The organism is Candidatus Methanomethylophilus sp. 1R26, assembly GCF_001481295.1.
GTDB lineage: Archaea > Thermoplasmatota > Thermoplasmata > Methanomassiliicoccales > Methanomethylophilaceae > Methanomethylophilus.
Map to the genome: position 1 here is coordinate 1 of NZ_LOPS01000004.1, position 56257 is coordinate 56257.

52 protein-coding genes, 3 tRNA genes and 5 pseudogenes (2 of these 60 running past the window's edge) are annotated in these 56257 nt (G+C 61.3%); 23 read left to right on the forward strand and 37 right to left on the reverse strand.

The window, feature by feature from the left end; genetic code table 11:
* Both AUQ37_RS13310 and AUQ37_RS00895 read left to right on the forward strand, forming a co-directional pair.
* Positions 1-174: pseudogene (locus AUQ37_RS13310) on the forward strand (hydrogenase expression/formation protein HypE); the annotation flags it as partial.
* Positions 175-190: 16 nt separating this feature from the next.
* Positions 191-1381, forward strand: a complete 1191-nt coding sequence (locus tag AUQ37_RS00895) for a DUF1015 family protein (protein ID WP_058747031.1) — start codon at positions 191-193, stop codon at positions 1379-1381.
* A gap of 76 nt (positions 1382-1457) precedes the next feature.
* Here AUQ37_RS00895 and AUQ37_RS00900 read toward each other — a convergent pair whose 3' ends face one another.
* The gene (locus AUQ37_RS00900) at positions 1458-1838 is read right to left on the reverse strand and encodes a hypothetical protein (RefSeq protein WP_058747032.1); all 381 of its coding nucleotides are present in this window, start codon (positions 1836-1838) and stop codon (positions 1458-1460) included.
* Positions 1839-2064: 226 nt separating this feature from the next.
* A tRNA-Thr gene (locus AUQ37_RS00905) sits at positions 2065-2139 on the reverse strand.
* Between the two features lie 87 nt (positions 2140-2226).
* Between AUQ37_RS00905 and rqcH the strand changes: the two genes are divergently transcribed.
* Positions 2227-4317 (forward strand): ribosome rescue protein RqcH, encoded by a 2091-nt coding sequence (rqcH, locus tag AUQ37_RS00910; RefSeq protein ID WP_201013600.1) that lies wholly within the window; start codon positions 2227-2229, stop codon positions 4315-4317.
* Positions 4318-4460: 143 nt separating this feature from the next.
* Here rqcH and AUQ37_RS00915 read toward each other — a convergent pair.
* The 8 genes from AUQ37_RS00915 to AUQ37_RS00945 form a co-directional block, all read right to left on the reverse strand.
* Positions 4461-4537: transfer RNA gene (locus AUQ37_RS00915), tRNA-Arg, on the reverse strand.
* Between the two features lie 51 nt (positions 4538-4588).
* Positions 4589-4780: a 30S ribosomal protein S17e gene (locus AUQ37_RS00920; RefSeq protein WP_058747068.1), complete on the reverse strand. Its 192-nt coding sequence runs from the start codon at positions 4778-4780 to the stop codon at positions 4589-4591.
* Between the two features lie 83 nt (positions 4781-4863).
* On the reverse strand, positions 4864-5445 hold the full coding sequence (gene thyX / locus AUQ37_RS00925) for an FAD-dependent thymidylate synthase (RefSeq protein ID WP_235584771.1): 582 nt from the start codon (positions 5443-5445) through the stop codon (positions 4864-4866).
* Between the two features lie 85 nt (positions 5446-5530).
* Positions 5531-5908, reverse strand: a complete 378-nt coding sequence (locus tag AUQ37_RS10420) for a TraB/GumN family protein (protein ID WP_058747033.1) — start codon at positions 5906-5908, stop codon at positions 5531-5533.
* The gene (locus tag AUQ37_RS10425; protein WP_201013602.1) at positions 5878-6030 is read right to left on the reverse strand and encodes a hypothetical protein; all 153 of its coding nucleotides are present in this window, start codon (positions 6028-6030) and stop codon (positions 5878-5880) included. Before AUQ37_RS10425 ends, AUQ37_RS10420 begins: the two co-directional genes overlap by 31 nt.
* 47 nt (positions 6031-6077) lie before the next feature.
* On the reverse strand, positions 6078-6281 hold the full coding sequence (locus tag AUQ37_RS10430; protein ID WP_058747034.1) for a hypothetical protein: 204 nt from the start codon (positions 6279-6281) through the stop codon (positions 6078-6080).
* Complete coding sequence (locus AUQ37_RS00940) at positions 6278-7069, reverse strand: hypothetical protein (RefSeq protein WP_058747035.1); 792 nt, start codon at positions 7067-7069, stop codon at positions 6278-6280. Before AUQ37_RS00940 ends, AUQ37_RS10430 begins: the two co-directional genes overlap by 4 nt.
* 97 nt (positions 7070-7166) lie before the next feature.
* Positions 7167-7607 (reverse strand): hypothetical protein, encoded by a 441-nt coding sequence (locus AUQ37_RS00945; RefSeq protein WP_058747036.1) that lies wholly within the window; start codon positions 7605-7607, stop codon positions 7167-7169.
* Between the two features lie 220 nt (positions 7608-7827).
* Here AUQ37_RS00945 and AUQ37_RS09820 point away from each other — a divergent pair, with 220 nt between their 5' ends.
* The 5 genes from AUQ37_RS09820 to AUQ37_RS00965 are packed head-to-tail and all read left to right on the forward strand — an operon-like array spanning position 7828 to position 13767.
* Entirely contained in the window at positions 7828-8268 is a 441-nt protein-coding gene (locus AUQ37_RS09820; RefSeq protein WP_157844230.1) for a hypothetical protein, read from the forward strand.
* Positions 8244-10037, forward strand: coding sequence for a hypothetical protein (locus tag AUQ37_RS00950; protein ID WP_058747037.1), 1794 nt, complete (start codon positions 8244-8246; stop codon positions 10035-10037). Before AUQ37_RS09820 ends, AUQ37_RS00950 begins: the two co-directional genes overlap by 25 nt.
* Positions 10024-11250, forward strand: a complete 1227-nt coding sequence (locus tag AUQ37_RS00955; protein ID WP_058747038.1) for a hypothetical protein — start codon at positions 10024-10026, stop codon at positions 11248-11250. Before AUQ37_RS00950 ends, AUQ37_RS00955 begins: the two co-directional genes overlap by 14 nt.
* Complete coding sequence (locus AUQ37_RS00960; RefSeq protein ID WP_058747039.1) at positions 11240-12232, forward strand: hypothetical protein; 993 nt, start codon at positions 11240-11242, stop codon at positions 12230-12232. Before AUQ37_RS00955 ends, AUQ37_RS00960 begins: the two co-directional genes overlap by 11 nt.
* The gene (locus AUQ37_RS00965; protein WP_058747040.1) at positions 12223-13767 is read left to right on the forward strand and encodes an SNF2-related protein; all 1545 of its coding nucleotides are present in this window, start codon (positions 12223-12225) and stop codon (positions 13765-13767) included. Before AUQ37_RS00960 ends, AUQ37_RS00965 begins: the two co-directional genes overlap by 10 nt.
* Here the strand turns inward: AUQ37_RS00965 and AUQ37_RS00970 are convergent.
* Positions 13764-15158, reverse strand: a complete 1395-nt coding sequence (locus tag AUQ37_RS00970; protein ID WP_058747041.1) for a Sau3AI family type II restriction endonuclease — start codon at positions 15156-15158, stop codon at positions 13764-13766. The two genes, AUQ37_RS00965 and AUQ37_RS00970, sit on opposite strands and share 4 nt — an antisense overlap.
* A 54-nt stretch (positions 15159-15212) precedes the next feature.
* Here AUQ37_RS00970 and AUQ37_RS00975 point away from each other — a divergent pair, with 54 nt between their 5' ends.
* Positions 15213-15680, forward strand: a complete 468-nt coding sequence (locus AUQ37_RS00975) for a very short patch repair endonuclease (protein WP_201013603.1) — start codon at positions 15213-15215, stop codon at positions 15678-15680.
* On the opposite strand, the gene AUQ37_RS12770 is transcribed toward AUQ37_RS00975, so the two are convergent.
* From AUQ37_RS12770 to AUQ37_RS13315, 3 genes and pseudogenes are all read right to left on the reverse strand, one after another.
* A complete protein-coding gene (locus AUQ37_RS12770; RefSeq protein WP_201013604.1) occupies positions 15613-16101 on the reverse strand; it encodes a DNA cytosine methyltransferase in 489 nt (162 codons plus the stop codon). The genes AUQ37_RS00975 and AUQ37_RS12770 overlap by 68 nt on opposite strands.
* Complete coding sequence (locus AUQ37_RS12775; protein ID WP_394325614.1) at positions 16070-16663, reverse strand: DNA cytosine methyltransferase; 594 nt, start codon at positions 16661-16663, stop codon at positions 16070-16072. The genes AUQ37_RS12770 and AUQ37_RS12775 overlap by 32 nt, the downstream gene beginning before the upstream one ends.
* A gap of 35 nt (positions 16664-16698) precedes the next feature.
* Positions 16699-16854, reverse strand: a pseudogene (locus AUQ37_RS13315) (DNA cytosine methyltransferase); the annotation flags it as partial.
* Positions 16855-16962: 108 nt separating this feature from the next.
* On the opposite strand from AUQ37_RS13315, the gene AUQ37_RS00985 reads away from it, so the two are divergent.
* Complete coding sequence (locus tag AUQ37_RS00985; RefSeq protein WP_082662327.1) at positions 16963-17694, forward strand: HAD-IB family phosphatase; 732 nt, start codon at positions 16963-16965, stop codon at positions 17692-17694.
* 70 nt (positions 17695-17764) lie between these two features.
* On the opposite strand, the gene AUQ37_RS00990 is transcribed toward AUQ37_RS00985, so the two are convergent.
* Together AUQ37_RS00990 and AUQ37_RS00995 are read right to left on the reverse strand one after the other, a co-directional pair.
* A complete protein-coding gene (locus tag AUQ37_RS00990; protein ID WP_235584772.1) occupies positions 17765-18430 on the reverse strand; it encodes an HVO_0476 family zinc finger protein in 666 nt (221 codons plus the stop codon).
* Between the two features lie 50 nt (positions 18431-18480).
* Positions 18481-19098, reverse strand: coding sequence for an MBL fold metallo-hydrolase (locus AUQ37_RS00995; protein WP_058747043.1), 618 nt, complete (start codon positions 19096-19098; stop codon positions 18481-18483).
* Between the two features lie 45 nt (positions 19099-19143).
* Between AUQ37_RS00995 and AUQ37_RS01000 the strand changes: the two genes are divergently transcribed.
* The 3 genes from AUQ37_RS01000 (at position 19144) to AUQ37_RS01005 (ending at position 20628) form a co-directional block, all read left to right on the forward strand.
* Positions 19144-19602 (forward strand): HemK2/MTQ2 family protein methyltransferase, encoded by a 459-nt coding sequence (locus AUQ37_RS01000; protein ID WP_201013607.1) that lies wholly within the window; start codon positions 19144-19146, stop codon positions 19600-19602.
* A complete protein-coding gene (locus AUQ37_RS12780; RefSeq protein ID WP_255354861.1) occupies positions 19581-19709 on the forward strand; it encodes a hypothetical protein in 129 nt (42 codons plus the stop codon). Before AUQ37_RS01000 ends, AUQ37_RS12780 begins: the two co-directional genes overlap by 22 nt.
* Before the next feature lie 67 nt (positions 19710-19776).
* A complete protein-coding gene (locus AUQ37_RS01005; protein ID WP_058747044.1) occupies positions 19777-20628 on the forward strand; it encodes an EamA family transporter in 852 nt (283 codons plus the stop codon).
* Between the two features lie 224 nt (positions 20629-20852).
* Here the strand turns inward: AUQ37_RS01005 and AUQ37_RS11745 are convergent, their stop codons facing one another.
* From AUQ37_RS11745 to AUQ37_RS01020, 4 genes are all read right to left on the reverse strand, one after another.
* A complete protein-coding gene (locus tag AUQ37_RS11745) occupies positions 20853-21080 on the reverse strand; it encodes a hypothetical protein (RefSeq protein ID WP_320408837.1) in 228 nt (75 codons plus the stop codon).
* A complete protein-coding gene (gene gatE, locus AUQ37_RS01010; protein WP_235584773.1) occupies positions 20981-22750 on the reverse strand; it encodes a Glu-tRNA(Gln) amidotransferase subunit GatE in 1770 nt (589 codons plus the stop codon). The genes AUQ37_RS11745 and gatE overlap by 100 nt, the downstream gene beginning before the upstream one ends.
* Complete coding sequence (gene gatD / locus AUQ37_RS01015) at positions 22747-24039, reverse strand: Glu-tRNA(Gln) amidotransferase subunit GatD (RefSeq protein ID WP_058747045.1); 1293 nt, start codon at positions 24037-24039, stop codon at positions 22747-22749. The genes gatE and gatD overlap by 4 nt, the downstream gene beginning before the upstream one ends.
* 76 nt (positions 24040-24115) lie before the next feature.
* Entirely contained in the window at positions 24116-25867 is a 1752-nt protein-coding gene (locus tag AUQ37_RS01020) for an AAA family ATPase (protein ID WP_058747046.1), read from the reverse strand.
* Between the two features lie 158 nt (positions 25868-26025).
* Between AUQ37_RS01020 and AUQ37_RS01025 the strand changes: the two genes are divergently transcribed.
* The 7 genes and pseudogenes from AUQ37_RS01025 to AUQ37_RS10455 all read left to right on the forward strand — a co-directional run bounded on the left by AUQ37_RS01025 (position 26026) and on the right by AUQ37_RS10455 (position 29411).
* Positions 26026-26478 (forward strand): GTP-binding protein, encoded by a 453-nt coding sequence (locus AUQ37_RS01025; RefSeq protein WP_235584774.1) that lies wholly within the window; start codon positions 26026-26028, stop codon positions 26476-26478.
* Positions 26472-26684, forward strand: a complete 213-nt coding sequence (locus AUQ37_RS11750; RefSeq protein WP_235584775.1) for a hypothetical protein — start codon at positions 26472-26474, stop codon at positions 26682-26684. The genes AUQ37_RS01025 and AUQ37_RS11750 overlap by 7 nt, the downstream gene beginning before the upstream one ends.
* A 2-nt stretch (positions 26685-26686) precedes the next feature.
* Positions 26687-27280: pseudogene (locus AUQ37_RS11755) on the forward strand (phosphoribosylamine--glycine ligase); the annotation flags it as partial.
* Positions 27281-27381: 101 nt separating this feature from the next.
* Positions 27382-27984, forward strand: coding sequence for a phosphoribosylglycinamide synthetase C domain-containing protein (locus AUQ37_RS11760; RefSeq protein ID WP_255354862.1), 603 nt, complete (start codon positions 27382-27384; stop codon positions 27982-27984).
* Between the two features lie 25 nt (positions 27985-28009).
* Positions 28010-28825: a tRNA pseudouridine synthase A gene (locus AUQ37_RS01035; RefSeq protein ID WP_058747047.1), complete on the forward strand. Its 816-nt coding sequence runs from the start codon at positions 28010-28012 to the stop codon at positions 28823-28825.
* Entirely contained in the window at positions 28822-29109 is a 288-nt protein-coding gene (locus AUQ37_RS10450; RefSeq protein ID WP_201013608.1) for a hypothetical protein, read from the forward strand. Before AUQ37_RS01035 ends, AUQ37_RS10450 begins: the two co-directional genes overlap by 4 nt.
* Positions 29067-29411 (forward strand): hypothetical protein, encoded by a 345-nt coding sequence (locus AUQ37_RS10455; protein WP_201013609.1) that lies wholly within the window; start codon positions 29067-29069, stop codon positions 29409-29411. Before AUQ37_RS10450 ends, AUQ37_RS10455 begins: the two co-directional genes overlap by 43 nt.
* A 97-nt stretch (positions 29412-29508) precedes the next feature.
* On the opposite strand, the gene AUQ37_RS01045 is transcribed toward AUQ37_RS10455, so the two are convergent.
* The 3 genes from AUQ37_RS01045 to pyrF all read right to left on the reverse strand — a co-directional run bounded on the left by AUQ37_RS01045 (position 29509) and on the right by pyrF (position 37124).
* Positions 29509-30285, reverse strand: coding sequence for a CARDB domain-containing protein (locus AUQ37_RS01045; protein ID WP_157844231.1), 777 nt, complete (start codon positions 30283-30285; stop codon positions 29509-29511).
* Positions 30282-36326, reverse strand: coding sequence for a hypothetical protein (locus tag AUQ37_RS01050; protein WP_058747049.1), 6045 nt, complete (start codon positions 36324-36326; stop codon positions 30282-30284). The genes AUQ37_RS01045 and AUQ37_RS01050 overlap by 4 nt, the downstream gene beginning before the upstream one ends.
* A gap of 147 nt (positions 36327-36473) precedes the next feature.
* Positions 36474-37124 (reverse strand): orotidine-5'-phosphate decarboxylase, encoded by a 651-nt coding sequence (gene pyrF / locus AUQ37_RS01055; protein ID WP_058747050.1) that lies wholly within the window; start codon positions 37122-37124, stop codon positions 36474-36476.
* A gap of 53 nt (positions 37125-37177) precedes the next feature.
* On the opposite strand from pyrF, the gene AUQ37_RS01060 reads away from it, so the two are divergent.
* Positions 37178-38242 (forward strand): radical SAM protein, encoded by a 1065-nt coding sequence (locus tag AUQ37_RS01060; RefSeq protein WP_058747051.1) that lies wholly within the window; start codon positions 37178-37180, stop codon positions 38240-38242.
* A 126-nt stretch (positions 38243-38368) separates the two neighbouring features.
* Here AUQ37_RS01060 and AUQ37_RS01065 read toward each other — a convergent pair whose 3' ends face one another.
* From AUQ37_RS01065 to AUQ37_RS01095, 7 genes and pseudogenes are all read right to left on the reverse strand, one after another.
* Entirely contained in the window at positions 38369-38812 is a 444-nt protein-coding gene (locus AUQ37_RS01065; RefSeq protein WP_058747052.1) for a NusA-like transcription termination signal-binding factor, read from the reverse strand.
* Between the two features lie 4 nt (positions 38813-38816).
* Positions 38817-39098, reverse strand: coding sequence for a 50S ribosomal protein L30e (locus tag AUQ37_RS01070; RefSeq protein ID WP_058747053.1), 282 nt, complete (start codon positions 39096-39098; stop codon positions 38817-38819).
* Positions 39095-40555 (reverse strand): DNA-directed RNA polymerase subunit A'', encoded by a 1461-nt coding sequence (gene rpoA2 / locus AUQ37_RS01075; protein WP_058747069.1) that lies wholly within the window; start codon positions 40553-40555, stop codon positions 39095-39097. The genes AUQ37_RS01070 and rpoA2 overlap by 4 nt, the downstream gene beginning before the upstream one ends.
* A 2-nt stretch (positions 40556-40557) precedes the next feature.
* Positions 40558-43391, reverse strand: a pseudogene (locus tag AUQ37_RS01080) (DNA-directed RNA polymerase subunit A').
* Positions 43388-47045, reverse strand: a pseudogene (locus AUQ37_RS13320) (DNA-directed RNA polymerase subunit B). Before AUQ37_RS13320 ends, AUQ37_RS01080 begins: the two co-directional pseudogenes overlap by 4 nt.
* 7 nt (positions 47046-47052) lie before the next feature.
* A complete protein-coding gene (locus AUQ37_RS01090; RefSeq protein WP_058747054.1) occupies positions 47053-47319 on the reverse strand; it encodes a DNA-directed RNA polymerase subunit H in 267 nt (88 codons plus the stop codon).
* A 126-nt stretch (positions 47320-47445) separates the two neighbouring features.
* Positions 47446-47519: transfer RNA gene (locus AUQ37_RS01095), tRNA-Lys, on the reverse strand.
* Between the two features lie 148 nt (positions 47520-47667).
* Here AUQ37_RS01095 and AUQ37_RS10460 point away from each other — a divergent pair.
* Together AUQ37_RS10460 and AUQ37_RS10465 are read left to right on the forward strand one after the other, a co-directional pair.
* Positions 47668-48708, forward strand: a complete 1041-nt coding sequence (locus AUQ37_RS10460) for an AAA family ATPase (RefSeq protein WP_201013610.1) — start codon at positions 47668-47670, stop codon at positions 48706-48708.
* A 74-nt stretch (positions 48709-48782) separates the two neighbouring features.
* A complete protein-coding gene (locus AUQ37_RS10465; RefSeq protein ID WP_201013611.1) occupies positions 48783-49889 on the forward strand; it encodes an AAA family ATPase in 1107 nt (368 codons plus the stop codon).
* 9 nt (positions 49890-49898) lie between these two features.
* On the opposite strand, the gene AUQ37_RS01105 is transcribed toward AUQ37_RS10465, so the two are convergent.
* The gene (locus AUQ37_RS01105) at positions 49899-51434 is read right to left on the reverse strand and encodes a tRNA uridine(34) 5-carboxymethylaminomethyl modification radical SAM/GNAT enzyme Elp3 (RefSeq protein ID WP_058747055.1); all 1536 of its coding nucleotides are present in this window, start codon (positions 51432-51434) and stop codon (positions 49899-49901) included.
* A gap of 2 nt (positions 51435-51436) precedes the next feature.
* Positions 51437-51904 carry a helix-turn-helix domain-containing protein gene (locus AUQ37_RS01110; RefSeq protein WP_058747056.1) on the reverse strand — a complete coding sequence of 156 codons (468 nt, stop codon included), beginning with the start codon at positions 51902-51904 and terminating at the stop codon, positions 51437-51439.
* A 193-nt stretch (positions 51905-52097) separates the two neighbouring features.
* The gene (locus AUQ37_RS01115; protein ID WP_058747057.1) at positions 52098-53606 is read right to left on the reverse strand and encodes an APC family permease; all 1509 of its coding nucleotides are present in this window, start codon (positions 53604-53606) and stop codon (positions 52098-52100) included.
* A 243-nt stretch (positions 53607-53849) separates the two neighbouring features.
* Entirely contained in the window at positions 53850-55259 is a 1410-nt protein-coding gene (locus AUQ37_RS10470; protein WP_201013612.1) for an FAD-dependent oxidoreductase, read from the reverse strand.
* A 6-nt stretch (positions 55260-55265) separates the two neighbouring features.
* Positions 55266-55583 (reverse strand): thioredoxin, encoded by a 318-nt coding sequence (trxA, locus tag AUQ37_RS01130; protein ID WP_058747059.1) that lies wholly within the window; start codon positions 55581-55583, stop codon positions 55266-55268.
* 93 nt (positions 55584-55676) lie between these two features.
* Positions 55677-56257, reverse strand: the 3' portion of a protein-coding gene (locus AUQ37_RS01135) for an HDIG domain-containing metalloprotein (RefSeq protein ID WP_235584780.1). The gene runs 4 nt beyond the window's last position; only the last 581 of its 585 coding nucleotides appear in the window; its start codon lies off the right edge, out of view; the stop codon is at positions 55677-55679.
* Positions 56242-56257 carry the end of a tRNA 2'-O-methylase gene (locus tag AUQ37_RS01140; protein ID WP_058747060.1) on the reverse strand. Its footprint extends 506 nt past the window's final position, so the window shows 16 of its 522 coding nt (coding positions 507-522); the start codon falls outside the window, past its right edge; it ends in the stop codon at positions 56242-56244. The genes AUQ37_RS01135 and AUQ37_RS01140 overlap by 20 nt, the downstream gene beginning before the upstream one ends.

Genomic DNA, 56257 nt, shown 5'->3' on the forward strand with positions numbered 1-56257 from the left:
CCCGAGATGGCAGAGGAGGTCCTGAAGGCCATCAGGGCCACCCCTGAAGGAAAGGACGCCGCCATCATCGGGAAGGCGGCGGAGGGCAAGAGCAGGGTCGTGCTGAACACCGAGGTCGGCGGCAGGAGGATCCTCGAGCCTCCGTCCGGGGACCCCGTCCCGAGGATCTGCTGAAAGGAGGCATGAAGAAATGGTCGATTTCCTGCCTTTCGAAGGCTACAGGCCCAATATCGGCGCCGGCGATTCCATCGCCGACTTCGTCTCGCCGCCGTACGACGTCATCGGCCCGGAGCAGCTGAAGGCGCTCCAGTCGAAGAAGCACAACGTCACCAACCTCACCCTGGAGCCGGACGCCGACGGCCGCTACCGCGGTTCGGCGCAGAGGCTCGAGTCGTTCATCGCCGAGGGCGCGCTCCGGCAGGACGGCCCCTCCTACTACCTCTACGACCAGACCTGGGACGAGAACGGCGTGAAGACCACCCGCAGGGGGCTCGTCGGCATCCTCAGGACCGAGGACTACTCCAAGGGGAACATCATCCCCCATGAGGAGACCTTCTCCAAGGTGAAGGCGGACAGGCTGAACCTCCTGCGCGACACCGAGGCCCACCTCGAGAGCATCTTCGGCATATACGAGGGGCTCGGGAAGGACCTGGACCGGAAGGTCGATGCCGCCGCCAGGCTCCGCTACAGATACGTCGACCCGGACGGCGTGGAGCACCGCTACTCGCAGATCTCCGACCCCGAAGTCATCGGCGAGGTGAAGGAGAAGCTGAAGACCCAGAAGATGCTGATCGCCGACGGCCATCACCGCTACGAGACCGCTCTCAACTACGCCAAGGAGAACCCCGGCGACGAGGCCAAGCAGTACGTCCTCTGCACCATGGTGTCCCAGGACGACGGCGGGCTGGTCATCCGCCCCACCCACCGGCTGATCGACGCCGGGGACATCGGCGAGACCACGGCCGTCAAGAAGATCTCCAAGGCCATGAGGACGGAGGAGGCATCCTCGGTCTCCGACCTGAAGGAGAAGCTCCCGCAGCACCTCTTCGGCATGATCTTCCGCTCCGGGAAGTGCCTCCTGCTGGACAACATCTCCGAGGAGGACCCCATGATGGCGCTCGACACCTATGCGGCGCAGCAGAAGATCCTCTACGGCATCTACAAGAGCGACGAGGGGAAGTCCAAGATCTCCTACGATGCCGACATCGATTCCGTGGAGAAGTCGATGGCGGCCAAGGAGCACGATGCCGCCGTCGTCCTGAACCCGCCGAAGCTCCAGACTATCTGGGACCTCGCGGGCCGGGGCAAGAGGATGCCCAAGAAGACCACCTTCTTCTATCCCAAGATCTGGTCCGGCTGGGTCTTCTACAGGATGAAATGAGGGGAAGGGACCCCCTCGGGAAACACAAACAGTTCCGGGGCCCTGCCGGACAGGGCCCCTTCTTTTCCTTCCGCCTTCAGACCTTGAAGAACTCCTTGACGTTGGGGCGGAACAGATAGTAGAGCACCACGATGCAGATCACCAGCTCGACAACGCTGATCCCCGATGAGATGGTGACGAGGGAGCCGACGATGCAGAGCAGGTAGATGATGACGCCGATGTACCAGAACACCGTGATCCCCTTGTAAAGGCCGACAGCGATCCCCAGGATGATCAGCCCTACGACGACGGCGATCGCCCCGGCGATTTCCAGGGCGCCTTCCGCATCATCGCGGGATATGTCCGCCTGGTCCAGTATGGCGTCGGTTATCGAGTCCGCCCCGGCGACAAGAAGAGCGCCCATCGCCATCACGATCAGGGCGCTGATCATCGTCAGGACCGAGACGATGGTTATCATCAATGGTCTTTGAACCATGATTGTCATAACTCATTATCAAATATTTTAGTCAATCGTTGATGATTGTATGGTCTATATTCAGGGCGGAAGATGCGTGCGCATCGCAAAATGCCGACGGATAAAAGAGTCTCCCCAGGAGACTGGGTCATATGATGCGCGGATGACGGAACGGACAGGGCGGAAACGGGCGATAGCCAGTGCTTCCGAGAGATGTAATAATTAAAAGTGGAGCCGCTGGAGGGAATTGAACCCTCGGCCTACGCCTTACCAAGGCGTCGCTATACCCCTTAGCCACAGCGGCCTCTGCACTTCTGCCTTATCCCCCTTTCCTATTTAATGCTTGTTCGGGACGCTGTCCTAAATATCCCCCTAGGCATAGGGTGTGGCCATGAAGAAGGAGATGAGCTCGTTCGATGTCCGCTCGGTCGTCGGCGAGATGGCCGCGCTGGAGGGCGCCCACATGGACAAGATCTTCCAGTGGGGCGCGGGGAACGTCCTCTTCCGCATCAACACCAAGGACGGGAAGAAGGACCTTTTCTTCAAGGACAAGAAGTGGCTGTTCATCTCGCCCGACAGGCCCGACACACCGACCGTGCCGACATCGTTCGCCACCTTCCTGAGGAAGTACATCACGAACGCCAGGATCGGGAAGACCCGGCAGATCGGATTCGACAGGATCGCTGAGACCGAGCTCTTCAAGTCCGACGGCGAGTACCGGCTGGTCTTCGAGATGTTCGGCGGCGGGAACGTCCTCCTGCTCCAGGACGGGAAGATCGCGAACTGCCTGACCCAGAGGACCTTCAGGGACAGGGTCACCCGCCCCGGCGAGGAATATGCCATGCCGAGGGAGAGGTTCAACCCGCTGGAGTCCGCGCCCGAATCCTTCGCCGAGACGTTCCGCTCGTCGGACGCGGACACCGTGAGGACCCTTGCCACCGTCGCCAACCTCGGAGGGCAGTACGCCGAGGAGGTCGTGAAGAGGGCCGGCGTGGACAAGAAGGCGAAGGCCTCCGACGTCCCGGACGCCGACATCGCCAAGATGTACGCGGCCATGGAGGACATCGCGAATTCCGTCAAGACCTCCCCCAGCCCCACGGTCTTCAAGGAGAACGGGAAGATCGTCGACCTCGCGCCTATCGACCTCCGCATCTACGACGGCTGCGAGAAGGTCCCGGTCTCCAGCATCTCCGAGGCCATCGGGATGCTGATGGCCCAGAACTCCGAGGAGGAGACGGAGGAGGCCACCGATCCAGAGATCGAGAGGCTCAAGAAGAGGATAGCCAAGCAGAAGGAGACGGTGGACGCCTACCGGGTGGAGGCCGAGAGGCTCAAGGCCGAGGCCGATTCCCTCTATACCGAATACCAGAAGGTGGACGAGCTCCTGAACGTGCTCTCCGAGCAGTCCGCGAAACTGTCCTGGGACAGGCTCACGGAAGGCGCCCTGAAGATCCCCTGGGTCGCATGGATCGACCCGTCCAAGAACACGGTCGCCGTGAAGATCGGGATGCTGGAGCCCGAGCTTGATTACACCAAGGGCATCGACGGCAACGCCTCGGCCATCTATGCCAAGGGGAAGGAGCAGTCTGCCAAGGCGGATTCCGCCCAGAAGGCCCTGGAGGACTCCGAGGCGGAGCTGGCCAAGCTGCAGAAGGGATTCGACCGCAGGATCAGGGCCCAGGCGGAGAGGGCGAGGCCCAGCAAGCAGTTCTGGTTCGATTCGTTCAAGTGGTTCATAACATCGGGCGGCAGGCTGGCCGTCGCGGGCAGGGACACCCGCTCCAACGACCAGGTCGTCAAGAAGCACATGAAGGAGGAAGACGTCTACGCCCATGCCGACATCCACGGAGCGCCGTCCGTCATCGTCAAGGACGGCCTGAAGGCGTCCGAGGAGGAGCTCAAGGAGGCCTGCTGGTTCGCACTGGCGCAGTCGAAGGCCTGGACCGCGGGATCGCCCGAAGGAGCAGCCTTCTGGGTATATCCGGACCAGGTCAGCAAGACCCCTAACGCGGGAGAGTTCGTGCCCAGGGGCGCGTTCATCATCCGCGGGAAGAGGAACTACGAATACCACCTGCCGCTGGAGATGGGGGTGGGGGAGATCTTCTATCAGGGCGAGAGGAAGGTCATGTGCGCACCGACTCCGGTCATGGAGAAGTCCTCCGAGAAGTATTTCATCATCCGCCCCTCGAAGACGAAGGACCACCGCATGGCCGGGGAGATCGCCAAGCGCTCGAAGTCCCCGAGGAGGAGGTCTCGAGGATCCTCCCGCCCGGGAGCGTCGAGATCGCCGGGAAGGTCTGGCCCAAGGAATCCCCTGAGGAAGGGGACAGCGGAGAGGCCGCAGACCCCGGTGACGGCGGCAGCGCCGAGTGAAAACCCGGGATCTGAGTCATCGGTTCCGGAGCTTCCGGTATCGGCGATCGGATCCCGGAGACCCCCGGCATCCCCATGCCGGGGAAGGTCGCCGGGACAGGCCTTATGACTGCATCCCGAAGAAGTACCTGGAATAATCGGGATTTTCAGTCTCGAACACTTTCTTGATTAACTTACAGTGCTCAGGCAAGCGATGCAAATCATCCGCAGCCTGCATAACTCCGACATTCGAGGATGTCGCTTTGAGAAAGATGGCGGGCATATTGGGATTCGAACCCAAGTCTAGGGCTCCGCAAGCCCCTAGGATATCCAAGCTACCCCATATGCCCGTGGAAATGTGTGTGCGGATGTTCCTTGTTCGAAGGTAAGCGGTTTTGCCTTCATGCCTCGGGGTGAGACATGTAGCGGGTGATGTATCCGGCGATCTTGTTCCTCATGGGGACGGACTGGACGTCGGTCAGGGTCGCGACCATTTCCTTGTTCGCGTCGAAGTCCTTGCCGAAGGCCTGAGGGTACTTGTTGACAAGTTCGATGGATACTCTCTTGATGTAGGTGGGTCTGATTCTTCCCATATCTTTCACCGAGCGAAGCGTCCCATGGAAGTTCTGTATTTAAACCTTTACGGGACGTTTTCAGTACTGATATCGGGCCGCGGTCAGCTGTCCTTCAGCTCCGTCCTGGGGTGCCCGCAGGATTTCTTCCCCTCGGGGCACCCGGTGGGCTGTATGCAGCCGGGGCCGGCGTTCGTGAAGATGATCGGCGAGACCTGCTTGCAGAGCGCCAGCATCTGGTCCGCCATCTCCCTGATCTCCCACTGGGCGCGGTTGCAGCACCTCAGGGAGAAGAAGTGCCTCAGCTCCCTGGCGTTCATGGTGACGGTGATGTTGGTGGTGCAGGCGTTGGGCAGCACGTAGCGGGCGTCCTCCGCCGGGATCCCGAGGTCCTCCAGCTTGGCGTAGGCGCTCCAGGCGGCGTCCATGGCCTCCCTGAAGGCCTTCAGCGCCTCCGGGTCCGCCTGCACGGTCTCCGGGACCACGTAGGTCGGGTCGCGGAGGGAGACGTACCTCTGCGACTGCTGCGAGAAGGTGGCGATCCTGTGCCTGACCAGCTGGTGGGTGAGCGAGCGGGACACGCCTTCGACGGAGAAGGTGAAGACCGCATGCTCGATCACCGAATCGTGGCCCATGGAGACGACGTGCTTCAGCGTCTTCTCCGGCTGCACCTCGCCCTCCAGCACGGAGGCGGGCTTCTCAGAATAGCATGACCTGGCGGCCGCGCGCAGATCCTGTCCGCGTCCGGCGTGTATGCGAGCAATTTGACTATCATTCCCCGTTCCCTTCCCAGAAACTCGATTTCACGGCGGCCAGCCTCTGCGGGTCCGTCAGGTCGGCCAGCCTGACCGTCCTGATGTCCCCGCCGATCAGCCTCACAAGGCCGTCCACGTGGCCGTCGCCGACCACGGCGACAGTACGCTCATGGGTATCGGCTGTCCTCTTTATGACCTCTGCCATGTGCGCGTTCCTCTCGTCTATGAGCACGCGGACCAGGGTGGGGTACTTCCTGCGCATCCCCTCGATGTAGGCGGCCTGGTCCTTGGAATACTCCTCCTGGGTCTTCTCGACCTTCTTCTTCCCGAAGACCCGGTCGCCGATGCCGGAGAGCCGGTACCTCATCTTCTCCGCGGCCGCATCTCCCGCCACATGCGCATCATGGCCTCCTGGGCGTCGACGTCGGCGCAGACGATCTCCGCGCCGGCCTCCCTGCCGGCGGCTATCGCCGCCGCCATGTCGGCGCCGGCGGAGACCCCGTTCTCGGCGGACATGCGCTCCTGGTACTTCGCGGAGCTGCGGTAGATCGGAGGGGCCTTCTTCAGGCGCTCCTCCCTGTCCGCGTCGGATCGATCCCGCGGGCCTCCAGGTCCCGGCGGAGGGCCTCCTTGTCCCCGGTAAGGGCGTGGTAGCGCATCTCGTCGAGCTCCACGCACACCGCGTCCGGCCAGGAATGCTTCACCAGGAACATGACCGAGTCCCCGATGTTGAAGACGTGGCCGGTGCCGATGACCGTGAGGCTCATTTCCTGCTCTTTTCGGGCTCGCCGTCGACGAACCTGCCGCGGTAACTCGGGCGGCCGTCGGAGTACTCGGCGCTGCCGGGCCCCTGCTGCTTCCCCTCGACGAAGACGCCCTCGAAGACGTTCCCGTCCTTGTCCACCAGGGAACCGAGGCCGTTCGCCATGCCGTCGATGACGTCGCCGGTGTAGACGGAGCCGTCCGGCCAGGAGATCGTCCCCTCGCCGGTGGCCTTCCCGCGGACGATCGGGCCGCGGTAGGTGCCGTTGTCGGGGGTCTTCTGCACGCCGGAGAAGCCAGCGGCCTTCTTCTTGGGCTCCTTCTTCTCGACGTACACGATCTTCTCCTTCACGACCGGCTCGGGGACCACGTAGGGCTTCCCGCAGGAGAACTCCCCGGAGAAGACGGAGCCGTCCGCCTTCCTGAGGACCCCGCGGCCGTCGTAGCGCCCGTTCCCGAAGCCGCCTTGGTAGGAGGTGCCGTCCGCGTAGGTGATGCTGCCCTGGCCGTCGTAGCGCCCTCCGAGAAAGCCTCCGGAGTACTTGGTGCCGTCAGCGAGGCTGAGGAATCCCTGCCCTTCGTACCTCCCGTTCACGAAGGTGCCCTGATAGGAGGAGCCGTCGGGGAACGCGAAGGTCCCCATGCCCTCGAGGCGGCCGAGCCTGAAGCCGCCTGAATATTTCCTTCCGTCCTTCCAGACATACGAACCCTGTCCGTCGGGTATGTCCGCGGTGTCGAGGACCGTGCCGTCGTAGACGCCGTCGGGGTATTCGATGTGTGCCATTTTCGCCATATCGTTTTTCCCGATGGCATCCGTGGATAAATAGGATGCCAGATAGGGGCGGGGCATTTGCGACAGCGGCAGGCGGCTGACAGGGGATCGGGGGACGTCATCCCTGGGTCTGCGTCACCGGGCAGTTCTGTATCCACTCCCCGCTGTAGATGACCCTGCCGTCGCCGGAACGGAGGACCCCCATCCCCTCCATCATCCCGGAGACGAAGCCTCCTTCGTAGACGCGGCCGTCCGGCCACCTCAGGATCCCGCTGCCCTGCATGGATCCCTGGTGGAAGTCGCCCACATACTCGGTGCCGTCCTCCCAGCGCATGCGGCCGCGGCCGGTCATGCCGTCCGAGTCGAAGTCGCCCTCGTAGACCCACTTACCGGGGACGCGGAAGGTCCCGCGGCCGTGCTTCATGCCGCTGTGCCAGCGCCCTACGTATGAGTTCCCGTTGGACCAGCGGAACATGCCGAGGCCCTCCTCATCGCCGGAGGGGGAGACCTCGCCGATGTAGTAGCCGTTCTCGTAGTCGATGCGGACGTCGTCGGACATATGATGAGAAGATGGGCCGACGGTTTATATCCGATTCGGAGAGGCCGTAGCAGAGCAATCCCCCGATAGCCAGTGAAATCGCCAGTGGAATTATATTTCAATAACTATGTTATCATATGGCTAATGTTCCCGGAATCATACATGATGGATGGCGATGGCCACATCGATTCGATGACCGGGACACCCGCATTCTTCACGACTTATGTACAGACCGAGCAAAATGCAGGAAGCACATGCCACCGCAAACAGGGGGACAAGGAATCTGATCGACCCATCCTCGCTTGATATCGCCCCCTCCGAATATTCAGATTTCAAATCTTTGTGCCTCAACATCTATGATTTCGTGGCGAATAATAATCAAGCCAATCTCTTCAAACTGAAATCCAACTTCCCCGAAGACAAGTTTACGATGTTTAATGAGGCTCTTAAAGCCCTGATATCAGACTCATCTATTTCCAACGGGTTCTATGGGTTTGTTGCAGGGCCGAGACCGACATTCATAGGGCCGAACGCCGTCCGGAAGTCGACGGCCAGCATAAAGAGAAATGCACAGAACGCCTCGAACACATCAAGGCAATCGATTCTGAAACCCATGGCATTCTTTCCCGCAAGGAATTCTACAGCCCTGCATATGTGGTGGAGAAGACCATCACGTCCATGAGGAAAGGGACCCAGAAAACCATTTTGGAAAAGTTCTTCATCGAGAACCGGGGACTTGACGATATCGTCGACGAATACGGATCTAGTGCATTGGACATCATAGAAGAATTCAGCAAAATGTTCTCGAAAGATCCATTGGATGCAGGATTTTTCGATGATTGCAATGTGCCGTCCAATGTCATGATCTTCCTGTGCAATCGGTCTCCGGCATACTACAGGCTGTTCTTGGTGAATTTCGATCCGGGATTCGGCGATGCCTCGGAACGTATATTCCCGCTGGTACCGGGCACAGCATTGAAAGTGCATCTATTCCCCAATTCGGAAGAGAACATCGACCTCAGCAGTCGCGCCATATCATACCTTGAAGAATACATGAAGGCCCATGAAGGAATGGCCAATTGCTTCGTCTCGGCCCTCCTCGCATTGTTCGACAATGTGCCCATCAAGAAGACCCAGGTCAAATGGATTCTCGGCAGCATGTGCGAAAGGTTCAGGATTCCTCGTCCTGCATTCGAAGAGTGGGCGCCTTTCTTCGATGATTTCCTGGAGACAAAAAGCACAGTAAAGTTCCTCTCACATGACAACATCACATCAGCATGCTCCGTTCTGAAAGATATCAAGGAGATGAAGTACGGAGCATCTGTGGAGAAGATATACGGGAAATGCGGCAAGGACCTCCTATCGCTCAGCATCGGAAACCGGGAGGAATTTGAGGATTTCTTGTTCAAATACACCAGATTCCATGTCGATAATGGGCGCATTCTTGCCGATTGTTCCCTGAAGGAAGCAATCGAACATTTTGTCGAGGATACCAAGACATATGATTCGAAACGCCTCATGAGGCTGTACGTCCGCCGCTGCGGAGGTCCAACTGAGCTGATCGGGCCCATCATCAAGTCCATAGATATCAGCAGGTTCGATAACTGCAATGAACTGACGCCGGAAGAATACGGAAGCATAGAATCCAGACTGTCAGAGTACGAGTGGATTTCCAAGGACAATGCAAGATCCATATTCAGAGATCTGCACGATCTTGAAGATAAGTTCACTGAGATGAACATGCACAAGCTCGGTTTCACAAACGTGCAAGACGTATTTTACAGGGTCAAATACTCTTCGTTCAGCGAATGCATCCTGAAATGCGAGTTCATCGGGGACGAGATATACGTGGATGACCGTAAGTTCAGACTGAAGATGGCCAGCAGTGCGTTCAGGCTCGAAATCGAAAATATTGAAAAATACCTCCACTGGATTCCTGTTTCCAGATACAGATACATAAATCTGGATTCTCCGAAATGGTCTGGGTTCGCCAAGGTGCTGGCCAGATTCAGGGACAAGGTAGCGGAACTGTGCAGGCATCGGTTCATGACCGCGTATTCCCTAAAGAATACGAAAACCGGCATCCCCGAGATAGATGACGACGATTATGCCATCGAATTCTACGATTCGATGCTCATCGCCGCGAGAGCGAACCATCAAACACTGGCCAAACAACGTTTCTACTTCATTCCTTCCAACGCTACGGAGTTCGGATCAACCGCTCCGGAATTCATACGTTACATAATCTACAACAACAACGGAAAGGCCACTATGAGCGAGATACAGGCCATATTAGATGATGAATACGGGATAAAAGCAAGTTTGGGCGTTATCAGGACACAGGCAAAGTTTTCAACTAAACTTTCAACCTGCATATATTCGGAAGAAACGGATACTGCATACTTGGACAGCGAGATTTATAGAGAGGCGATAAGAAATGACCGACGATAACATCCTGAAGAAACCTGGCGTGATACAGACCGATAAGACCAAAACCGTGGTGATAGCCAAGAAACAGAAGACACTTCCTGTCTACCAGGTTCCTCTGAAATATCTTTACTACAACAAGGAGAACGATCGCATATCGACCGAGATTGTCCGCTATACAGAGAATAACGAATGCGACATCGACAGACTGTTCAGAGAGGACCGCGAGAAATACAACCAGATATTGGAGGACATCATAGTCAAATCCAAGGAAGATGCCATCATCAGGACGCAGAAAAGCATCTCAACCCGCGGGCAGGACAATCCTGGCGTCACTCTCAGGGACGGCCGGGTGGTCGACGGCAACAGGCGTTTCAGCTGCCTTCGGAGGATACAGAGGGAGAGGAACCAGGAACAGTTCTTCGAGACGATAGTACTCGACTACGACTACAAAGACAACTACAAGTACGTCAAATCGCTCGAGCTCGAGCTCCAGATGGGTGTGGATGAGAAGGTCAAGTACGATCCCATTGACAAACTGTACGGAGTGTACAACTCCATCCGCGTGAAGAAAGCATTCACAATAGAAGAATACGCGGCCTTATTCGATGACTATTCCGTATCCGATGTGAAGAAGGATCTAGCCCAGGCCGACCTTATGAACGAATACCTTGAATACCAGTGCACTCCGGGCAAATACTACATCGCCAAGGACATGGACCTACAGGGAACACTGGCCGAGATTCCGGCCATCCTCGAGAAAGTGAGGAGGAGGAACCCCGACCTGGTGGACGATGTGAAAATGCGCATATTCGCCAGCATCGCCGTCGGCGCCGACTCGAGGCTCAACCTGTTCATGAGGGACATAAAGGAGATTGTCGAGAGGGGGGACCTTGAAAAATACCTCGAGGACACCCAGGAAGCGGTCGAAGAGACCGAGCGGGCGCTTAGCGAGAAGCCGATAGAGAGTTACTCAGATCTGTCGGACGGCATCAGGACACGCGATGACATCAAGGACAAACTTGTGACGCCCGTCAGGATGCAGAAAAAAGCCATGGATTCGAAGAAGCTCAAGAAAGCCCCGCTGAAGATTTCCAACGATGCCCTGATGGAACTCAATACAATCCGCCTGGAATCCATATCCGAGATGGATGACGTCGATCGGAATGACCTCAAGGACGTCCTGGAAAAACTCGAGAACAGGATCGCCGATATAAGGAGCAAACTTGACACTTAAATCCATAGAACTCAAGCCGCAGTACATCTCGCTGGAAGATGATGTGGCAGAACAGTTCTACATCCCGGTGATGAGCAACTGCACCCGCTTCGACAGGATATCCTGCTACTTCACCCTGAATGCACTCGCGAAATACTGCACCGGTCTTTATTATCTCGGCAGAAACAACGGGCGCTTCCGCCTGCTGATGTCCCAGGAAGTATCAGAGGAGACGTTCGATGCGATCAGGGACGGGTACCGCCGGAGCCAATATCTGGACGGTCTGGTGAAGGAAAAGATGCGCCAGGAGCTCAGCCTGGACGATACCATAAAGCTGTCGAATCTGGCATACCTCATGGGGTGCGGCCTTGTCGAGGTTAAGTTCGCCCTGTGCCGCAACGGTCTGTTCCATGAGAAATCGGGATATGCAGAGGACTCGGAAGGCAACTGCCTCTGCTTCAACGGTTCCAACAATGAGACCAAAATGTCCTTCGACAGCAATTATGAGAAGTTCGAGGTCACCGCATCATGGCTGTCCGGTGAGTTCGACCGCAGGAAAATCTCCGGCGAGAGAGAAGAGTTCGATTCGCTGTGGAACGGCACCAATAAGCATGTGATGGTATCCAACCCGCCGGAATCATTCGACACGTACCTGAAATCGGTCAACCGGGGAAGGCTGTTCAGGAATACAGAAGAATATCTGAAGGATTCCTTCTACCTCGACGTATCCGACGGAAAAATCCGCCTGGTATTGCCAGAATCCGTCGAAAACCCCGGCAGGTTCAGGTTCAGACTGGCGATAACAAGCCTCGTCGACCGCGTCGAAGACAGGGCCCTTCTGATGAAGCCCAATCTGCCTGTCCGTTCCGTCAGGAACCTGATAGCCAGGATCAAAAGGGAAGCGGAGAAGGAAGGACTCGAGGTCTACAAGAGCAACGCGTTCATGAGATCCTGTCGGAACACACTTCCATGGATCGCCTGGCACTTCTTGGGATGTCGATAAAAAGGAGAGAGCCTGAACAGAGGGAGGGCTTCGAGATATTCAAGAGAGAAGTCACGAAGACCACAGTGAACGGCCTCCGCGATGAACAGCTCTGGGATTCCTATTTCGCATACATGCTGAGGAAGAGCGCCAACTTCTCGGTGCCCGGATCGGGCAAGACCGCCACAGCGCTGGGAATGTTCGCTTTCCTCCACAACAGAGCGAGCGTTGACAAGCTGATTGTGATAGGCCCTCTGAACTCCTTCGATTCCTGGATATCGGAGTTCAGAAGGGTTTTCGGGGATAATATCCCGCTCGAACCCGTGACGAGCACGGAACTGAAGAGCATGGGAGGAACCATCCAATACAATGTCAGATTCAATCTCGGCAGGAATAATCTGATTCTGATGAACTATGAGGCATTCGAGCACAACCAGGACCTGACCGAGGCCCTCCGGGAACGCATCGACGGCAGGACGATGCTGGTCTTCGACGAAGTGCACCGCATCAAGGCCATCGGCGGGAAACGCGCTGAGGGGGTGGCACCCATCGCGAAGAACTCGAAGTACACCATCGTCATGACTGGTACCCCAATACCCAATAATTATTCGGACGTCTACAATTTCCTGCACATTCTCTACGGGGACGATTACGATGACTATTTCGTGCTCGGTCCCAAAGAACTGTCCGAACTGAAAGGGCCAGATGCGACGGAGTTCAATAAGAAACTGCAGCCGTTCTACTGCCGCACCACCAAGAACAGGCTCAACGTTCCTCCGCCGAGGATGGATAACGTGCTGAGCTTCGCGGCTTCTGAAGAGGAGAACGACCTGTTCAGGAGGCTCCATGAAGCCAAGATGAACCCGCTGGTGCTGATGATCCGCATCCTCCAGCTGGAGTCCAACCCTGTGATGCTAGGGGAGAGCTCCCTCGAGGGAATCGAAGCCTTGTCATTCTCCGATGACGGAGAGATGCCCAGGATTAAGAGTATGAAGGCCATGGGAGATGCCGAGGACGTCCTGACATCCAAGACGAAGGGTTGCATCGATCTTGTAGAATCGCTTGCCGCATCCGGCAAGAGCGTTATAGTATGGTGCATATTCATACGGTCCATCCGCACTCTGGCACATCGGTTGGAGAATGATGGGATATCGGTCTGCACCATCTACGGCGATACCCAGGACCGGCAGGTGGCCATCGACGGATTCAAATCCGGCAGATATCGGGTGATGGTAACCAACCCGCAGACCCTGGCCGAGTCCGTATCCCTCCACGAGGTCTGCCATGATGCCGTGTACTTCGAATACAGTTACAATCTGGTCCACATGCTCCAGTCTAAGGACCGCATACACAGGCTCGGCCTTGCCCCGGGGCAGTACACCCAATATCATTTCCTGGAGACGCTGTTCGAGGACGGGGACAAGATGGTGTCTTTGGATGAGGCCATACATGACCGCCTCAACCACAAGGAGAAGGTCATGCTCGATGCCATCGAGAACGATGATTTGGAACAGTTCACCGACGGCCGTGAGGAGATAGAGGACCTCCTGCTCTAGATCGGATTCGACAGCGCCAAGTTCGAATAAGTTTCGGGCGGATTTCGACTGCCTCGGCGGATCTTGTTCTGCCCGCTGATGACCTTCGCGATGTAAGTGTTCCTGAGCCAGAAGCACTTCTTCGTTTCCTCCCCGCCCTGGGGTGTGGGGAAGGTATCTTCCTTGTTCTGACCGTGGGGCCTTACATGGACGATAGGGCTGTCATCTGTCTTGGGAAGATGCCTATAATCCCCGGCGATGATCCTCTCCTTTGCCTCTTTCCAAACCCTTTCCGCCTCCTCCAGGTCCTCCTTCGGCATATTCCAGAACAGGGCCTTTTTGAACACCAGTCCTGCATCGGTCTCCTGGAACACGATGAACAGGAACCTCTTCGTTAGATCCTCGTAGAAGTCCGATTCCTCCCACTCCTGCGACGCCACGTCGGTGTACTTAAACGCCCTGAAGGACATGCTCTCCTTAGGGACCCCGTCCTTCTTCAGACGGACGGTCTTCACAATGACCCCCGCTTTGGTCAGCTCGTCGATGCTGTCCCCGGTGACCTTGAGCATCCTTCTCACTAGGAAAGCATACCGCGATTTGCCCTCGGACCCGTCGATATCGAGGAGCTCGGAAATCTCATCCACGGTCATCTCGTAGAATCCCTCGAACCTCGCGATGACCTCCTGCTCGAATGTGCGTTCCCTGCTCCAATCGCCCAGCGAATCTTCCAACCGCGTCTCCCCCCAGTGATTGAACAAGAACGTCACGAACGACGCCTTCAGCGCGAATGCCCTGCGCTGTGCCTTCACTGGAGAGAAGGGCTGCTCTGTAAGGTCTTTTCCGTGCCCCTGCCCCTTCGGCGCGGCCTCGAGGTACATGGTCATGCCACAGGAGATATCCTCGGCCCTGCCGTTCCTGACCATGTCCGAGATCTTGTTCCAGTCCTCGTGCATGATCCTCAGGTCGCTGTCGGTGAACTCGATTATCTTGCATTTGAGGAACGTGTAATCCAGACGGTTCTTCCCTTTTTCATAAAGGTAGAACATCAGGAGCATCCTCGAATCCTTCTCCATGAAGGAACCCTCGAAACCGCTGTCCAGGAGCGTCTTGTAGTTAATCAGGTTGAGGACCAGCCTCTCTTTCGCTACCAGGCCCTTTTTCGATATCCTCTTCATCGGAGTCGTCTTCAGCTCCAGCCTCGCCTCTTCGAAATCCGGCACAGGTTCGTTGTTGCTGTCGATCCCGAAATACTCCGTCTCGACCAACTGACCCAGACCGCCCTTCCCGTGCTTGGAATCCTCTATCCCGGGAACCGCCTCCCTCAGAGTGTGGCGAATCAGCTTCTCAGCGTACCTGAGGATGGATTCCGAATCCCTGTAGTCATAATCGACGCGTCTGCTGGGCTTGGGCATAGCATAATAATATCGTATTCCAACGTAAATACTGCTTGTCCGATGCTGAAACGTATGAGGCCGTCCATTAGGGACAAACGCTCTCCTGTCCCGCTCGATGAGAACACCGTGAAATCCATGCAGGGCAACCGCAGGAAGGACACGGGACCGGAGATCGAGGTCCGGAAGATGCTCCGGGAAATGGGATATCCGGGATACCGCCTGCAATGGAAGGCCCCCGGCCACCCGGACATCGCTTACCCGGGAAGGAAGATAGCCATCCTTGTGAACGGATGCTTCTGGCACAGATGCCCCAAGTGCAATCTCCCCATGCCGGAGCACAACCGCGATTACTGGACGAAGAAGTTCGACTACAATGTCCGCCATGACCGCGAGACGCTCGAAGCGCTGCAGGCCGATGGATGGACCGTCGTCGTGATATGGGGATGCGAGGTGAAGAAGGAGCCGGACCTGGTCAGGAAGAGGATTTCCGCCGCTTTTTCCGGCCATCGATCTCCAGGATCCTCTCCCCCATCCTGGTGATGAGCGGGACCACGAGCGCATTCCCCATGCAGAAATAACGCTGGCGGTCGGTCATCCCGGTATCGGTCCATCCGGCCGGGAAGCCGTTGATCTTCTCTGCTTCCTCAGGGGTTATCATCCTGTACCTCTGGGTCTTCTCATCGAGGACTACATGGCTGGAACGGTTCTTCGTTCCCTCCGAGGTCAGCATCGTCCTAGCCGCGCGGCCGAGTATGTCCGGATAGGGTATCGCGCCTTCCGTGTACAGGTAGTGTTTTCCGTTGGAATGCTTCCGGTCAATCTTTTTGGCACCTTTCATGTATTCCCATTTCTGGAGATCGTCCTCGGCGATGTAGTACTTATCCGAAACGCCCGAATCCAGGAGTTTCCCGAGCGGCAAGCGGCACTCCTCATACATCGGCACATAGTCCCTTGTGTACACATCGTGGCCGCATCACGCCCGCGTGATAGAAGTGCCCGCTGAAGTTGTCCGATATATCAGTGAGATCCCCGTACTTCTCGCAGGAGACCGAGTAGACCTCCGTGGAATTCTCAGGGACCTTCTTCTCCATCGGGAATTTGGTCGCGAAGAAACCGGTCTTGGTGAGTATTTTCTCCAGGTCCTCGTTCAACCGATCCTGAGCGAACGCATGGTCTTTTCTGCAGCCGAAGATGAACGTCCTCCTCCTACGCTGCTGGAATCCGTAATCGGCGGCATTGATCACACGCCACTCCACATAATAGTCCTTGTCGGCCAGGCACCTGAGGATTATCGCGAAATCGCGCCCCCGCTGGTTGACAGGGGAGCGCAGAAGGCGGTCCACGTTCTCCAATAGCAGGTACTTGGGGCGGAGGGCCCCGACGATATGATCGATGTTCCACCATAGGACTCCCTTCTTCCCCTCGATACCGCGGGCCCTGGTGGACGCCACGGAATAATCCTGACAGGGGAACCCGCCGACCAGAAGGTCGTGCTCGGGGACCTGGTCCTGGACCTCGTTGATGTCGACGTTACATTGACAGACCCAGTGCCTGCGAAATGACGGTTATAGCAATCGAAGGCGAACTGGTTCTTCCTGCCAGGCTCCCACTGGTCCGCCCAGACCGTCCTGAAGCGATCGGACGCATCCTCGAGCCCCACCCGGAATCCGCCGACACCGGCGAAGAGCTCGACGACCCTGATCTCCTTTGCCATCGGAATCCCTAGATCAATTCGATCTTTTAAACCTTTGGATCGATGCCCTTATCTTCCGCGTGCAGCTCCATCAGAACCCTATTTCTAATCGTCCGCATATCATGTTCCATGCGTCCCAAGTTCGACCTCGTCTGCTTCGACATGGACGGCACCCTCACCCGCCTCCGCTCCTCCTGGGCCTGGATCCACCAGTGCCTCGGCGTGAGCAACGAGGAGGCCTACCGCGCCTTCGTCAACGGCGAGATCGACGAGCCCGAGTTCATGCGCCGGGACATAGCCAAATGGAAGTCCGCCAAACCCGACTTCTGCCGGCGGGACATGATCAAGTGCTTCCAGGAAATGCCCGTGATAGACGGCATCCAGGAGACCGTCGCCTCCCTGCAGGAGAACGGCATGAGGTGCGTCATCGTCAGCGGCGGGATAGACATCGCCGCCGAGATGCTCGCGAACGAGTACGGCTTCGACGGGTGGATGGCGGATTCCGTCCTCTGGAACCCGGACGGCACCCTCGAGGGCAACGGGAATGTGGTCGTGGACCTGAGGGACAAAGGGGTCTACGTGAAGCAGTTCATCGACCGCTTCGGCACCGATTCCGCCCACACCCTCAGCATCGGCAACAGCTTCACCGACATCGGCATGTTCAAGGTCTCGGCGGAATCGATCGCCTTCAACCCCACCGACGAGTACACCGTCGAGGCCGCCACGCACACCGTCCGCAGCGACACCATATCCGACATCCTGGACGTCATCCTGCCTGACGACAGCGATGACCCAGACGCCGGAATGATTGCAGGAATGACTGCGGAGGGCAAATCCCATCCGACCTCGGCAGTTTCATGAAGAAGAAGGAATGAATGAGTTTTCTTGAGTGAGTGGAGTGAAAAGGAAGGGCACGGAGCCCTCCCTTCCCTCACTCCTCGCCGAGGTCCATCGCGCCGTCGTCGTAGTCGGCCTCGTTGAACGGCTGCCCCTCGATATCGTCCAGGGCGGCGTCCCCGTGGAGCTTCTTGCCGTAGATCCTCACGATGTCCCTGGCCTCCGCCGATCCGCGGCGGATGAGCTTGTTGCGGGTCTTGATCGCGTGGATGACGGCGTCCCATGTATCGAAGTGCATGATCATCCCGACGGAGAACTCGTCGCCTGGCTCCGCATCGAGGTACAGCGGGATGGTGCGCCTGTTGTCGTTGACGGACACCTTCACGTGCAGGGTGCCGTACGCTTTGACCCAGAGGCCGGAGATCTCCGGGGCGGCGGCCTTCTTGACCCTCTTCCCGTCCGGCATGTCGATGAGGGTGATCTTCACGTGCCTCCCGTCATCGAGGTCGAACTCGTCCCCTACCTCGAGGATCTCGTTCTCGTACAGCACGGTGGAGGTCGTCTCGGTCCTGTCCTCGTCCGACAGCATCACCCTGACGCTGAAGGGCCTCGGCAGGCGGATGAAGCCGGAGAACACCCTCCCGCAGACGGAGCACCTGAACGTGCCCTCGACGCCGGCCTTCCCCAGCTTCCCTCTGAGGATCGCGTGCTCGGTCTCTTCCCCGCAGTCCGGGCATTCGAACATAATAGTATCAGGCATATCCTCCGCCATGTCCGTCCAATCTCCTCTCCTTGCAACAGGCGATGTCGTTAATAAAGTCTTTTTAGACCGTCGGTCCGGAAGGGAGCCTCGTGGCCCGGGACCACGATATCTGCCCACCTGACTATGCGCTCCATGGAGCGCATGGCCTCCTCCCGGGAGACGTTCAGGGCGGGGACCTTCTTCTTCTCCAGGTTCGACCGTTTCGGGACCGCATCGCCTGCGATGGCATACCTCATGCCATCCCCGGAAGAGGGCACGAAGAGGCTGGCGGAGTCCCAGGTGTGGCCGGGGGTCATGACCATCCGGACCCCCTGGATGATCTCGGTGTCCTCCGTTATGAAATGAACATCCCTCCCTGGGATTCCCGGGCCCTGCGCCATGATGATCTCCGCGTCCGGGAAGAGGCCGATGCCCCCGACATGGTCCGGGTGGTGGTGCGTCAGCACCACCGTGTCCACTTCATCCGCGGATATCCCGGCGGCCTCCAGGCCTTTTTCCAGCTCCCTGACGGTGAAGGAACTCCCCGTGTCCACCAGCACCGACCTGCCGCCTGTGCGCACGAGCGTGCAGGTGGACCACGTGCGCTCCGGGACCACATCCCCCTCCGGGCCCCTCTCCAGGTGCCCCTCCATGACGACCGCGACCGATGAGCCCTTCTCCGACATGCACCGTCCGCAGTGTTTTCTACCTTTTAATGCGTTCACCGGGGCATGGAGTACAGGGACGGCCTGGACATCGCGTCCGACCCGGAGGTGTATCCCCCCAGCGAGGACAGCGTCTTCCTGGCGGAGACGCTGGATGTCCGGCCGGGGGAGAAGGTCATCGAGATCGGGTGCGGTTCCGGGATCGTGTCCATCCAATGCGCCCTGAACGGCGCCGAGGTCTCCGCCTGCGACATCAACCCCCGGGCGGTGGAGCTCGCGCGCAGGAACGCGGAGGCGAACGGCGTCCGCATGGAGGTGTTCCTGTCTGATGTCTGGTCCGCCGTCCGCGGCAGGTTCGACACCGCCGTGTTCAACCTCCCGTACCTGCCGGTATCCGACGAGGGGGAGCTGGCGAAGGCATGGTCCGGCGGCCCGGACGCCTCGGGCCGCTGCCGAGGCTGCTCGAGGGGGCGCCGGAACATCTCGTCCCGGGAGGAAGGGTCGTGGTCGTGGTGTCCTCGCTGATGGACATCGAAGCGCTGGAAAGACTGCTGGCACATCATGACGTGAAGGTCCTGGGGGAGCTGCCGCTGTTCTTCGAGAGGCTCAGGGTCCTGGAGATAAGGTTCTGAGGCTTGCCTTTCTGCTCTAATGGAGGTTCGTGCTCCTGCGTTTATACGCGCACGGCCATGCATTCGCATGGAGGATTGGATCGCGTTCGCCTTCGGCTCGGCGGTGTTCGCCGCCCTGACCTCGATCTTCGCGAAGATCGGCATAAAGGACGTCAACTCCAACCTGGCGACGGCCCTGAGGACCGTCGTGGTCCTCACCATGGCCTGGCTGATGGTCCTCATCGTCGGCTCCTGGGACGGGATCGGAGACATCTCCGCGAAGACCCTGGTGTTCCTGGTGCTCTCCGGACTAGCCACCGGGGCCTCCTGGCTCTGTTACTTCCGCGCGGTGCAGATCGGCGACGTCAACAAGGTCGCCCCCATCGACAAGAGCTCGACCATCCTCACCATGATCCTCGCCTTCATCTTCCTGGGCGAGAGCTTCTCCTTCTGGGCCGGCATCGGCATGGCCGTGATGTTCGCCGGCACCATGCTGATGATAGAGAAGAAGGACGTCGACGCGTCGAAGGGCACCAGGGACTCCTGGCTCATCTGGGCCGTGCTGTCGGCGGTGTTCGCCGCCCTGACGTCCATCCTGGGGAAGGTCGGCATCGAGGGCGTCGAGTCCAACCTGGGGACCGCCATCCGCACCTGCGTGGTCCTCGCCATGGCCTGGCTCATCGTCTTCATGCAGGGGACCCAGAAGCAGATCGGCGGCATCTCCCGCCGGAGCGGGTCCTTCCTGGTCCTCTCGGGTCTGGCGACCGGTGCTTCCTGGCTGTGCTTCTACAAGGCCCTGCAGGACGGCCCGGCCTCGCTGGTCGTGCCCATCGACAAGCTCAGCATCCTGTTCACGGTGCTGTTCGCGGCCGCGTTCCTGCACGAGAAGATGTCTGCGAGGTCGTGGATCGGCCTCGCGATGCTCACTGCAGGAAGCTGATGCTCCTGATATGATGCGGGCATCTGCGGAAGATCGAAGGTCACGGATAGAGAAAAGGATGCAAAAGGGCCGGAGCTTGATTTGGATATGATGGAGCCCCGGCCCTTCGCATTCATTCATATGTCGCTGCACCATCATAAAGCTATGTCATTACCGGTTCGCCCCGGGCCTTTCCCCGGGGCCCGGGGGCCGTCACGCGTGAAGAGCGGGCCGGAGGCCCGCCTTCACTGACCCAGCACCCGGTCTATCTCGGCGGAGAGGAGGGCGTTCGCCCTCTTCCCGTCGATCTTCCCGCGGAGGGCCCCCATGACGGGGCCCATGAGCCCGCCGACGGCCCTCTTCCCGTTGGCCTTCACGTAGTCGGCGCGCTCGTCCACGATCTTGGCGATGACCGCCTGCGCCTCGCCTTCGTCGACTGCGGACAGCCCGAGCTTCGAGACGGCGGCGTCCAGGGCGTCCCGGCCGCCATCTCCCTGAGGAGGGCGGGGACGGCCTCCTTGGCGAACTTCCCTTCCTTCAGGGCGCGGAACACGCCGTAGAGCATCTCATGCGTGAACGCGTCGGTGTCGATGCCCTCGTGCTCCAATTCCTGGAAGGTGTTCTGGAAGGTGGTGGCCGCCACGGCGGTCAGGCCGAAGCCGTCGGCGATCTCGGCGAAGAGGTCGTCCCTCCCGCCGCGCACGATCTGCGCCGCCTGCTGGGGGCTGATCCCGTACTTGGAGACCAGCCTCTTCTCCGCCACCTCCGGGAGCTCGGGAAGGTTCGCCCTGATGCGGGCGAGCCTCTCCGGGGCGATGGGGGTCGGGGGCACATCGGTCTCGGGGTACATCCTCGCGGCCCCCGGCAGGGGCCTGGAATAGCGGGTCGTCCCGTCCGGCAGGGGGTCCCTGGTCTCCTCGGGGACGCCGTCCAAGGCCGCATTGGCCCTGCCAACCGCTAGGGAGACGGCGCGCTCCGCCTTCTTCTGGGGCGCGGCGCAGATGACGAACGCGTCGTTCGCGCCCCTGCCGTCAGGATAGAGGAAGGCGGCGAGCTTCTCCACGTACGCCGGGTCGATGCCGTAGGCGCCGCCGACGAGCTCGTCGGAATGGAATATTCCCTTCACGCCCGCGGTCCTGGCGTAGCCGGCCATCTCCGCTCCCAGGCGGAGGGTGCCGTTATCGCCGTTCATGACGCCGGCGAACCCGGGCAGCCTGGCGGCCAGGACCTTCCCGCCCGACTTCAGGGCGCCGGAGATGACCTTGGAGGCGCAGCCGTCGAACACCTTCGTGACGTCGACGATCTCGCCGGAGGCGGGGGCCGTGCCCCTCTCCCTGAGGATGCCCCTGACCCTCACGAGCATCTTCTGCCTCTTCACCTCGTTCTCCACGAACAGCGGGAGCAGCCTGAGCTCCTGCACTCCCTTGATCTCGATGCGCGCGCCTTCGGGGATGGAGATGTTCAGGTCCTCCCTGATCGTCCCCAGCCCCCTCTTGACCCTCTTGGTCGCGCGCAGGAGCGAGCCGATCCTCGAGGCGACCTCCATGACCTCCTCAGGCGTCCTCATATCCGGGGCGGTCGCCACCTCTATCAGGGGGATCCCCAGCCTGTCGGTCCTCCAGGTGACGGTGTCGGCGTCCGCCTCGATCTTCCTGCAGGCGTCCTCCTCCAGGCAGACGGAGAGGATGCCGATCCTCCTGCCGACGGCCTCCACGGAGCCGTCCACGGCGACCAGGGAGGTCCTCTGGAACCCGGAGGTGTTGGACCCGTCGACGACGATCTTCCTCATAAACTCGACCTCGTCGATGACGCTCGCCCCGATGAGCTCGCTGAAGATCAGCGCGGTCTCCATGGCCTCGGCATTGACCTCGTGGGGAGGCTCCTCGTCGAGCTCCACCAGGCAGGTCTCGCAGGGGCAGGACTGGTAGACGTACCCGTAGCCCCTCCTGAACTGGGCGAGGGCGGCGCGGTCGATCTCCCCCATCTCGGAGGTGGTGGGCCTCAGGCGGCGGTAGATCCCGCCGAAGCCCTCTTCCGAGAGCTCGCTGCGGCAGTTGCAGAACAGCTTGTGGGTGTCCAGCTGCTGGTGGATCTCGATCCCGCACATCATCTCGGGCTTCCCCTCCTTTCCGTCGGCGTTCAAAGCAGCTCCCTCCTGTCGGACATCTCGCCGCAGAGCGGCGTCCTCATCATCTCCACGGCCGCATCGCGGCCCTCCGAGTTGGCCAGGACCCACATGAGCTTGGCGTAGGCGGTCTCCGGGAGCATGTCCCAGACGGTGACCGCGCCGGCGTTCAGCATGTCCCTGCCGGTGTTGTAGACGTTGAGGTTGGTCCTCCCGTTCAGGCACTGGGAGGTGACGACCACGACCGTCCCCCTGTCGGTGGCCTCTTTGATGAGCGGGACCATGTTGGAGTTCACGTGGCCGAGCCCGGAGCCCTCGATGACCACGCCCTTGGACTTCATGAACACGTCCCTGAAGAGCGCCGGGTCCATCCCCGGGTAGAACTGCAGGAGGACCACATCGGTGCAGAGGTCGGCGGACACGCTGCACTTCCCGTCCGATACGGGGCGCCCCTCGGTGTTGAACGTTATCTTCCCGTCCCTGTCGATGTGCGCCACAGGCGGGACGTTGATCGATTTGAAGGCATCTCTGCGGGAGGTGTGCATCTTGCGGACCCTGGTCCCGAGATGCACCGCGAACGAGTCGTCCCCGGGGGTGTCGTGCATGACCACGAAGACGCCCGCACGGTTGCCGCCGACGCAGAACCTGGCGGCGGCCATGAGGTTGGAGGACGCGTCCGAGGAGGGGCGGTCGGAGGACCGCTGGGCCCCGACGAACACCACCGGCTTGGGGACGTCCCCGAGCATGAAGGACACCGCGGCAGCGGTGTAGCCCATGGTGTCGGTCCCGTGGGGCACGATGACGGCATCGGCGCCGGCGTCGATCTCATCGGCGATGGCCTTGGCCAGCTCCTGCCAGTGCTTCGGGGTCATGTTCTCCGAGAAAATGGAGAACAGCACCTTCGCCTTCAGGTTGGCGATCTCCCTGATCTCCGGCACGGCGTTCACCATATCGGCGGTCGATAATGCGGGATGGACGGCCCCCGTGCGGTAGTCGACGTAGGAGGCTATGGTGCCTCCGGTCCCCAGGAGGACGATGGTCTTCAGGCCGGGGCGGTCCGCCTCAGCGGCCTCCGGCCTCTTCCTCTCGACCGGCCGGGAGACGACCTTCACGGAGGCCCCCTCATCCACCCTGATGCCGATGTTGTAACCTGATTTCACCTTGAGGATGACGATGTCATGCCCGCTGAACTCATGGTGGGGCATGAGAACGCCGCGGTAAGACTTCCCGGAGACGGTCAGGTCGAGCATGCAGCCCTCCTCCGCCCCGGCGTCCTCCAGCATCTTCGATAGGAACTCCGCGTACATCGGCGGGACTATCCCCTCGTTCCTTTTATAATGCGCGCAGGAGGGAGACTGCCGCGGTCCGGGCGTCCTGCCGCCCTTATGCCGGCCGCCTGTGCTCCGAGAGGCCGTCCGCATGCCCGGCGAGGACCTTCACGTCCTTCCCGGCGAAGGCGACACCGTATGTTAGGACCTCGCCCTTCAGTCCGGCGCAGTACCTTCTGGCGCTTATCTGGCCGAGCGCCTTCCGGGCGGCATCTTCCGCCTGCCCGATGCCGGCCGTGCGCTTGATCTCGATGATCACGCTCGGATGCTCCGGAGAGGAGCTGATGATGCGGATGTCGGAATATCCGTCCCCGGATTCGCGGTCGGCCTCCACCCTGAAGGTGTCTCCCAGGCTCATGAGCATGCCCGCCACCATCGTCTGGTAGGCGTGCTCCGAATCGAACACCCTGACGCTGAAGGACCTCTCCATCATGTCCCTGAGGCTGCTCTCCATCGCCAGGACGTCGTTCGAAAGGACCGCTTTGCAGAGATTCTCAACAGGGCGGCTTCCGACCCTGAGCCTATCGAGGGCGTTCATGAACTTCCTCTTGTACACCGAACGCATCTCCTTGTTCGGTATCGACAGTTTATACCCGCCGCTCGGGACCTTCTCGGCGCGGAGATAGCCGGTGGCAGCCATGACCGAGTATATGCTGCTCCCGCCGTAATCCGAAGACATGTCATTGAACGTCACGGACATGCTGAGATCTTCGGCCGCCATCCCGCCGGAGCCGATCTCCATTATGTTCCTGTAGGTCTCGCTATCCGCCTTCCCGATGAGGGTGTCGATGATCCCGTTCCCGCTGGTCCCGGCCCAATAGCGGTCCGGGACGAACTTCCTGCTGACATAGTTCAGAACGCTCCAGGGGTTGTACACGTCCGTGTTCCCGAAACGGTATCCGTCGTACCATTCCTTCGCTTCCAGGAATTTCTCGGGAGCGCCGAAGTCCGCGCACATCTTCTTCACCTCTTCCTCGGTGAACCCGATCATGTCGTCGAACTCGGTCGACAGTATGTTATCGACGTACAGGTTGTTGATGCCGCTGAAGATGCTCTCCTTGGAGAGCTGCATCACGCCCGTCAGGACGGCTCTGTCCAGGGAATCGTTGCCTTTGAGCGCGTTCGACAGAAGCCTGCGGAAGAAATCGATGATGCTGCGAAGCTCCGGATTCCCGAATGCATTGTTTATGGGAGCATCGTACTCATCGATGATGATCACCGCTTTCCTGCCGTAGTGGGCCTCAAGCATCTTCGACAGGCGCTTGAGCGAGAGTTCGACTTCATCCTCCTCAACTTCTCCTTCGGAATATCTGGTGTAGAGCTTCCTCAGCGCCGGGCTGAGCCTCTCTGAGTTGTCCAGTTCCGGGTGGTCCATGAAGACGTCGGCAATGACCGCACGAGTGCTGGCTATAGCTTTATCGCATGTGTCCACCCCGATGCAGCCCAGATCCAGGCGGATCACCGGGGATGCGTTCTTCAGCGGATCGTCAGGCCTCAGGTCTGAGATCTTCAGCCCGTCGAACCAGGTGTTGCCCTTATAATTCAGGTTCAGGTACGCGTCGATCATGCTCAGGTTGAGCGATTTCCCGAAGCGCCTGGGTCTTGTGAAGAGGAAGACCTTGGCGCTCTCCATCCTCAGGATCCTGTCGATGAGCTCCGACTTATCGACGAAATATCCGCCCTTGTCACGCACGTCCTTGAAATCGGAATTGCCGATCGCCGCATCCATGGATTTCCAATCGACTGCGTTGTTTATATCGATGCTCTTCCCCTGCTCTGTGCCGATGCCTTTCCCGTCTTTGCTCATGGCGTGACAGCTTACCTGCGTACGGTATTTCAACCGGGGGTGCGGCAGTCAGCGGGAACAGGCGGGGCGAACATCTCCGGAAGGGACGGGGGCATGCGGACGATGTTCCGCAGACCGCCCTCTCAACCTTTAATTGCCATGAGTGTAATCACGCGTGCATGCATATAATACAGGCCGGGATGGAGACCGATGTCCTGAAGAAGAACAGCGACCTCGCCCACGGCATATACCACCGCTTCAAGGAGAACGGGATCAGGTCGGTGGACTTCATGGGCTCCATCGGTTCCGGGAAGACCACCCTGATCTGCGAGATGGGGAAGCGTCTCGCGGCCGCCGGGAAGAGGGTGCTCGTGATCGCCGGCGATGTGACCGGCGACGACGACTTCAAGAGGTTCAGAGCCGCCGGGCTCGATGCAATCAACTGCAACACCGGCAAGGAATGCCACCTCGAGGCCCACGACATAAACAGGGTGCTGGACGGCGTCGACCTATCGAAGTACGACATCGTCATCATCGAGACGTCGGCAACCTCGTCTGCCCCGCGGACTTCCCGCTGGGCACGGACTACCGCGCGGTGGTCATTTCGACCACCGAGGGCGACGACATGGTGAGGAAGCACCACCAGATCTTCCTCCATTCGGACATCGCCGTCCTGAACAAGATGGACATAGCTGACGCCGTCGGCGTCGACCCGCAGGTCATCATCGGGGACTACGCGAAGCTCACCGGCGGGGTCAAGAAGATAATCACTGCCTCGGCGAAGAAGGGCGAGGGCGTGGACGACGTCATCGCGGCGCTGGGGCTGCTGGAGGCATGACGATGGGAATCAAGATACTGACAGTCGGCGGAGGCGCCAGGGAGCATGCCGCCGTCGAAGCGCTCTGGCGTTCCGGAGCGGAGATCTACGCCGTGATGAAGAACACCAACCCCGGGATCGAGGCCAGGTCCAAGAAGGTCCTGAACACCGACGAGGACGATGTCGACAGCATCTGCGACTTCGCGCTCAACAACTTCGTCGAGTACGCCTTCGTCGGCCCCGAGGCCCCCCTCGGAGCGGGCGTCGTCGATGCCCTGGAGAACATGGGCATCAAATGCGCCTCGCCCACCAAGGCCGCGGCGAGAATCGAGACCTCCAAGACGTTCATGAGGAACCTCGTCGAGAAGTACGGCATCGACGGCAACCTCAGGTACGCGAGCTTCGACAGCGAGGAGGAGGCCGTGGAGTTCGTGAAGAAGGTCGATTACCCCGTGGCCATCAAGCCCGTCGGCCTCACCGGCGGGAAGGGCGTCAAGGTCCAGGGGGACCAGCTGGCCAACCTCGACGAGACCGTTGCGTACATCCGCGAGATCTTCGAGAACAACGTGGGCGGCGGGAAGGTCATAATCGAGGAGAAGGCCGAGGGCGAGGAGTTCACCCAGATGGTCTTCGTGAACGGGACCGACGTCATCCCCATGCCCCTGGTCCAAGACCACAAGAGAGCCTACGAGGCGACAAAGGGCCGAACACCGGGGGCATGGGCTCCTACTCCGACGCCGACGGCCTCCTGCCGTTCGTCACGGCCGAGGAGAGGCAGAAGGCGATCGATATCGACCTCGCCATCGTCAGGGCCCTGGACAAGGAAGGGTGCCCCTACCGCGGCGTGATGTACGGGCAGTTCATGCTCACCAAGGACGGGCCCAAGATCATCGAGATCAACGCGAGGTTCGGCGACCCCGAGGCCATGAACGTCCTCACCTCCCTGGAGACCAGCTTCTCCGACATCATCAAGTGGGAGGCCGGCAAGGGCCCCAGGCCGGACGTGCGCTTCGCCCCGAAGGCGACGGTCGTCAAGTACGTGGTCCCCGAGGGCTACGGGGTCAGCCCGGTCGCCGGGCACACCATCGCCATCGACACGGACGCCATCAACAAGGTCGGCGCCGTCGTCTACTACGGCAGCGTGTACAAGAACGACGGGAAGCTCGTCACCGGGACCTCCAGGGCCGTCGGTATCGTCGGCGTGGGGGACACCATCGCCGAGGCCGAGGAGAACTGCGAGGCCGGCCTGAAGTACATAAAGTGCGAGGCTCCTTCGTCCGCCACGACATCGGGACCCAGGCCCTCATACAGAAGCGCATAGACCACATGAAGGCCATCCGCGGCGCATGAGACGCTACCTGGTCAAGGTCGCATACCTCGGGGAGGGCTTCAGCGGATCGCAGGCCCAGCCTCCGGAGACCGGCCTGAGGACGGTCGCCGGCGAGGTCCGCTCGAAGCTGCTCCTTACCGATCATGTGCCCGAGGACAGGATAGACCTCAGGTTCGCCAGCCGCACCGACGCCGGAGTCTCGGCGCTCGGCAACGCAATAGCCTTCTACACCGAGTTCAAGGACCCGGAGACCATGCTCCGGGCGCTCAACTCCGTCTCCGACGGGGTCTACTACCTGGCATACCGCGAGGTGGACGATGCCTTCAACCCGAGGATCGCCGACAAACGCTATTACAGGTACTCCTGCCCCGCCGACCGCATGGACCTCCCGGCGTTCAGGGAGGCGGCGGAGCTGTTCGAGGGGCATCACGATTTCAAGCGTTTCGCCAAGAACGAGACCGGGAAATCCACAGTGATGGCGATAGACTCGGTGAACGTCAGGCTCCGCGGGAACATCATCGAGACCGATTTCTGCGCGAACTACTTCCTTTGGAACCAGATACGCAGGATAATGGCCGCGGTGATGCAGGTGGGCCTCGGGATGTCCTCGCTGCAGGATGTCAAGGAGATCCTTGCCGGCAGGGACGGGACGTTCGGACTGGCCAAGCCCGAGGGGCTCACGCTGCTGGACGTCACCTTCCCGGGGGAGGGCTTCACTTTCCCCGAGGAATGCCCTTATTCCCGCCGCATCGGCCGCGACCTGTTCAGGGACGGCCTGCGCTCCGGGTTCCACAGGACGCTGATGGACAGGTACAGGGAGGAAACAGGATGAACGGACTGGAGAAGGAGACGATAGAGGTCCAGAAGGCCCTTTCGGAGCTCGAGGCAGCGGAGGAGCGCGCGTTCAGCGGCTCCAGGGCGATCATCAGGAAGACCAAGACGGCGATCCATATGATCCACGTCGGCAGGAGGGACCCGGAGCTCATAGATTCCATCTCCGGGGACCTCGCCGCCCTGACGGAGAGCCTCATGGCCCACCCTCAGCTGATCTTCGGAGACATGTGCAGTCGGCGATGGCCGAGTTCGCCGAGACGGCGATTTACGACAGCGCGCTGAGGGGAGCGGAGATCCCCGGGCATGATCTGCTCGACGTCACCCCCGCCGCCTGGGCCCTGGGGCTGGGAGATGCCGTAGGAGAGCTCAGGAGGGACATGGTCCAGAACCTCGCCGACGGGAACACGGCCAAGGCCAGGGAGGTGTTCGCCTCCATGGAGATGCTCTGCGACGCGCTCATGTCGCTGGATGTGAAGGATTCCGTCGCCCCCGTGAGGAGGAAGCAGGACCTCGCGAGGCAGCTGGTGGAGCGCTCCCGTTCGGAGATCGCGACGGCGGCCGTCATGTCCGCGGCGCAGAGATGATGTCCCAGACATAATGGGTCCGGCGGCAGGGATCCTGCCGTATTTTCCAGAAATTCAGAATAATGCCGGGGAAATGCCCCCCGGGAAAAGGTTTGATTCAGCGCCTGGCCTTGGGCTTCCCGTAGTTCTTGACGGGCTTCCTGTAGATCCAGATGAAGACGATGATCAGGATGATCACTATGAGGGCCATCAGATATGACTGCCAGTTGCTGTCGTCCTGATTGTAGTAGAACGTCTTCTCGCCGGAGACGACGGTGGAGCCGTCGGCCGAAGCGACATAGTAGGTGTGCTTGCCGGAGCTCAGATCGGAGTCGTAGTAGCCGTAGGTGAGCGTCTGGGACTTGCCGGGCGCGATGCTCAGCGATGTGCTGCTGTCCTCGATCATCGTCCCGTCCACATAGAAGTAGACGTTGGTGCTGATGCTGACAGAGCCGGTGTTCTCCAGGGTCATCGAGAGAGTGATGGGCTCGTGGACCCCGATCCTGACCGAGTCGGTATAGGTGAGGGTATCATCACCTAGTTTCTCGGTCCAGGTCACGGTAAGGGTGTACTTGCCGGTCGTGGTGGGCGCAGTGACCTTCAGGGTCGCCGACCCGCCGTTGGACAGATCTCCCGAGCTGGGGCTGACCGCGCTGCTCTGGGTGGTCCCGGAGGAGTTGGTCAGCTTGGCCTCGTACGATATGGCGGACGGGTCGCCGGCAGACTCCGTGAAGGAGATCGTGAACTCCAGTTCGCCGCCGGTCTTGGTGTCTGTGCCGTCGGCCGCCGTGACCGAATGGTTGGCGACGCTCTCGGCATCGGAATCCGGGCCGCTGAGGACGGCCGCGAATGCCAGGGCGGCCATGACGGCCGCCAATACTGCGATCAACTTCACTTTCTGCGTGAGAACATCCCCCTCTTGCTTCCGCTGTAGACCATCATGAAGATGATGATCACAGCGATGACCGTCAGAGCCCAGAATGTGCTGCTGATACCGGCCTCGCTGTTGTCCGCATCGCCGCCGCTGACGCTGCCGTCAGTGGTGCTGATGCCTCCGGTCTGGTAGGCCAGGGTCGTCTCGGCGATGTCTCCGGTGACGGTCACACTGGCCGCGTTGGTTGCATCGCCCAGGGTGTTGACCAGGGTGATGTAGACAGGAGTGACGGAGTCTCCGGCCACGACGACGCTCGCCGTGTCGCCGGAGGCCAGCACCTTGCTGATGCCGCCGTACTCGATCACCATCTGCCACCCGTCAGGCAGGCTTGCCGACGGTGTGAGGCTCACGGTCTTAAGGCCCATGCAGGTGTTGGTCACCGTGACCGCGTACCTGTACGAGGCACCGGTGTACTGCGACGGCAGGGCGCTGTCGCCGGAGGTGACGATCGTCACCTCGCCGGTGTCGCCGGTGCGCGTGAAGGTGTAATCGGAGGTAGTGTCGTCGTTCCTGTACTTCTCCAGGCAGATCGCCCCGACAGGCAGGGTGTCGGCCAGGGTCCCGTCGGAACTGTAGACCGCCACCTTCAGGCTGTCAGTGAACGCACCGACGGAGTCGGCGCTGTAGATGCCTTCGACCTCGATAGCATTGCTGTCACCAGCAGAAACGAGAATGAAGTACGCCTTGTTCAGGGTGAAGCTGCCGCTTCCGATCAGGTAGTACACAACATCGTTGTCGGAGTTGTTGTAGATCCTGATCTTGACAGTGGCTTCCCCGTCTGCGAAATGCGCATAAACCACATCGGCAGGGACGGTCCCGGTGTAATCGGTGTTGAACACCTTCGAGTCCGAAGCGTAGACGGGGTTGTAGGTGATGCTGCTGTCCTCGTCCGCATCGACGTAGGTCTTGGACACCGAGCTGACTTCGGTGAGCGTCGAAACGGCCTCGATGACGGTATCGCCGGAGTTCCCTGCGTAGACCGAGAAGGCCGCATCGTCGCTCTTGGCGATGCCTGCAAATGCGAAGTACAGAGTGTACGAATCTCCGGCCTCGTCCTTGGGCAGCTCGACAGTGTACCTGCCGTCGGACGGGGACACGAATGCCAGGACAGCGAAACTCTTCACGGCCAGGGTGCCGGATCCGCTCGCGTAGAATCCTGCGGCGACGACTCCGTCGGCATCGGTGCCGAGGGACCCGGTGACTGTCACCGTGTCGTATGTCGTTGTGAGGTCGGCGGTCGTTCCGGAAGCGGAGGAGGAACCATCAACTGCGGCGGTCGCGGCCTTGCTGTTCAGCACGGCTTTGATGGTGTAGATCTCGTCGTAGGACTGCTTGGCGAAGTAGTACCAGACGGTGGTGACGCCGTCGGTTGTGCTCTCCGATCCGGTCCAGTAATTGTCGGACAGGGTGTAATCGGAGTAGCCGGGCAGGAACGAGAGGTGGGCGGACAGCGAATCCACCGTGACGGTCGCTCCCTGGGCGTACGTGACCTTCACCGGGACGATATCGACGGCTTCTCCGTCAAGGACTGCCTTGCCGGAGTAGCTGCTGCCATCGTACTCGTAAACGATGTACACGGTCGTGGAGGTGAAGTACTGCTGAGCATTGCTCTGATCGCTGTCATCACTGATGCTGATGGTGTACTGCCCGGGCATCAGCTCCGGGATGGCCCCGGAAGTGTCGTAGGACACGGTGTAGGTCCTGTCGCTGTTGGATACCAGCGTGTAGACGTTGGCAGATGTCCTGGTGGACTTCAGCTCGTACTGGACGGCGCTGCTGAGGGAGATCAGGTTGCCGTCGGAATCGTACAGCGATATAGTTCTGCCGTTAGCGGCCACAGCGTTCACGGTCTGGCTCCCCGTAGAGGACGAGGAGGTGCTGACCGAGAATGTCAGAGACTGGCTGGAGTTGGACGAGACCTCGGAGAAGGTGTGCGAGTAGTCCTCCGTCATTGTGAACATGCCTGTGTTGCGCAGATCGTCCTTGAGCACCTTCACGGTGGCATCGGATCCCTGGGGGACCCAGATAACAGCCCTTCCGGTGGAGGAGGAGCTGGTCCCGCAGTTGGTGAGGACGGTGAAGGAGTAATCGGTGCTGTCGACAGTGACGGTCGCCGAGACCCCCACGTAGGGCAGGTAGTTGTATGACGAGGTGGAGGTCCTGTTGGTGTTGGCGCTGACCGAGAGGGTAACGCTGTAGGCAGAGACCAGGCTGATGTCGCAGGTCGCATTGCCGGAGACGGCCAGAGTGCCGTAATAGACCTCGCTGCCGCCGTAGGCGTAGACAGTGTAATCTCCGTCGGGCAGGTAGGCGGTGTAGGCGCCGGTGCCTGAAACAGAGGCATAGGTGAACACAGCGCCGTCGCTCTTGATGAAGACGACGGTCGCGTTGATCTTCTGGCCGTCGGCCTCGGAGACAGTACCGGTGACGGTGCGGGCATCGTACTCGGTGAGCGCAGGGCTCGACGAGGACGCGCTGAAGACTGCGTAGGCGATCTTGCCGGCGGACAGCTGGTACGCAGTGTACGTGTTGCCGGTGACCGTCATGGGCAGGTAGGCCGTGGAGCCGTCGGTGCGGCCGGAGAACCCGACCGCCGACACGACGGCATCGCCGGAGAACCCGGAGACCGTGACCGACTCCGCCGGGTAGGCGGCGATGGTCATGGTCCTGTCGGACCCGCTCGAGGACATGGTGGTGTTGGATGAGGAGGAGCCGTAGAGGCCGTCGGAGGCGACCGATCCGGCGTAGGTGCCGGCGGTCACGTAAATGACGGCCTTGCCGTCCGCTCCGGTGGTCCCGGTGTAGGAGATGCCCGAAGTGGTCTCGGTCAGGGTGACCTCGGTGCCGGAGGCGTATCCCTGGGTCAGTCCGTTGGTGACTGTAACGGTGACCTTGCCGCCGGTGAGCGCGATCCTAAGATCGGAGCCGTCGCCGATGATGACGGTGGCGGTTCCGACGGTGGTCCCGTTCTCGGAAGTGACGGTCACAGTGTACTTGTCGGGCAGGATGCCTGAGGTCAGGCCTCTCAGGTCGAGCGTCCCGCTGCTGACAGGCACGCTGTATGTCTTGCCGCTGGCAGTGCCCTCGAGGAGGGCGGTGCCGCTGATAGATGACTCTGTGCCGCCGACAGTGATGACTGCGGAGGACGGAGTGACGGCAGTGACGGTCAGGTTCAGGCTCGTCGAAGTGCTGGAGTCGATGACCGTAGTGGACAGCGCGACGCCGTCCCTTCCGCCGGTCGATCCGGCGTACAGGACGAGGTAGGAGTCGGAGCCGGCCGGGACATGCACGGTAAAGGTGCCGTCGGAGGCGGTGTAGGCTGTGCTTCCCCTGACATATGTCCCGAGGTTGCTGTCGTAGGTGTAGACGGAGGCCCTGATGCCCTCGACGGCGCTGCCGGAGGCGGTCACGGTGCCCGTATAGGTCTCGGTCGTGGAGCTCGCATCGTCGGCGGTGTACTCCAGGAGCATGACACTGGACAGGTAGTTGATGACCCCGCCGTCGGTCTTCTGCTTGGCGATGGCCTCGTAGGCATCCATCTCAGTCCATCCGGAGGAGGAACTGGTGGCGCTGTCGTCCGCATTGTACATGACGTGCCAGTAGGCGATCTTGAATCCGTCGATGCCGGTCAGGGGCTTGACGGTCACGTCGCTGCCGGCGGCCGCAAGCGCGGAGAGCAGGGCGTACGAGTTGCTGTACCCGGTCGCGTCGATGCCGATGAGGGCGTTCCAGAGGAACGTCTCGTACATGGCCGAGGTGTAGCTCGTGTAGCCATAGTAGGCGTTGTAGCTGTAGAAGTAGGTCGGGGCATTGTAGTTCCCGGCGGAGTACTGGCCGAAGTAGGCCATGGTGGAGAAGGAGGAGCTGTCGCCGTAGTAGAGGGGCAGCATGCTCCCGTCGAGCTCGATGTACTGGATCCCGGTCCTGCCCGACGCTGCGCATACGTCATGATAGAGCGCCTGGATCTGGGCCTCGGTGAGGTTGGCCGTGAGGTAGTGGGAAGCGGCGTAGTACACCGCGTTCTCGGAGGTCAGCGAGTTCAGCTTGATGCCGGAGTAGTCTGAGGGGCTGTTGGCGATGGCCTCGCGGGCGGCCGAGGGGTCGTCCACGAGATTCTCGAAGATCTCCGCCTTCGTATCGTCGCCGAAGACGCTCTTGATGACGCTGTCGAACCAGGCGGCGTCGTGGTTGAGGATCATCCTGATGGTCATCACGGCGACCGTGTTGGCCGATGAGCTGCCCAGGTAGATCTGGGACATCGGCACGGTCCCGCCGCCGTTGGAATCGGTGACGCTCTTGAAGCCGGCCTCGGCCGCGTAATCGGAGTTGGAGATCCAGGTCACGATGCCTCCGTCGACGTCCTGGGTCGAGTAATAGGACCAGAGGGCGGACGACTCGGAATCGTCGGAGGTCTGTATGTCGTAGCTGAGCCCGCCGAAATAGCCGGCCTTCTCGTCGTTGGAGGGCGTGGCCGCATCCGCTGCCAGGACGGCATTGGGGACGGCGACCAGGAACACCGCGATGAGGACGGTGGCCAGCGGGAAGAACTTCAGGGACTTCCTGGCGCCGGCCTTGAAGCCGTTGCCACGGAGGGACCTGAAGTATGATTTCAGGTCCACCGCCCTGATGACCTTCACCGAGAGGATGCCGCACCCTGCCGCGAAGGCGGGGCCGGCGAGGACGGCATAGCTGCTGTCGAACCATCCGACGAAGAACATCGAGAAGATGTACAGCAGGGAGAAGCCGTACAGCCTGGAGGAGGCGTGGGCCCTGTACCTGTAGAGCATCCAGCATCCGAGGATGAACGGGAACCAGAGGGTGAGCCAGCCGTAGTACGATGCCATGTCGGAGATCGAGGTCCTGGTCGCATTGTCGGCAAGGTCCTCCATGAGGGTGCCGCTGTAGACGCTGTTGCCGTGGAATATCGCGTGCGAGAGGTCCCCGTCGAGGAACATGATGACGACGGCGACCGCGACGATGACGACGGCGAATACGGGGATGGTGGCCACCCAGGGCTTCTTGGCGGCGCAGGCGAAGGCAGTGGCGTATATTGCTGTGAGCACACCGAGCACGACCGCTCCGGAGGCAACGGCATCCCACTGGCCGACCGCACCGTACCAGACTGCGGCGCAGATGATGCCGGCCGCGAGGATGATATCGGCGATGGCGACGGCGGGCCACATGTCCCTGCCGGAGATGCGCTGGACGATCAGCGATATGCCCAGGATGACGGCGATGACGACGAAGATCATCCAGAATCCCGTCCAGGAGAGGACGGTGATCCCGAACATGACAGCCGCCAGGACCGTCGGAACGAGGACCTTCCTGTCCTTCAGCACGCCCTTGGGGCCGCTGGGCTGGCCTTCATCGGCGGCCTTGAGGGCGCACAGGATGAAGTAGACCATCAGGGACGCGAAGAAGCAGATGAACGCGAACCCGGAGCCGCTCGAGAAGGGAGTGGTCATTATGATGAGGCCGAAGAACGCATAGAAGAGCGCCGAGACGACACCTACCACGCGGTCCTCGCGGTACATCTTCTTGCCGATGCCGTAGATCACGATGCAGGTGAGGGCACCGAGTATGGGCGCCGCCCAGGCGATGGTCCCGGCTGCCGCGGTGCGGTCCGAGATGCCGAAAGCCGTCACGATCTGCGCTATGCCCGCCATTATGTAATCATAGGCCGGCCCGTAGGCGCTCACAGACCCGAACGGATAGTTCAGGGAGGCGACGCTGGACGGGTCGTAGGTGCCCGCCATGATCTCCATGACGATGCGGAGGTTGCTGCTCGCGCTGCTGCCGCCGGACAGGGCGTAATTGTCGCCGGCGGAGATCCCGTACGCGTAGACGAACCTTACCAGGAAGGCCGCCAGAACGATCACGAACAGGGAAAGCGGGAGCCAGTGCTCTTTGAGCCAACCTATGCCGCCTTCGCTCTTGACAACGGGTGCGGCAGGGGCTTCGCCCTCTTCGGGCGAGGCTTTTCCTTTTCCAAATATGCGCATTTTCGAATCTCCAATTATAAATCGGAATGCGCAAACATGCAGGACTTGTTATTTATACGTTCAGGGCGCGTAATTATAATAAATACAATAGGAAAGGCCGGACCCGGAACGGAATCGGCGCCTGCCGCGCCGCATTTTCCGTCTGGGTCATAGCGCCGAGCGCACGTCGGCGGCGAAGGCGCGGGCGACGGTCGCTGGGTCCTCCGCGCCGTAGATGGCCCTGCCGACTATGACATAATCGGCCCCAGCTTTGATCGCTTCGGCGGCCGAGCCCCCCTGAGCGCCGACACCGGGGGAGAGGATCTCCATGCCCGGGCCCGCGATCCTCCTGATGGCGGCGATGCGGTCCGGACGGGTGGCGGGGGCGATGAAACCCTTCACGCCGCACTTCACGCCCATCTGTGCCAGCTGCACTGCGACCGGGGCGGTGAACTCCTTCCCTCCGGGATGGCTCATCTCGGTGACAGCGTAAACGGAGCCGCGTCCCTCGGCGGTCCTGACAGCCTCGGACAGGGAGTCGGAGCCGGTGAAGGCATGGACGATGACCCCGGAGGCCCCCCTCTTAAGTGCCAGATCAACGATCAGATGCACCGTGTTCGGGATGTCGGCGACCTTGAAATCGCAGATGACGTCCGAACGCTCCGAGAGCTCGGTTATCATCTCCGGCCCGGCGGAGAGGACCAGGGGCCAGTTTATCTTGATCGCGTCCACTGTCCCGGAGACGGAATCGGCCACGGAAAGCGCCTTCTCACGGTCGGTCTCGTCAAGTGCCAGTATGACACGGCTGCTCTTCTTCATCTGACATTCCATCCCCAGAACATTATTAAAACTTCGCAAGCGTTTGCCGCGCCATGGCCTTTGTGAGGTTCGATTCGGGCTCGGCCGCCAACGGCCCCCTTGCCGAGGGATGCGAATACTGCACCAGGGGATCCAAGATGGTCCTGTTCGTCACCGGCAGGTGCCGCGCCGGGTGCTTCTACTGCCCGATATCAGAGAACCGCAGGACCTCCGGGTCCGTGTACGCCAACGAAGGGCCGGTCTCCAACGACGACCAGGTCATCGAGGAGGCTGAGGCGATGGACGCGGAAGGCACCGGGATCACCGGCGGGGACCCGTCCGAGGACATGGAACGGACCCTCCATTACATCCGCCTCCTGAAGGAGCACTTCGGCCCCGGCCATCACATCCACATGTACACGGCCGAGATATCCCTGGAGAAAGCGCGGATGCTGGAGGAGGCGGGCCTCGACGAGATCCGCTACCACCCGATAGAGGCGCGCTGGAGGAACATGGAGTCCACCGAGCTTGCCGAAGTCGTGTCCGGGACCGGGATGGACGTGGGCATAGAGATCCCCGCATTGCCTGGGCGCGTGGACGACATGGCGGCCATGCTGAAGTACGCATTCTCGGCAGGCGTGAAGTTCGCCAACCTCAACGAGCTGGAGTTCAGCGAGACCAACTGGGACATGATGGAGAAGCACGGCTACGAGGTCAGGGACGAGGTGTCATCTGCAGTTAAAGGCTCGGAAGAGGCCGCGCTCGCGGTCATGAAGGCCCTGCCGGACCTCCCCATCCATTTCTGCAGCTCCCGCTTCAAGGACGGCGTCCAGCTGAGGAACCGCCTCAAGCGCAGGGCGGCCAATACGGCCAGGCCCTACGATGTGGTCACCGAGGACGGGACCCTGATCAAGGGCATAATCTACGCCGATGACCTCGATGCCGCCGCCGGCCTGCTGAAGGATGATTTCGATGTGCCGGACGAGCTCATCTTCGTGGACCGGGAGCGGAACCGCATCGAGACGGCCCCCTGGGTCTTGGAGGAGATCTGCAGGGACCTCCCGTACAGGTGCTACGAGACGGAGGAATACCCGACCAGGGACAGGCTCGAGGTCGAACGCACTCCGCTCAACCGATGATGCCCTCATGGCCGGCCGGGGACCTGCCTATGGGCCGGACTTGATGCTGAGAGAGAAAAGAGGCGGGGCAAGGCCCCGCTGAAAGGTTTTGCTTCTCCACCTTGGTGAAGACCGGGGGCGCCGGCCTCACTCTACGCTCAGGCTCTGGATATCGTGATGCCTGTTGACGATATCCCTGGCTATGCGCAGGTTCCTGCCGGCCTTTCCGATCGCGCGGCCCTTGAGTTCGGGATCCACGGTCACGGTAGCGTGATTGATGTCGCCGCGTTTCTCGATGACGACCTTCTGAGGCTTGTAGACATGGAAGACGTTCATGACGAACTGGGCGGGGTCGTCTGAGTACTCCACCACCTGGATGTTCTTCCCTGTGATCTCCTTCAGCTTGATGACGTGCTCCCCTTTCTTGCCCACGGCTATGTTGCCCTGGCCCTTCTCCACTACGAAGACGAGCTTGTCGGGCGTGTCCATGCAGTCGACCGCGTTGGTGTGGGTCAGCTGCTGGAACAGCGCGATGTAGCGGAGGGTGTCGTCGGTCAGGACGATCTCCTGCTTCGAGTTCTCGGCGGACATTTTCTCACAGCGTTAAGATGTTGGAAGTGCCCTTGTCGATGACGGCAAGCGCTGATACGGAGAACGGCTTTCCGCAGAGGGCCCCGAGCTCCATGTTGTTCCCGTCGTAGATGTGGGTCTTGACGGAGGTCTTCTTCAGCGAGTCGGAGGGGCAGTTCTTGGAGATGATGATCATCTGGGCCTTGCCGGACTTGACCGCTTTCTCGGTCTGGTCCACTCCGAACTCGACCTTTCCGGTCGCGATGGCTGCTTTCAGTGCTTTGGATATGTCTACTTCTTCGCTCATTCATTTTCCCCCTTTTTCTTCTTGGGTGTGTAGATTAGCTTGACTGCGCCGGTTCCTAGGGTCACCGGCTGACCCACTATGATGTTTTCGGTGACTCCCTCGAGATGGTCCACCTCGCCGACGGTCGCCGCGTGCAGCAGATGCGCCGCGGTGATCTCGAACGCCGCCCTGGCAAGGACGGAGGACTTCTTTCCGGAGACACCGTGCCTTCCGATGGCCCTCACGGTGCCGTCGTTGGTCATGACGTCGGCCACGAGCATGACGTGCCTGACGTCGACGTCCAGACCTGCGTGCTCCATGGTGGTCATCGCCTCATGGATGATCGAGTTCCTGGCGGCCTCGATACCGAGGACGTCGGCGACCTCCAGGACGGAGTTCGTCATGACGTTCTCGGCCTCGACAGACTCCAGCTGGAGGACCTCCTCGAGGTTGCTCCCCTCGGTGACGATCTCCCACTTGCCGGTGGCCTTGTTCATCTGGAGGATTGCCCTCTGGATGCCCTCGACCCCCTTCAGCTTGGCGTTCCTGACGGCGTCGTACATCTGCTGGAGCTTCTTGAAGGAAGGCTCGTCGGAACCGATGACGATGTCGTAGTCCTGCCTGGTGACCATCCCGCGGACGGCCTTGATCTTGTTCAGCTTCTCGACGATGTCGTCGATGGTGAGCCCGCGCTCCTCCATCTTCCTGGCGTCCGGGACGACGATCAGCTTCTGGTTGGTGATGTCGGTCTCGATGCTGGCCACGTCGATGAGGGAGGTGATCTCGATCTCGGACGCCACGTGCTTGGCCACGCCCTCGTCCTCGGCGGCCAGGCCCTTCAGGGGTATGGTCATGGACGGGGTGGACGGCTCGCGCCTGGCGTCGACGATCTCGATGATCCTCGGCAGACCCTCGGTGACGTTCACGTTCGCGACACCCGCGAAGTGGAAGGTACGGAGGTTCATCTGGGTGGCGGGCTCTCCGAGGGAGTGCGCCGCCATGACTCCTGCGGACTCGTTCTGGTCCATCAGGTGCGAGGTGTACATCCTGTTGGCGACGGTAATCAGCTTCTCGCAGGTCTCCTCGGGGAGGTCCGCGCCGCTGACCCTCTTGGCGATGTCGCAGACGATCTTCATGGGGAGCTTGATCCCCAGCCTGTCGGCGATCGCGAAGAGGCGTTTCTCCATGTCGGTGTACTCATGCGGCCTGTAGATCTCCTCAGGGGGCTCGCGGACGGCCTCGGGCTGCGCCGCCTCGGGCCTCGCCTTCTTGGAGGGCGAGGATGCCCTGGCGGGGCGCTTGCCGATCTTCATGATGATGTCCTCGGCCTCGGCCTCCTCGATCCCCAGCTCCGCGAGGGCGGGCGCCCCGGCGGATGCAATGCTCCCGAGGGTGGTGTACCTGGTCAGGATGAGGGCGGCGGCCTCCTCGCTGACGCCTCTCTTGACAAGCGCCGCAATCGTGTCCTTCTTCGCCATCTTCACTCGCCTCCGTCGTAGTCGTCGTCTCCGCCCTCGTAGTCCTCAGTGGACTCTCCGTCCTCCGACTCCATGTCGTCGGAGTCGATGGTCTCGAGGTCCTTCTCGCGGGCGCCGTAGTTGCCTCCGGAGCCCTCCTTGGCGTCGACGTTGAGGAACTGGTCGGCGTTGTCGCCGAGGACCTCCGCCAGGAGGTCGTTGAGGTCGATCGCCTTCCCGCGCACGGCGCGGGAGGGGTCGATGCCGTCCTCTCCGTACCTGAACTGCACGATGGTGCCGACGGTGTTCCTGACGGTGCCGTCGGCGGTCAGCTTGAGGTCCTCCAGCGCGGAGATGAGCCTCCTCTGCATGTAACCGGACCTGCTGGTACGGACGGCGGTATCGACCAGTCCTTCCCTTCCTCCCATGGCGTGGAAGAAGAACTCGGTCGGGGACAGTCCGCTCTTGTAGGAGTCGGCGCAGAATCCCCTGGCGTAGGCCCCGAGGTCCCCTTTGTGGAAGTGGGGGAGGGTCCTGTTCCAGTATCCTCTGGAGATCCTCTCACCGCGGACGGACTGCTGACCGACGCACCCGGCCATCTGCGAGAGGTTCAGCATGGAACCCCTGGCACCGGTCTTGGCCATGATGACGGCGGGGTTGCTCCATCCGAGGAAGTTACCGGCGATGTTACCCGCATTGTCACGGGCCTGGGCCAGGGTCCCCTGGATGTTGACCTCCAGGGTGTCCCTGAGCGACCTGCCGGGCATCTCCTTGAGGGTGCCCTCCCTGTAGGACTCGACGAGGCTGTCCACCTTGGCGATGTCCTCCTGGGTGGAGGCGTTGATCTGGTCGATGGCGTCCTGCGGGATGTCCTCGTCGCCGATACCGGTCGAGAACCCGTGGTCCATGATGGACCCGAGGCACAGCCTGGTGACCTCGTTGAGGAACCTGGCGGCGCGGTCCGCCCCGTAGTCGCGGGCGATGCGCTCGAGGATCTTCCCTTTGGAGTTCCCGATGCCTTTCTCGTCGATGGTTCCCATGAGGAGCTGCCCGTTGCGGATCTTGACGTACCCGTCGGTGGGGCAGTTCTCCTTCAGGCAGGCTCCCTGGCACTGGCAGACGGACGCCTTGTAGGTGATGTTGAAGTCCGGGGGCAGCACGAGGCTGAACAGCTGCTTGCCGGTCCAGTAGGGCTCGCCGCCCTCGTCCACGCCGGCGGGCTCGGGGACCTTGATGTCCGGGAGCTTCATGAGGATGTTCATGGCCTCGTAGCGGTGGAAGTGGGGCCCTCCGTTCTTGCCGTGGGTAAGGAAGTAAGCGCCGGTGATGTGGTCGTGGATGGCGCCGATGATGGGCCCTCCGTACCTGGGCGAGAGGATGTTCTCCTGCACCTGCATGAGGATCCTCGCTTCGGCGCGGGCCTCCTCGGACTGCAGGACGTGCAGGTTCATCTCATCGCCGTCGAAGTCGGCGTTGTACGGGGCGCAGTCGCAGAGGTTGAACCTGAAGGTCCTGCCGGGCATGACCCTCACGCGGTGGGCCATGATGGACATCCTGTGGAGCGACGGCTGCCTGTTGAACAGGACGACGTCGCCGTTCATGAGCTGCCTCTCGACGGTGTAGTCGATGTCGAGGCCCTCGGCGACCTCCTCGGCGTTGTGGTCGGTGACCTTGATCCTCCTGCCGTCGCCCCTGATGACGTAGTTGACGCCCGGGATGTATCCCTGGGACTCGTCGGGGGTCGGGCCCCTCTTGACGTACTCCCTCATGACGTCGATGTTGTGGACGTTGACGATGACCGGGACGGTCAGCTCCCTGGCCGCGATGACCGGGACTCCGACCTCGTTGATGGACAGGTTGGGGTCGGGGGAGATGACGGTACGCGAGGAGAAGTTCACACGCTTACCGGACAGGTTGGACCTGAACCTCCCCTCCTTGCCCTTAAGCCTCTGGGCGAGGGTCTTGAGGGGCCTGCCGGACCTGTGCCTGGCGGGAGGTATCCCGGAGGTCTGGTTGTCGAAGTAGGTGGTGACATGGTACTGCAGGAGCTCCCAGAGGTCCTCGACGATCAGCTGCGGGGCGCCCGCGTCGCGGTTCTCCCTCAGCCTCTGGTTGATCCTCAGGACGTCGACCAGCTTGTGGGTCAGGTCATCCTCGGACCTGTCGCCGGAATCGAGGGTGATGGAGGGCCTGACGGTCACGGGGGGCACGGCGAGGGCGGTGAGGACCATCCACTCGGGCCTGCAGGTGGCCGGGTCCATTCCCAGGGCCCTCAGGTCGTCGTCGGGGATGCGCTCGAGCCTCTCGCGGACCTCTTTGGCGGTCAGCTTGTGGTTGTCGGAGACCTCCCTGAAGGTGGTGGCTTGTCGAGCTTGATCTTGATCTGCTCGGCGCCGCAGTAGGGGCAGACACCTTTGGAGGACGCGTCCTTGGCGACCTCTTTGGAGTACAGCTTCTGGTCGATGGTGTCGCCGCCCATGTCGAGGATGTCGTCCATCCTCTTCTGGCGGGCCTTTATCTCCTCGGGAGGCAGCATCAGCCTGCCGCAGGAGCGGCAGGTGGACTCCAGCATGAGCTTTATGTCCTTGATGAAACCGACGTGGATGACCGGCATGGCCAGGTCGATGTGGCCGAAGTGCCCGGGGCACTCGTCGAGCTTGAGCCCGCAGGTCTTGCAGCGGAGCCCGGGCTCGATGATGCCCATGTGGGGGTCCATGAGGCCGCCCGCGATGGGCCATCCCTCGTCATCGTAGGTGTCGGCGGTGATGATCTTCACCGCGGACATCCTCCTGATCTCGTCGGGCGAGACGCAGGAGAACTTGATCGAGCCGATTTTCTTTGTGATGTTCGAGATCATGAGAGATCCTCCAGCTGAAGCCTCATGGCCACACCCAGCGACAGCAGCTCGTCCATGAGGAGCTTGAACGCGTAGGATGTCTGCACGAGGTAGATGCTTGTGGTGTTTCCGCAGACCGGGCAGCGGAGCTGGCCGAACCTGTTCATCACGGCGATGTGGCCGCACTTGGGGTTGCCGCAAACGTACTGCTGGGTACCGTCGGACTCGTCGAGCAGGCGGTCCTTGATGACCATGGCGGCGCCGTGGCCGATGAGGCAGTCACGCTCCATCTCTCCGAACCTGAGGCCTCCCTGCCTGGAACGTCCCTCGGTAGGCTGCCTGGTGAGTATCTGCACGGGCCCTCTGGACCTGACGTGGAGCTTGCCGCTGACCATGTGGTGCAGCTTCTCGTAGAAGATGACACCGGTGTAGACCTCGGTCTGGATCATGCGCCCGGTCCTGCCGTCGTACATGATCTCTTTTCCGCTCCTGTTGAAGCCGTTCCTGACGAGGCCGTCGCGGATGGACTCCTCGTTCTCGCCGGAGAACGCGGTACCGTCGATGGTGCGGCCCTCCATGGAGCCGACCTTGCCCGCGATCATCTCGAGCACGTGCCCGACGGTCATACGGGACGGGATACCGTGGGGGTTGACGACCAGGTCGGGGGTGATTCCGTCGGTGGTGAACGGCATGTCGCACTGGTCGACGAGCCTGCCGACGACTCCCTTCTGCCCGAACCTGGAGCAGAACTTGTCGCCGAGCTCGGGGATCCTCTGGTCCCTGACCTTGACGCGGACGAGCCTCGATCCGTTCTCGCTCTCGGTGAGGATGACGGAGTCGACGTATCCCTGCTCCCCGGGCCTGACGGTCACCGAGGTCTCGCGCCTCTTCTTGGTCGACATGAAGTCGGTCTCCTCCTCGAGGAACTTCGGGGGCGAGGTCTTGCCGATCAGGACATCGCTGCCGGAGACGAAGCACTCGGGGGAGATGAGCCCATCCTCGCCGAGGTTCTGGTAGGCCTCGTCGGCGCGGACTCCCTCGATGTCGGGCGAGGGGATCTCGAAGTGGTCCTCCTGCCCTCCGGGGTACCTGCGCTCCTCGGCGCGGTAGGACCTCATGAAGGTGGTCCTGCCGAGGCCGCGCTGAACCGAGGACTTGTTCATGACGATGGCATCCTCGATGTTGTAGCCGTGGTAGGAGAGGACGGCGATGCAGAAGTTCTGCCCTGCCGGCCTGTACTTGTATCCGATGTAGTCCATCGCCTGGGTCTGCACCATGGGGACCTGCGGGTAGTGCATCAGGTGGCCGCGGGTGTCGGGCCTGATCCTGTAGTTGGAGGTAGCCACTCCCAGGGCCTGCTTGGCCATGGCGGCGCCCATGGTGATACGGGGCGCGGAGTTGTGCTCGGGGTAGGGGACGATCCCTGCGGCGACTCCGATGATGATCATCGGGTCGACCTCCATGTGGGTGTAGTCGCACTTGCCGTCGGGGCCGATGATGTTGCTGGGGACCCTGAAGGTCTTGTGGCACCAGCGGCAGGTGAGCTCGCACTCCCTGTCGGCCTTGCCGACGTTCATCCAGTCGACATCGGTCTCCGAGAGGGCGTGGCCGCACTCGGGGCACCTGGCGGGCAGGTCGTACGGCGAGACGAGGACGAGGGAGTCCTCTTCCTCCTCGCGTCGAGCCACTCGAGGATGCCGTCGCGGAACAGGTCGTCCCAGGAGATCTTCCCGTCGCGGATGCCCTCGATGTGCTTCCTGGTGAGGACGGTCCTGCCGTCCTTGAGGACGAGCAGGGGCCTCCTGAGCCTTCCGTCGTCGGAGTTGATGATGACCTCGCCCATCTCGTCGTCGTAGCGGATGTTGATGTCCTGGGATATCAGGCCGTACCTCCTGCGCTCCCTGATCTCGGAGACGAGCTTCTCGGGGTCGGGGTAGGTACCGACGAGGTTTCCGTTGACGAAGACACGGGTGCTCTCGTCGTTGACGGAAGCGAGCCCGAACTCCCTGAGCATCCTGATGACGTCCTCCTCCGGGTAGGACTCGGAGACGTTGATGATCAGGGCGGCGTTCTTCACCAGGCCGCAGTTCTGTCCCTCGGGGGTCTCGGAGGGGCAGAGCCTCCCCCACTGGGTGGGGTGCAGGTCACGGGCCTCGAAGTGGGGCTGGGACCTGGTCAGGGAGGAGGTGATCCTCCTGAGGTGGGACACGGACGACATGTTGGAGGTCCTGTCAAGCAGCTGGGAGACACCGGCGCGCCCGCCGACCCAGTTCCCGGTCGCGAGGGCGTGGAGCAGCTTGTGGGTGAACAGGTCGGGCCTGATGCTGGAAGCGACGGAGAAGTCGGACTTCTTCCTGCCGACGTTCCTCTCCATCTGGTACTTGAGGTCCTTCATGAGGCTGGAGAAGCTGGTCCTGAAGAGGTCCTCCATGAGGTCGCCGGACAGCTTGAGCCTCTTGTTGGCGTAGTGGTCCTTGTCGTCGGCCTTCCTGAGCCCGAGCGAGAGCTCGAGGACGGACTTCGCGATCCTGCGAGGTAGATGGCCTTCTTCATGCGGTCCTCCTTGGAGTCGCCGAGGTGGGGCAGCAGGGACCTGTCGAGGATGGACTCGACCTTCTTGATCCTGTACTCCTTGGCCTGGCCGGCGGCGAAGTTCCTCTCGAGGTAGAGCAGGGCGTCCTCGGTGGTGTGGTATCCGGGCAGGATCTTGTCCTGGGGCCCGGGCGGGGACTGGGTCACCGGCAGGTTGGTCTTCGAGTTGATGTCGAAGGACCCCTCGATGTTGGCGTAGACGATGTTCGCCATGCCGTCGTCGGAGACGATGGTGTCGTAGATGTCGGAATCCTTCTCCATGCCGAGCGCCTTCATCAGGGCGATCAGGGGGATCTCTCCGTTGACGACGGGGACGGAGACCATGAGGGTGCCGTCCTTCTTCTTCTCCACCTGGGTCAGTGCGCGGTAGCCCTCGCGCTGGGAGAAGACCTTGGCGGTCTCGACGGCGGCGCCGTAGCGCTCGTTGTACTCGACCATGACGCGGTTGGGGGCGAGGTCCTCGAGGGTGATGAGCACCCTCTCGGTCCCTCCGATGATGAAGTACCCTCCGGGCTCCCTGGGGTCCTCCTTCTCCTTGATGAGCTCCTGCAGGTACTCCTCCTCGGTCAACTTGCGCTCGAGGCGCTCCTCGATGCTGGCGCGGCAGAGGTTGCATCCTTTGGACTTCACCATCATGGGGAGGTCCCCGATGTGGACCCAGCCGTCGTTCTCGAGGTCCTGCCTGATGCCGTCCTCGTAGACCTCGAAGCGGACGTACACCGGGGACATGTAGTTCAGGTTCCTGAGCCTGGCCTCCATGGGCGAGATGTCGTGCTTGTATCCGTTCGCCTCGTTGATCTGCGGGCGGTCGATCCTGATGGTGGGCTTGGACTGGGGGTCGATGGCGCCCTCGTCGTTCCTCGCCCTCCCGATGACGATCTCGATGTCCCTTCCGCCGGTCTTCTCGGGGTCGAGCTTGATGATGCCCCTGACGGCGTCGTCCGTCGGCACCCTGATGTCGTCGACGATCCTCTGCATCCTGCTGTTGGGATTGTCGATCGTCGCCAGGAAGTCGTTGAAGGACTCGATGTGGTGGTTTACGATGTTCTTGTCCCTGAAATAAAGATTTACTAGGTCCCTCATTCGATTCTCACCCTTTGGTTACGAGCCTGTAGACGGTGAACTCCTGCGCCGTCTCCGACTTCCTGATGATCTTGACGATCCTCCCCTCGTCTATCGGCCCGTGGATCTGCTCGAGCACCCGGATGACCGCGTCCGTGGTCTTGATCTTGGGAAGCTGGTCGCGGGTGACGCCCAGCTTCTTCAGGACCTCCTCGGCCTCCTCTTCTGAGAGTAGATGGTGCTCGGGCACGAGATTGTGCCTGAGAATGTTGAAGGAGTCAGTTTCTGCTGCCATTTTTACACCTTTTATCGATAAAGCCTCGGAAAACTCTGCCCGGTACGCAGGAGCCGTGTTTCCCAGAAATCAGTAGAATCATCCTCATACTTGATCCGCCGTCGATCGCTCATGAAGAACACAAAGCGGGCTTGGAGGGATTCGAACCCCCGACCACCTGATTAAAAGTCAGATGCTCTACCTAGCTGAGCTACAAGCCCAATTGTTATCCTATCGAAAGCACCCCAAAAGATAGTCATATTTAAATTATAGGGGCTGGAAACGGCAGGTTCCCTGGATTCACCGGGAACATCTCCGATGGCTGCAGGACGTTCTGCTAAAATATCCCTTCCATGATGAAGCTACCATATGACTTCCCTGATCCTGCGCGTTGACGCGCCGAAACGCCTGAAGGAGGCCGGCTACGGAAGGGCCCGCCTCGACCCCGAGGCGTACTCATCGCTGGAACTCACCATAGGCAGCATAGTCAGGATCACCGGCAAGAACACCGCGGTCGCCAAGATATTCCGCAGCGACCCGGAGGATGCCGGTTCCGGGATCATCAGGATAGACGGCCTCACCAGGACCTCGGCCGGCGTCTCCATAGGGGAGAACGTCAAGGTCGAGAGGATAGACCCGGGCCGGGCGGTGAGGGTCGTCCTCGCCCCCAACATACCTCCCGGGACCCACATCGCCGTCGACGACAACTTCGCCGGCATCTTCAAGAGCAACCTCATCGGGAGGCCGGTCGTCAAAGGGCTGGACATCACCGTTCCGAACGTATCTCTCATGGGGAACCGCTCCGTGTTCAGGGTGGTATCGTCGGACCCGCCCGAGGCCGTCATCTCCGACACCACCGACCTGGTGATCCTCGAAGGGCCCGAGTCCCCCGCCGGCAAGAAGCGCGGGAAGGCCAAGTTCGGAAGGGAGAGCAAGTTCACCACCTACGATGACATCGGCGGCCTCGACGACGAGCTCAGGCGCATCAGGGAGATGATCGAGCTCCCGCTGAAGCACCCCGAGCTGTTCGAGAGGATGGGGATATCCGCTCCGAAGGGCGTCCTCCTCTACGGGCCCCCGGGGACCGGGAAGACCCTCATCGCTGAGGCTCTGGCTAATGAGTCCGGGGCCAGTTTCCTGACCATCCGCGGGCCGGAGATCGTCGGGAAGTACTACGGCGAGTCGGAGGCGCACCTGAGGGAGATCTTCGATCAGGCCGAGAAGTCCGCGCCGTCGATCATCTTCATCGACGAGATCGACTCCATCGCCCCCAACAGGGAACGCGCCGACTCGGAGACCGAGCGCAGGATCGTGGCTCAGCTTCTGACCCTCATGGACGGCATGGGAGGCCGCGGGAACGTGGTGGTCATCGGGGCCACCAACCAGGAGGATTCCATCGACCGGCGCTGAGGCGCCCGGGGAGGTTCGACAGGGAGATCGAGATCGGCATACCCAACCTCGAGGGCAGGAGGTCCATCCTCGAGGTGCACACCAGGTCCATGCCGCTCGCCGAGGATGTCGACCTCGATGCGCTGGCACATACCACTCACGGCTTCGTCGGGGCCGACCTCGCCGCCCTCTGCAGGGAAGCGGCGATGAAATGCCTAGGCCGCTACATGAAGGACGTCGACCTCGACAGGAAGGTCCCGACCGAGGTGCTGGAGAAGATGAAGGTGGGCATGGACGATTTCTCGGCCGCCTTCAGCGAGGTCGAGCCCAGCGGCATGAGGGAGGTGTCCGTGGAGGTCCCGAAGGTCACCTGGGACGACATCGGCGGGCTGGACGACATAAGGCGCGAGATGACCGAGGTCCTCATGCCGGGGGAGGAACGCAAGGACTTCGAGCGCCTGGGCATCTCCGCCGGGAAGGGCGTCCTCCTCTACGGGCCCCCCGGGACCGGGAAGACGCTCATCGCCAAGGCGATGGCCAACCAGGCGGACGCCAACTTCATCCTGGTGAACGGCCCGGAGCTGCTCAACAAGTTCGTCGGGCAGGGGGAAGAGAACCTCAGGAAGATCTTCAAGCGCGCCAGGCAGATGGCCCCGTCGATCATCTTCTTCGACGAGCTGGATTCCCTGGCGCCCAGGAGGGCGGGGGACGAGGCGTCGAGGGCGACCGACAGCATGGTCGCGCAGCTCCTTACCGCCCTGGACGGCGTGGAGCAGCTGAAGAACGTCCTGGTCATCGGAGCGACCAACAGGCCCGACATGATCGACCCGGCGGTCCTGAGGCCCGGGCGCCTGGACAGGATGATCCTGGTCGGGAAGCCCTCCGAGGACGCCAGGCTCAGCATACTGAAGGTCCACACGCGCAGGATGCCGCTGGCAGACGACGTCGACCTGGAGGGGCTGGCCGCCCGCACCGAGGGTTACGTCGGGGCCGACCTGGCGACCGTCTGCAGGGAGGCCGGGCTGGCCGCCTACCATGAGGACCCGAAGATCGAGTACGTGCACATGAGGCACTTCGAGAAGGCGATGGGAATGGTCAGGCCGTCCGTCGACGACATGACCTACAAGGCGTACTCCGACATGGCCGCCGAGGCCCGCAGCAGCAAGAAGGGCAAATGGGACAATAACCAGCTCTACGGATGACCCAGACGGTCAGAGGTCCTTGACCATGTAAGGCGGGGCGGGAGTGTAGCCGAGCTTGGCATAATACTCCCTGGCCCCCGGCGCGGATGTGACGCACATGCGGGTGCATCCTTCCCGGGCCGCTGCCGCCTCGGCCTCGGCGAGGAGCCTCTTCCCGTAGCCCCTGTGCTGCCATCCCTCGGCCTCCTTCCCAACGGCCGTCTCCTGCCCCGCGACCCTGAGCTCGCGTATGCGGGCGGTCCCGCTGCCGTCCGTCCTCAGGCGTACGTAGCCGATTATCCTGTCTCCTGTCTCGAACGATATGAAATGCTCCGTCCCGCCGGACGCCTCGTAGGTCTGGGTCTTCAGCTCCGCGCCGTCCGGCCCTTCCGGCGGGAGCCCGCTCCTGCCCGCCTCGCGGCAGCGGATGCACCTGCAGGAGAGCCCCTCCTTCGCCATGTTCTCCTGCACCAGCTGGCGCAGGTTGCTCTGCATTATGCCGGCGGCGATCTCCGGGACCGGGATGTCCCTCTGTATGCGCTGTATCCTGACATACTCGGGGACCTGGGACTTCATCTCTGACAGGAGGGCGACCGCCGTGGCCGTGTCCGGAGGGACGTATTCCCCGGCCTCCCACCACCTGTGCATCTCGGTACCTGGGATCACCAGGGCAGGATAGAACTTCAGGCCGTCCGGGCGGAACGCCGGGTCGGAGAACAGCCTGCGGAAGCACCTGAGGTCGTTTTCGGGCGAGGAGCCGGGAAGTCCCGGCATGATGTGGTAGCACACCAGGAGCCCGTGCCTCCGGCAGACCTCGGTGGCCCTGACCGTCTCGGCCACGCCGTGGCCCCTGCTGACCTTCTTCAGAACTTCATCGTCGAGGATCTGCACCCCGAGCTCCACCCTGGTGGCGCCGAGGCGCATCATCTCCTCTACAGCTTTGTCTGTCATGAGGTAGTCGGGGCGGGATTCCACCGTGAGCCCGACGCACCTGTGCTCCGCGGACCCGTTGGCCGCCTGCGCCTCCTCCAGCGAGGCTGCGGGACGGCCGTTCATGGCGTCGAAGCACCTCTTGACGAACCATTCCCGGTACATCGGGTCGCGGGAGGTGAAGTTCCCTCCCATGATGATCAGGTCGATCTTGGATGATGGGTGACCGACCTCCTCCAGCTGGGATATCCTCGAGGCGACCTGGTCGTACGGGTCGTAATGGTTCATCGCCGCCCTCCTGGCTGCCGGCTCCTTGCCGGTGTAGGACTGGGGGGAGTTGTTCTCGACCCCGCCGGGGCAGTAGGCGCACTTGCCGTGGGGGCAGGGGTACGGGGAGGTCATGACGGCCACCGCGGAGACGCCCGACACTGTCTTCACTGGCTTCTTGACCAGCAGGGGCAGGAACCTCTCCCTCTCCTCCCCGTTCAGAAGTGCCAGCACCTCCGAGTTCGGCGGGACCTTGTCGGGCCCCAGCTCGGAGCACAGCTTCATCTTGAGGCGCTGGAGGGAATCGCGGTCGGAGACCTCCCCGGACCTGAGGGCCTCCGCGATGCGTTGGGGGACCTCGTTTCCCATCTTCAGCTCTTCTCCGCCCTTTCCTTCGCAAGCTGCCCGAACCTCTCAACGGTCTTGCGGTAGTTGTCCATGGCCATCTTCACGTTGGCCTCGCAGAACGACCACGCTTTGGACAGGTCGCCGTATCTCAGGCGGTATCCGCGCCTGACCTGGCCGTCGGCGCCCTGGACATCGGTGTACTCGACGATGTCCATCGACTTCAGCTTGTTGATGTAGCGGTAGACGGTGGGCTTGGTGGTGTCCAGGAGGGCGGCGATCTCCTCGGCCGCCCATGCCTTGGAGGGGTTCTTCATGAAGAAGTCCATGAAGATCCTGTAAGGGATGCTCTCCCTCAGGGTGAGCGCCCCGCTCCCCCTCGGGTCGTAGCCCTTAGAAAGGTAGCCGATCTGCGTTAGGAACGTCTCGGCGAGGACGTCAATATCGTCCACGCCGGTCATGGGAGTGTTGGATACCACCTGGAGCTCGAACATCTGTGCACCGCCTTATTTCCTTTATGCTTGAAAAGTTAAGCCCGGATATAAACTTGTATCGGGCCTCTGCGGCGGGCCCCGCACAGTGCGGTAAACGGCGGGACCGAAGCGCGGGGGTATAGGCGCGGACGGTCCCGCCGGGGGGCAGAGAATGCCCCGGTTAAGGGGTTTGAGCGTAAGATGATGCGGGGGCTCAGTCCCCGTTCCCGGGATCGGTCCCGGAGGCCGCGGTGGCCGTGGGGACGGCCCCGGCCTTCTTCTCCTTGGCCTGCAGCGCGAACCAGAGCGGGATGTAGGCCAGGAGTATGATCGCACCTACGACCACGGACGACGGCCCGAACAGGTAGTTGGACTCGTACGCCAGGCAGGGGATCAGTATGAAGAACTGGTAGATCGCCAATCCGGCGGCGACATATACCCAGCCCTTGGGCGCGTTCCATACCCTGGGCCTGTCCTTGAACTTCGGGTCGTAGTGGGTCTTGAGGAAGCAGATCATCGCCATCCCCAGCGCGAAGCAGAACCCGAACGACGAGGCCGCCAGGATCATTCCCGGGGTACCGAGGGGGATCAGGCACATGCCGACCGCGAACTGGAAGAACATGGCGTAGATGGGGGCCCCATTCTTGTTCGTCTTGCTGAGGAGCTTCGGCATGTTGCCGTTCTGGCTCATCGCGAAGAGCGTCCTCGATGAACCGAGGAAGGCCGTCTGGATCAGCATGACCATGCCTGCGACGAGCAGGATCAGGGCGACGAGAGCTCCCTCGTCGCCGAAGTCGCTCACGCAGAGGGGAGCCAGGGTCGCATAGCCTGCGACGTCGACGCCGTCGTAGCCGAGGGTGCCGAACACCGACAGCGAGACGATGAAGTACATGAACAGGCAGATGAGGCCGCAGGCGATGAGCGCCTTGGGCAGGTCGTGCCCGGGGTCCTTGTACTCCGCGCCGTAGGTGGCGCAGGATTCCCATGCGCAGGCGCTCCACTGGGCGGTCGCCAGGAAGCCGAACACCAGCATGAACCCGTTGGCATCCCACTTCCAGTCGGGGGAGGTCCAGTCCCTGCTGACGGTGTCCAGGCTGAAGGACCCGTCGATGAACGGGATGGCCACGACGATGACCAGCGGGACGATGGTTATCAGCGAGAGGATCAGCTGCGCTGTGGCGCCGCCGGAGAGCCCTCTCGATCCGATGCCGACGATGACTCCGTAGATGATGACCCCGAGCACCAGGTTGAGGACGGTCGGGTCGATGTCCGCCATGAAACCGATGTACTCGTCGAAGTACTCGCTCTGGAGGTACGTCCCGGTCATGATCGTGAAGATCGGGATGACCGGGGTCCACGTGAACCAATAGGACCAGGCGGTGAACGCGCCTATGAACTTGCCCCAATTGACCTTCTTCCCGCGGTACTTCTCCTCATCGTCGAAAACATACTGGGCGCATGCCCCGATACCGGACACACCGAAATTGGCCGCCATCTCGCCGATGGCCATGTTCTGCAGGAAACCCTGCAGGACCGAGATGACCCAGATGGCGATGCTCATCGCCCACAGGGTCCCCGATAGATCGTACAGCGAGGGCAGGATCAGGATGGGCACGCCCATCGCGATGATGACCCCCTGTTTCCAATCGATGGTCCTCGCGAGCTCCGACGTACCTTCAACCGAAGTTCCATAGCTTTCGCTGGGACTGCTTGCTTCTGCCATTGCCACTCCTCCGCACCCTGACACCGGACGCAGGATTGCCGTCCTGCTAAATCGTGTCCGGCCCGGGGCAAGACTGAAAAGAATATCCGATTGGAGACTATTTAAAAAACGTTACGAATTTTCGGATGGCCGGAGAACCATATTAAAAGATTCCTATGGTTAATGCTTTAAATTCAGACCAAAGCATTATATATAATACATATAAGGCAAGGTTGGATGCATGCTCCGACCAAGGGCCCCGGATCAATAGCGTTCCTTCAGCACATCGATGATCTTCATCACGCTGTCGAACGGCATGACGGGGTATACCGGCACCGTCGAGATCTTCTCGATGGTGGACGCCACGATGGGCGCGCAGATGATGCCGACCGCGCCGTCCCTGCCCGCGCGCACCGCGGCGATGACGGCATCCTCCACAGTGGAGACCGTGTACTCGCGGATGGCGATGGTGCCCCCGGCGCCCGTGTCGAAGCTCTTGGGGAGGCCCTCCATGAACGATGAGGCGGCGATGACGGCAGTGAACTTCTGCTTGTCCTTGCCGTAGATCTGCTTCAGGGCGTTTACAATCTGCCTCACGGTGCGCAGGTTGGGCTCCCTCCTCTCCTCGAGGATCTTGTACATGGTGCTCTGGGACAGCCCCGACACCGAGCAGAACTCGCTGAGGGACATATGGAGCTCGTCGTCGAGGATGTTCTGGAAGGCCTTCTGGAAACCTCCCTCCTCCCTGAGCATCCCCGATATGAGGTCTTCCACGGTCATTTCTTCGCCCTCGCGGCATAGGCGGCCGCGGACATCCCCGCGATGACGCCCTCGCCGACGGCCTTGCCGATCTGCCAAGCTGCCGGTGATGTCCCCGCAGGCGAACAGCCCCGGGACGCCGGGCACCGAGCAGCCCTTCTCCACCTTCAGGGTGTCGTCGATCTCCGGCATCGCCCCGAGGTCCATGGAGAGGTCGGCGGAGGACCTCCCGCCGAGCTCGATGAACACGCCGTCGACGGGGAGCTCCGTGCCGTCCTCCAGGACCACGGACTTCACGAGCCCGTCGCCGCGGATCTCCTTCACCGACGACTCTATCCTCACGGCCCCTGCGGCCTCGGCCTTCTTCTCGAGCGCCGGGTCCGCATCGTGCGACTTCGCGATCCAGAAGGTCTCCGATGCGTACCTGGTCATGATCTCGGCGCCGATGGCGGCCTCCGATTCGGACCCGACCACGGCGACCCTCCTGCCCTTGTAGAAATTGCAGTCGCAGGACACGCAGTAGCTGACACCCTTCCCGTTCGAGAACTCGGCCTCTCCCGGGACGTTCAGCTTGTTGCGGGAGACCCCGGTGGCGAGGACGACCGCCCTCGCGGAGATCTCCGTCCCCGACTCGGCGACGACCCTGAACATCCCGTCCGCCCCGCGCGAAGCGGAGACGACGTTCATGTCCAGGACCTCGCACCCGAACGAGTGCGCCTGGCGGACGCCGTTCATGAGCAGGTCTATGCCCTTGGCCTTCCCGGCGGTCCCGAAGTAGTTCTCCACGGATATGCCGTAGGCGGCGCTCCCGGAGATCCTTCCGATGAGGACCGTGCTCACCTTCCTGCGGGCCGAGTGGATGGCGGCCTGGAGGCCGGCCGGCCCGGACCCGATGATCAGAACGTCGGCGTCCATCTGAGCTCACTGCTTCTTCAGCCCGTCGATGTAGGAGACGATGTCCTCTTTCGGCCTGAGGCCGATGAGGGACTCCTGCTGCACCCCGTCGACGAAGAACAGAAGGGTGGGGATGGCGGAGATGCCGAAGGTGCGGGCGACCGCCTGGTTCTCGTCGGTGTTGAGCTTCCCGACCTTGACATCGGGGAGCTCCTCGGAGAGCTGGTCGATTATGGGGCCCATCCTCCTGCAGGGGCCGCACCAGGGGGCCCAGCAGTCGACAAGGACGACGCCGTCCTGCTTCACGAACGTGCTGAAGGTCTGCTCGTTCAATTCCGTTACCATTAGGTTCACCTGCGATGGAATCCCCGATGCAGTTTATAACACATTTGTGCGGGGCCCGATCCCGAAGTGGCCGGAACACAGTCCGGCCGGGGTTCAGGGTTTCACGCCTTTTATCTTGGGGTACTCCCCGAGCTCCCCGACCAGGACGTCGAGGTCGCGGCCGTAGTAGGCTGAAAGCTCCCTGTGGAGGTCCTCGATCCTCCTCGCCCCTCTCTCGGCGCCCTTGCGCCTGAGCTTCTCGACGGAGTACGTGTGCTCCACGACCCTGTTGTCGCTCACCATGTTGTCCGCGTGGGCGACGATCTTCTCCTCGATGGTGCTCGGCATGTAGTCGCCCGGAGGCAGCTGCATCTCCTCGACATCCTGCTGGTCCAGGCCGGCGCCGGTATGCTTCCGGACGATGTCGACGAGCTCCTGCGGGAGGCCGAGGTCGCGGACGATGACGGAGCCGATGTACGCATGCATGATCGAGTGGTCCCTGGACCTCCCGATGTCATGGAGCAGGGCGCCTGCGGTGACCAGGTCCGGGTCGGCGGACGGTATGCCCTTGGCGATCGCGTCGGCGACCGCGCGGACGGTGGCGCAGTGCACGACGACGCGCTTGGAGCACCCTGCGTCCCAGAGGTACTGGATGCACTGCTTCCCGCTCGGATACTTCTCATCGCCTGTTCTCG

What these genes read in the sequence shown, in the direction of transcription:
- AUQ37_RS01025 (WP_235584774.1), top strand. Translation starts at nt 26,026, where the DNA reads ATGCATATAATACAGGCCGGGATGGAGACCGATGTCCTGAAGAAGAAC.
- AUQ37_RS00975 (WP_201013603.1), top strand. Translation starts at nt 15,213, where the DNA reads ATGAGGCCGTCCATTAGGGACAAACGCTCTCCTGTCCCGCTCGATGAG.
- AUQ37_RS00970 (WP_058747041.1), bottom strand. Translation starts at nt 15,158, where the DNA reads ATGCCCAAGCCCAGCAGACGCGTCGATTATGACTACAGGGATTCGGAA.
- AUQ37_RS10470 (WP_201013612.1), bottom strand. Translation starts at nt 55,259, where the DNA reads ATGGACGCCGACGTTCTGATCATCGGGTCCGGGCCGGCCGGCCTCCAG.
- AUQ37_RS00990 (WP_235584772.1), bottom strand. Translation starts at nt 18,430, where the DNA reads ATGCCTGATACTATTATGTTCGAATGCCCGGACTGCGGGGAAGAGACC.
- trxA (WP_058747059.1), bottom strand. Translation starts at nt 55,583, where the DNA reads ATGGTAACGGAATTGAACGAGCAGACCTTCAGCACGTTCGTGAAGCAG.
- AUQ37_RS09820 (WP_157844230.1), top strand. Translation starts at nt 7,828, where the DNA reads ATGCAGGAAGCACATGCCACCGCAAACAGGGGGACAAGGAATCTGATC.
- AUQ37_RS10450 (WP_201013608.1), top strand. Translation starts at nt 28,822, where the DNA reads ATGAACGGACTGGAGAAGGAGACGATAGAGGTCCAGAAGGCCCTTTCG.
- AUQ37_RS01005 (WP_058747044.1), top strand. Translation starts at nt 19,777, where the DNA reads ATGGAGGATTGGATCGCGTTCGCCTTCGGCTCGGCGGTGTTCGCCGCC.
- AUQ37_RS01060 (WP_058747051.1), top strand. Translation starts at nt 37,178, where the DNA reads ATGGCCTTTGTGAGGTTCGATTCGGGCTCGGCCGCCAACGGCCCCCTT.
- pyrF (WP_058747050.1), bottom strand. Translation starts at nt 37,124, where the DNA reads ATGAAGAAGAGCAGCCGTGTCATACTGGCACTTGACGAGACCGACCGT.
- AUQ37_RS11760 (WP_255354862.1), top strand. Translation starts at nt 27,382, where the DNA reads ATGGGCTCCTACTCCGACGCCGACGGCCTCCTGCCGTTCGTCACGGCC.
- rqcH (WP_201013600.1), top strand. Translation starts at nt 2,227, where the DNA reads ATGAAGAAGGAGATGAGCTCGTTCGATGTCCGCTCGGTCGTCGGCGAG.
- AUQ37_RS01110 (WP_058747056.1), bottom strand. Translation starts at nt 51,904, where the DNA reads ATGTTCGAGCTCCAGGTGGTATCCAACACTCCCATGACCGGCGTGGAC.
- AUQ37_RS01035 (WP_058747047.1), top strand. Translation starts at nt 28,010, where the DNA reads ATGAGACGCTACCTGGTCAAGGTCGCATACCTCGGGGAGGGCTTCAGC.
- AUQ37_RS10455 (WP_201013609.1), top strand. Translation starts at nt 29,067, where the DNA reads ATGGCCGAGTTCGCCGAGACGGCGATTTACGACAGCGCGCTGAGGGGA.
- AUQ37_RS01090 (WP_058747054.1), bottom strand. Translation starts at nt 47,319, where the DNA reads ATGGCAGCAGAAACTGACTCCTTCAACATTCTCAGGCACAATCTCGTG.
- AUQ37_RS01000 (WP_201013607.1), top strand. Translation starts at nt 19,144, where the DNA reads ATGGAGTACAGGGACGGCCTGGACATCGCGTCCGACCCGGAGGTGTAT.
- AUQ37_RS00900 (WP_058747032.1), bottom strand. Translation starts at nt 1,838, where the DNA reads ATGATAACCATCGTCTCGGTCCTGACGATGATCAGCGCCCTGATCGTG.
- AUQ37_RS00985 (WP_082662327.1), top strand. Translation starts at nt 16,963, where the DNA reads ATGCGTCCCAAGTTCGACCTCGTCTGCTTCGACATGGACGGCACCCTC.
- AUQ37_RS01115 (WP_058747057.1), bottom strand. Translation starts at nt 53,606, where the DNA reads ATGGCAGAAGCAAGCAGTCCCAGCGAAAGCTATGGAACTTCGGTTGAA.
- AUQ37_RS01020 (WP_058747046.1), bottom strand. Translation starts at nt 25,867, where the DNA reads ATGAGCAAAGACGGGAAAGGCATCGGCACAGAGCAGGGGAAGAGCATC.
- AUQ37_RS10430 (WP_058747034.1), bottom strand. Translation starts at nt 6,281, where the DNA reads ATGAGCCTCACGGTCATCGGCACCGGCCACGTCTTCAACATCGGGGAC.
- rpoA2 (WP_058747069.1), bottom strand. Translation starts at nt 40,555, where the DNA reads ATGGCGAAGAAGGACACGATTGCGGCGCTTGTCAAGAGAGGCGTCAGC.
- AUQ37_RS00965 (WP_058747040.1), top strand. Translation starts at nt 12,223, where the DNA reads ATGTCGATAAAAAGGAGAGAGCCTGAACAGAGGGAGGGCTTCGAGATA.
- AUQ37_RS00955 (WP_058747038.1), top strand. Translation starts at nt 10,024, where the DNA reads ATGACCGACGATAACATCCTGAAGAAACCTGGCGTGATACAGACCGAT.
- AUQ37_RS00945 (WP_058747036.1), bottom strand. Translation starts at nt 7,607, where the DNA reads ATGTCCGACGACGTCCGCATCGACTACGAGAACGGCTACTACATCGGC.
- AUQ37_RS01070 (WP_058747053.1), bottom strand. Translation starts at nt 39,098, where the DNA reads ATGAGCGAAGAAGTAGACATATCCAAAGCACTGAAAGCAGCCATCGCG.
- AUQ37_RS00995 (WP_058747043.1), bottom strand. Translation starts at nt 19,098, where the DNA reads ATGTCGGAGAAGGGCTCATCGGTCGCGGTCGTCATGGAGGGGCACCTG.
- AUQ37_RS00940 (WP_058747035.1), bottom strand. Translation starts at nt 7,069, where the DNA reads ATGGCGAAAATGGCACACATCGAATACCCCGACGGCGTCTACGACGGC.
- AUQ37_RS10460 (WP_201013610.1), top strand. Translation starts at nt 47,668, where the DNA reads ATGACTTCCCTGATCCTGCGCGTTGACGCGCCGAAACGCCTGAAGGAG.
- gatD (WP_058747045.1), bottom strand. Translation starts at nt 24,039, where the DNA reads ATGTACGCGGAGTTCCTATCGAAGATGCTGGAGGACGCCGGGGCGGAG.
- AUQ37_RS11750 (WP_235584775.1), top strand. Translation starts at nt 26,472, where the DNA reads ATGGTGAGGAAGCACCACCAGATCTTCCTCCATTCGGACATCGCCGTC.
- AUQ37_RS01065 (WP_058747052.1), bottom strand. Translation starts at nt 38,812, where the DNA reads ATGTCCGCCGAGAACTCGAAGCAGGAGATCGTCCTGACCGACGACACC.
- AUQ37_RS00920 (WP_058747068.1), bottom strand. Translation starts at nt 4,780, where the DNA reads ATGGGAAGAATCAGACCCACCTACATCAAGAGAGTATCCATCGAACTT.
- AUQ37_RS10425 (WP_201013602.1), bottom strand. Translation starts at nt 6,030, where the DNA reads ATGTCCGCCGAGAACGGGGTCTCCGCCGGCGCCGACATGGCGGCGGCG.
- AUQ37_RS00895 (WP_058747031.1), top strand. Translation starts at nt 191, where the DNA reads ATGGTCGATTTCCTGCCTTTCGAAGGCTACAGGCCCAATATCGGCGCC.
- AUQ37_RS01105 (WP_058747055.1), bottom strand. Translation starts at nt 51,434, where the DNA reads ATGGGAAACGAGGTCCCCCAACGCATCGCGGAGGCCCTCAGGTCCGGG.
- AUQ37_RS01050 (WP_058747049.1), bottom strand. Translation starts at nt 36,326, where the DNA reads ATGCGCATATTTGGAAAAGGAAAAGCCTCGCCCGAAGAGGGCGAAGCC.